Source organism: Butyrivibrio sp. VCD2006 (assembly GCF_000423925.1).
In the GTDB taxonomy this organism is placed as follows: domain Bacteria; phylum Bacillota; class Clostridia; order Lachnospirales; family Lachnospiraceae; genus Butyrivibrio.
On the sequence record NZ_AUIX01000002.1, the window covers coordinates 1 to 57,671 of the forward strand.

The following is a 57,671-nucleotide window of genomic DNA, read 5'->3' on the forward strand; positions in this document are numbered from 1 at the left end:
CATAGCCTGGGCACGTTTTTGAGAATATAAAGCGCCACAAGTAGGACAGAACCTTGAATGACAACGGAAGGGAATGAACTTGAGAGTACCACATTCAGCACAACCATACATGGCACCGCCATAAGACGGATCGCCACAATTGATCATTTTATCAATGTTTTCCATCTCAGTCTTTCTAGGATGGAGCGTATATTGAATTTCTTCATAGTGATCTCGGAACAATTCCTGTAGTGTATTACGTTTCATAGATATCATTATGAAGAATTTAAGGCAAAAAACAACCCCAACCCCTCATGAGTGAGGGGCAGGGGAGTTGAGGTGCCGAAGGCACTTTTTTTATTCATTCTTGCTTATTCGTTCGAGTTCAATTATGTCGGCGATTTGTTCGGGGGTGAGGAAGCCGTCATCGCGTGGCTGTGAGAAAAGTCCCTCATCTACGGAGTTGCCGTTCTGGTTAAAGTAGCCATCGTAATCGTCAGGGAAGTATCCGCCGGATGAGTTATTTCTTCTGGAACGCGCTGAAGTTTCTTTGGCGTTCTTGGATGAAGCTTTGGCGGTATTTCTTCTTGATGGTCTGTCGACATTTATATCTGCATTCAGATCATCCAGGGCATCAGAGTATAAATCAGATGATCTTCGTCCGGAAGCCTTAGCTGGATTTGCAGCAGCTTTTGCGGGCTTAGGGCTGCTGCTCATGGAACTCTGATATGCATCGACAAATTTAGCCTGATGCTCTGACGGTGCAACTGGAGCATTTGTACGCTTTACCTGAGCCGGTGTAGCGTGGGCAGTGGACTTTTTGGGCTGCTTTGTCTTTGCTGCTCCGGATTTTTTCTTGACGGAAGCTACCAGTGCATCCTCGCTTACAACAGAGGAGATAAAATCAAGCTTCTCCTTGGTGCGGGGTGAGGGATTGAAATGCGCATTCTCAAGAGCTGTGAGGGCTTCAAGATCCTCGCGTGTAGCTTTCTTGTTTCTGTTATTTATATAATTGGGGCTTGATGGATCAGCATATGTGTTTCGTGCTGATTTTTTCGAAGCCTGTGAATTCACCTGTTTTCTTGGCGCTACGGGTTCCCAGTCAGCTTCAGGTATTTTTCCGTTTCCCTTTGTTCTTGGGGTTCTGTCCTCGATAGCATCCAGCTCGTCCAAATATGCATCCTTCTTTTTGGCGGCTGCTTTCTGCGGGGATACAATATCACTCTTTACTCCCGAGGCATTATGGGGAGTTCTGTCCTCTATGGAGGCGAGCTCAGCCAGATCTTCTGCGGACACGATTGAAGAGATGTCCTGAAGGTCAGTCAGTTCATCTATTGGATCTACGTCTGCCACACGCTCAGCTCTAGCCTGTATGATATCCTCTGCGCTTCTCTCTGGTATGAGGTCGGCAGCTTCTTCCGGAGAGAGATACTGAGTATCATCATCCGGTGAAAGGTATTCCTTCTCATCGTAAGGTCCGGGATATTCCTCAATAATATCTGTAGAAAGGTATGAAGTGTTTTCCTTAGAAGAGTTACGCCCGGTATCAGCCTGCTTAGACCTGGTATTAGAAGGCTTTACAGGCTTCTTTTCTTCAAGCTCCCATCTGTGAGCAGGTTTCTCGCGCTCAATTTTTTCTGTGGGTGTGAGTTGTGGTGAATAATTAACCGGTATCTTATCTCCGGATGCGATTTTTTCATCGGGAGAATCGGAAATACCGAGAATATCATCGACGTTAAGTCCAAGCTTTTCCTTTTTCTTGCTGCTTATGAGCGTGACAAGATCAGCACCCATAGCGTCAAGGGTACATCCGATAGCAGGCTGTCCGTTCAATGTGAACATGCGGACAACTGTTGCTTCACATGCATAAAAATGGAAGTAGTTGGGATCATATCTAAAGGAAGCGATGATGTGATCACCCTTTTTTACAGGGGTATCGGAATCAAGGATAAAGGCGATGCCCTTCATGGAGATATCATAGACAAGAGCATTGCGGATATCCTTGTTGTCACCTATCCTGATGACACCAAGTTTGTCGATGTCGTAGCGCTCAGCCTGCCTGCGATTGACGATACGTCCGTCATCGGTACATCTGATGAGGTGGAACTTACCATAGCGGGTATCGACAGGACCGATTCTCGTAGCCATAAACTCATAGGATCTGCCGTCTCTCTTGTTGACAGCTACGACCTTAGAGGGCTCAGAGAATGTAAGATCTTCATCAAAGTAGGTGAGAGAGTCCACAAGAAGACCATCACGAACACCCACTTCCGCCTTGGTAATAAGAAGGATTCCGTGTCCATTGATGGTTGCATGAATTTTTATTTTTGAATCTTTCATCACTTCGCTTATTTTCATATAAATATTTTATAACAGTGCTAAAAACTTCGCAATTGCGACTTTTAGTTATCATCACGCTGTTTTCTTTGCTTTAGCGGGGATGTGAAAATCGTAGAGAGCTAAGGTTTGTAATCTAAAGAAAAGATGAATTGATCCGATATATAATTTGAGTCAAAAGTGGCGGAGCCATTTTGATGAGTTAACCGGGCAGGCCGATAGGTATGCCCGGTTTTTCATTTTGAAGAAAATGTCCGGGATTTTCTTATAAGATGAATTTTATGCGCATGATTTGGTTAACGGCACGGATGCCAGGCATGGAGGGATTGCTTATGAGAATTACAGGCAGCACAGTTAACCTTGTTTCTGAAAGGAGGTATTCTGAAAGTTACGCGATTGCAAGACAGAATGAAACGACATCGGGACAGGCCATGGTAAGCTCAGCATCGGAGTTCAGGAAGATGCTAATGACGTCGCAGATGAGCGGTTTGTCCGGCGAGGATTCGGGAAGAGAAATTGATAAGAAAATCGCTGAAGATGAAAACAGAAAAGTCACGGAAAAGAAGAAGGGAGAAGAGACACTTTTTACTAATTATAATGCGGACGGAGGTTTTGCAATATCTGGTGAGAGCCCTGTTTATTCCAAAATTTCCGAGATTGAAAATATCAGGATGCAGCTGATGGAGAGGATCCTTAACCTTATGCAGATCCTGTATGGAGGAGCAGGAAACGACAGCAGAGGCTCAAGACTTCAGAGTTATATGAAGGGGCTCAGTAATAAGTTGACTGCAGGATCTTATGAGTGGCTCTCGGTTTCGACGACGACCTATGTTCATACTCAGGAAGAATATACAGCATTTTCTGCGCAGGGAGTAGCCAAAACAGAGGACGGAAGGGAGCTGAGTTTTGGTATGAATATTTCAATGACCAGACAGTTTTCTGAGGCCATAGGTATCACTCAGATAAGACCTGCGACGCTGATCGATCCGCTTGTCATCAACGTGGGAAAAGGAGTTACTGAGATTTCGGATCAAACCTTTACGTTTGATCTTGACTGCGACGGAACCGAGGATGAAATCAAAAGTATTGCGCCCGGGAGTGGTTTCCTTGCCTACGACAGAAACGGTGATGGAATAATAAATGACGGCAGAGAACTATTTGGAGCAAGGTCAGGCAACGGATTCAAGGAACTTTCGGAGTTTGACGGCGACGGTAACAGTTGGATAGATGAGAGCGATTCCATTTATGAAAAGCTTCGAGTATGGTGCAGAGGCGAGGATGGGAAGGACACTCTCATGACCTTAAAGGAGGCTGATGTAGGAGCAATTTATCTTGGGAATTCCGAGACCAGATTCACATCTCAGGGAAGTGATTTTGCTGTTAATGCACAGTTTAGGTCCAGCGGAATATTCCTCCGGGAATCCACAGGGGAAGCGGGAGCAGTACATCAGATAGACCTTGCTAAGCTTGCGTGATGCGTAAAAGAGACTGCGGAGAATAACTTGAATATACTAAATCTAATACATAGCCAACTATAAAATAAAACAGGACACCCCCTTCCTCTGGGTGTCCTGTTTGTTACTACTCACGCTGTTTTTGAACTCTGGAATTCAGATTCAGGTAAAGGGAAAATGTACTTTCTTACAGGGATAAGTGCTGTAATAAGGATTGATCCCAAAACAACACAGGCAAGAACTTCACCTGCACCAACGGTAAACATAAAGAATGGAATTGAACCGGGAATACCGTAAGCAAATTTAAGCACAAAGGGAATTATAAGTGCGTTTGAAATTACAGGAGGAATGGTCACAAGGAATCGGTGATTCTTAAGTTTATAGGAAAATACTGCGCCGATAGCCGTGGCAAGAGTTCCGAAGACAATATCCGGAACGGCACTTCCTGTGATAAAATTACTTATAAGACAACCAATAACAACTCCGGGTATTGCGGCCGGTGTGAAAAACGGTAATACGCAAAGTGCTTCGGAAACGCGGAATTGAATTGCTCCGCTTGCAAGATTTACTGCAGCAACCATAACGGTAAGTACAGTATAGAGCGCAGCAATAATGCCGGCCTGGGTAATGAATAGAATTTCTTTGGAAACTTTATTGAACATTTTTTTCTCCTTTAGGGTTTATTAGGTCTACTACTGACCATTTCCGAGTGGGAAGGATTTAACACTCGTAATTATTGTAGCGTGTAATAGAATATATTTAATATATGATCGTGTCAAGGGGGAACGCAATATGAGACTTGCGGATTACGTTATTAAAACACTTGAAAACGAAGGCGTAAAACATGCTTTCATGCTAAGCGGCGGAGGTATCATGTATCTGGTGGATGCCCTTGGCAGAAGCAATATCAAATACGTATGCTGTCATCATGAGCAGGCTGCGGGAATAGCAGCACAGGCTTATGGAATGAAAAATGGAAAGTTGGGAGTCTGCTTTATCACAACAGGGCCCGGCGGAACCAACGCTCTTACACCTCTGGGGGCAGCATTCACGGATTCCACACCAATGATCTTCATATCAGGGCAGGTAAAAAGAGCTGATTTTGCATCTCTTAGAGGTGTCAGACAGTTCGGCGCTCAGGAAAATGATATCGTAGCCATGGCAAAGCCGGTGTCTAAGTATGCAGTTACTGTCATGGAACCTGAGAAAATAAGATACCACATGGAGAAGGCAATCTATGTTGCAACCCATGGCAGAAAGGGACCCGTGTGGATAGACATTCCGCTTGATGTTCAGAACGCAGAAATAGATCCTGAAAAGCTTGATGGATTTAAACCTGAAGAAATGGAAGAAGTTTCTCACGATGATAATATCCTGCCTAAAGAAGTGATAATGATCACAGGGAAGAATGTAGATGAGTCATCTGTTAAAAAGGCTGCCTGCGAGCTTGTTTCAGATCTTAAGAACTATAAGCGTCCACTTTTTATAATTGGACATGGCCTTGTTGCTGATGGAGCAGAGGAGCTCTTTCTTAAAGTGAATGAGAAGATAAAGGCTCCTGTCATTGCAACCTGGCGCGCCCTTGATGTAATGGATTATGATGATCCCTATTTCTTTGGAAGTCCGGGGCTTCAGGCACCAAGATATTCCAATATCATTAACCAGAGTGCTGATCTTTTGATAGTGCTGGGTTCAAGACTTGATAACATGATCACGGCCTTTAGTGAAAATCACTTTGCTTTCAGGGCAAAGAAGTACCTTGTTGATATCGATGAAAATGAAATGGATAAGCTTGATATGCCCGATAAGGTCAAGGTTGTTGCAAGGGTGGAGGATTTTCTGAAGGCCCTTGATAAGGAACTTGATACTGTCTCTGACTACACAAAATGGCTCGCTTTTTGTAATGATATGAAGAATAGATTTCCTATTCTTGAAGAAAAACAGATAAAAGAGCTTCCGGGCGTTGATTTGTATGAATTTTCTATAAAGTTGTCGGAAAAATGTACAAAAAGTGATACAATAGTAATATCATCCACCAGCAGATGCAATACTGCAGGGCATATGGCCTTTAAGCATAAAAAGGGTCAGAAGGCTATTTCTTCAATGGCCTATGGCTCAATGGGATTTGCGCTTCCTTCAGTTGTGGGCGCTTATTTTGCATCTGGTGAAAAAAGGGTGATATGCATAGAGGGGGATGGCAGTCTGCAGCTCAATATCCAGGAGTTTCAGACCATAGTTCATCATAAGATGAATGCCAAGATTTTCATTTTTCATAATGTGGGATACGCTGCTATATCAACCATGCAGGACCGCAATTTTGACGGTTTTCATGTGGGGTGCGACGAGGACAGCGGGGTCTCAATGCCGAATCTTAAGAAGCTGTCGGAGGCCTATGGCATAGACTACTTCAGAGTATCGGAGAATAGTGAAATCGATGAGGTGCTGGATAAAGTCATGGAGACTGACGGGCCCGTTGTCTGCGAGTTTTTCGGTTCCATCCTTTACGATGAAATTCCCAAATGTATATCAAGCCTTGATGAAAACGGAAAAAGAGTGTCTGCTGTTTTAGAGAATCCGTTCCCCTTCCTTTCAGAGGATGAAATGAAGGAGATTGAAAGCCTATTATAATCTCTTCTCAAGAACAGACAGAAACATGCCGATATATATAAGAAGTAAAAGAATTTATACTCGTTAGTTTTGCTAACCTGTATAACCAATAGATCAGTTTGCTGGCAGTATTTATGAGGGGCAGTGCCATGAAAAACAGACCACTTTTTGTATTTGAGATGGCTAACAATCATCAGGGAAGCGTTGATCACGGAAAACGTATCATACGCGAAATAGCGGCAGTTACAAAGGACTTTCCTGAGTTTGATTTCGGGTTCAAATTCCAGTACAGGGATTTGGATACCTTTATTCATCCTGCGTATAAGGACAGGGATGATATCAAGAATATCAAGAGATTTAAAGGAACAAGACTTTCGCAGGAGCAGTTCGCGGAGCTTTATCAGGAGGTTCGTGACAATGGCTTTAAGGCTATATGTACGCCCTTCGATGAAATATCTGTGGATAGAATAGCCGAGCAGGGCTTTGACTATATCAAGATAGCCAGCTGCTCTTTTACTGATTGGCCTCTTCTTGAAAAAATTGCAGAAAAGAAAATGCCCGTAATAGCGTCAGGAGCCGGCAGCGACTTAGAAGACGTTCGTATGGTTGTGAGCTTTTTCATCAACAGAAACATAAACTTTTCGCTCATGCATTGTGTCGCAGAATATCCGACACCCAATGAGCATCTTGAACTTAATCAGATCGATTTTTATAAGAAATTATTCCCTGAAATCAGAGTGGGATTTTCGACACATGAAGCGCCTGATAACACACTGCCGATAAAGCTGGCAGTTTCCAAGGGTGCGGAGATTTTTGAAAAACACGTCGGAGTTCCTACAGATACAATTGAATTAAACGGTTATTCTGCTAATCCTTCACAGGTGAGGGATTGGCTTGAAGCTGCAAGGCTTGCCTATGAGACATGCGGAGCTGAGGATGAGAGATATCATTCAACCAAGAAGGAACAGGATGATCTGGCTGCGCTTCGCCGAGGTGTTTTTGCAAAAGAAGGTCTTCCAAAGGGCAAGGTAATAGGACCAAATGACTATTACTTAGCTTTTCCTTGTGTGCCCGGGCAGCTTGTAGCCAAGGATCTGTCCAAGTATAACATTATCAGAACGCTTGGAGAGATTGAAGAGGCGGATGCGCCGATCATGAAAACCGATGTGGAGATAAAGGATGTAAAGCAGGAGATTCCTGAAATTCTTCGCGATGTTATTGGTCTCCTCACTGAGAGCAACGTTGTAGTGCCAATCGGCTCAACCTGCGAGATATCGCACCACTACGGAATTGATAAGTTTAAAGAAATTGGAGTTACCATCATTGATTGTATAAACAGAGAATACTGCAAGAAGATTCTTGTGGTTCTCCCGGGACAGGATCATCCGGTGCATTATCATGTGAAAAAAGAGGAAACCTTCGTTATTCTTCACGGAACACTGGAAATCACCCTTGATGGTGAGACCAGAACCCTTAACAAGGGCGATCTGATGACAGTTGAGAGAAACGTTAGGCATAGCTTTACATCAAAGGATGGCTGTGTGTTTGAAGAGATTTCTTCAACACATTACCTAAACGACTCCTTCTATGATGATACGAAGAACTTCATAAGACCTAGGAAAACCAAGGTGCATCTGACCGAAGAAATTTTGAGGACTATCAACGGAAAATGATGGAGGTATCAGATTTCTTAAGATAGATGGCATCGTGACATGTTTTTTGACAGAGTAATCGTAAGAGGTTGGGGGCATGGCTGAAAAATTATCTGCTAATGAGCAGGCAGGAAGAAATTATCTTAAAGAGACAAAACCAAGGGTTTTTGAAAAGGTCTCCAAATTCACGGAAAAATATAACAGGGGAGAGAGCATAGCCATTATCCAGCTTCAGTACAGATACATGTGTAATATGCTCTGTGAACATTGCTCGATAGAGGCATATCAGAAAAATGCCGCAGGAAAAAGAAATATTACTCCTGCTGATGTTAAGAAGCTTGCAGACCAGGCTGATGAGATGGGACTTGCAAGGTTTGTAATCAGCGGCGGAGAACCTACAACTTTTCCGGATTTAGACGAGGTGGTTGAAGCCATAGGTCCGGAAAGGTTTTTCATTAATAGCGATTCTAATGGTTATCTCCTTGCCGAAAAGGCAGAGCATATGAAGAAAATCGGCATTGATCGCATACAGCTGTCAATTGACAGCCTTAATCCCGAGGAACACGATGCGTTCAGAAGAAAGCCCGGAGCGTGGCAAAGAGCAATGGATGGAATCAAGGAGTGCAAAAGGATTGGACTCCCCTTGTACATCCAGACCGTTGTCACTAAGGAGAGACTTCATTCTCAGGAATTTCTTGATTTTGTAAAGTTCTATAACGACATGGATCTTATGGTTTTCATAACCTTTGCAAAGCCGATCGGGGCTTATGAAGGACACTTTGAGAGCATGATAGATCAAAAGGACCTTGAGTTTGAGCGCGAGCTTGAAAAGAAATACAGATTGTGCACACACCTTACTCCAGGGTATGGACTTCATATGGGATGTATCGGAGTAAAAGGGTTCGTTTCCGTTACGCAGTACGGAGATGTGCAGCCCTGCCCGTATTTCCATTGTTCAATAGGCAACATTCTTGATACGCCGTTCAAGGACATAATTGAGAACGGAATGAGAATTAAATATTTCGGAGAGCATTATGACGAGTGCTTCCTGGCTCAGGATGTACCATGGGTCAAGAAATATGTGGCTGACAAAATCTATGGTCAGCCTGTCCCTGTTCCCTATGAGAAAGTATTCGGAGAAGAGGACTGGACACAGCACCCGTATTGGAAATTGTAATGGAATTATAAGCCTTCCCATGGAGTAAATTAATTAAAGCCTTCCCCTAGGGGGCGCACGACGTCCGGGGAACGTCGGTTCTGCGCGGACCGAAGCGGAGCGAAGACGGTGTCAGCGAAGCTGACGGATGAGGGGTTATGACAAAAGCTCTGGTTACAGGCGCAACCGGTGTCACAGGAGTTGCGCTCGTAAGATACCTGCTAAAACAGAATATAGAAGTCATCGCGATTGTCCGACCGGGTTCTTTTCGTGAAAAGTATCTCCCGGATGACCTCCGGCTCCACAAGGTATATTGCAATCTTATGGACATAGGAAGCATTGGAGATGAACTGAAAGCTTATGGCCGCATAGATGTGTTCTTCCACCTTGCATGGGAGGGATCCACCATCTCCGATAAAAAGGGAAGTCGCGACAATATGGAGCTGCAGTCCAGAAACATTGTATACACAGTGGATGCCGCAAGACTATGCGCTGAGATTGGGTGTCCTGTTTTCATGATGACAGGGTCACAGGCGGAGTATGGAATATCCGATGAGCCTATAAAGGAGACCATGTCACCAAGACCTGTAAATGGCTATGGAAATGCCAAGCTGTGCGCTGAAAACATGACCAGGATCATGTGCAGGGAAAATGGAGTAAAGCACATCTGCGCCAGACTATTTAGCATATATGGTCCCTATGATGGGACAAACAGCATGATAAATACCGCTATTTTAAAGCTCCTAAAAGGAGAACGGCCAGAGTATTCAAAGGGGGAGCAGAGATGGAATTACCTGTATTCCTTTGATGCGGCGAAGGCTCTTTACTTACTTTCCGAGAGTGGAAAAAACGGTGAAATATATAACGTTGCAGGAGAAAAAGAAGCACCGCTTAAAGAATATATAAAGATAATTCATGAGGTTGTCAATCCTGATGTGGAAGTGGTTTTAGGTGAGATCCCTACAGCCGCAAAGCCTGCAGAGATGCGAGCTGATATATCAAAGCTTGTGCTTACTTGCGGATTCAAAACGGATTATTCCTTCAGGGATGGGATAGAAGAGATTAAAAAGTGGTGCCTTGATACTAATGAAGACTATGTAGGTAACGTTGAGAACAGCGATTTTTACGGTGGGAAAGTGTAGGGCCAGACTTATTAGCACAACTAAAGTGTATTGAAGAACACCGGAGTTTGGGAAAGTACTGATATGAATGAGAATCCTGAAAACAGATGCCGCCTTTGCGGCAGCAGATTACCTTCAAAAGATTTTTTGACATACAGAAACATGCCTAAAAGTGCGCAGTTTTTCCCGGATAAAGATACTGTCAGTGAAGAAAAAGGTGTCGATATCATCTTAAAGCAATGTCCATGCTGCGGACTGGTACAGGCAGTGGGAGAACCTGTTTCCTATTATAGAGATGTAATAAGGGCGACCGGTGTTTCCAAAGAAATGACAGAGTTTCGAAGAAAACAGTATGCAGAGTGGGTTAGAGAGAACCGCCTTGAAGGGAAAAAGGTCATAGAAATCGGCTGTGGTAAAGGTGAGTACATGAACATGATGGAGACCACCGGAGCAGAGGTTTTTGGACTTGAACATCTAAATGAATCGGTGGTATATGCAAGGCAGCAGGGACACAGAGTTATTGAAGGCTTTATCGAGGATGAGGATTCAGTAATCGGAAGCTATGGCGAAGATGCGCAGGATTCAGATGGTGACTATGATGAGGCTGTAAGAAATAACAGATTGTATGATGGCTTCTATATTATGAACTTTCTTGAACATATTCCTGAGCCTTCTTCATTCCTTAAGGGGATAGCTAACAACCTCACGGATGACGGCGTGGGAATAGTTGAAGTTCCCAACTTCGATATGATGCTTCAAAAGTCGTTGTATTCAGAGTTCATCCAGGATCACCTTTCGTATTTTACGGAAGGAACATTGTGCAATCTCCTTAGTATCAGCGGCTTTGAGGTGATTAAGTGCGAGAGCATCTGGTACGACTACATCATCTCCGCTAAGGTTCGTAAAAGAAAAGGTTTTGATGTACAGCCATTCCTCGATATGCAGGAGAAGGTAAAGAGCGAAGTCCATTCCTACGTAGATGAACAGAAGGCTAAAGGCCACAAGCTGGCAGTCTGGGGAGCAGGCCATCAGGCTCTGGCCAACCTCTCACAACTTGAACTAGAAAAAGACATAGAATTTGTCGTTGATTCGGCAGATTTTAAGCAGAATAAATTTACACCCGCAACCCATATTCCAATCGTTGCACCTGACAGATTAAAGGACGGCGAAGTTCAGGCAGTGATAATTATGGGCGGGGGCTACTCCGTAGAGATTAAAGGAATTGTGGAGAGAGATTACCCGGGGATTGAGGCAGTGGTACTGTCGGAGGATGGTCTGGAGAAATGAAATGTAACAATATGCACCTTCTCAATTATTTTTGGAGGAATAATGCAGGAAGAAATAGATAGAGCATTAAAAAGTAAACTAATAGAGAATACCTGGATTGTTAAAAAAAACATGGGCTGGAGCATAAGAAGCTTCTTTACGGATAACAAGATTTCTCATGTCGCAATTTATGGATTAGGTGCTTTAGGGTTAAGACTTTATGACGATCTCGAAGATTCGGGATTAAAGATAGATTATGCTATTGACCAGACGGTAACAGAAGAGAAGCAGTCAATGGTTGAATTTCCATTACTATCTAGTTCCAGTGACAGCTTCCCCCAGACAGAATTGATAATTGTTACACCGGTTCAATACTATTGGGATATTGTTAAGCTGCTTGAACAAAAGACAGATATACCAATAGTTTCGTTGGAGGATGTAGTTGCGTATGGATAAGAAAGAAGCACATACCGGAAATGCAGCCATAGTAACTTTTTGTAATAATAATGGACCGGTAAACTATGGACAGATCCTCCAGTGTTATGCAGTACAAAACATATTTGAGAAGGAAGGCTACAACACTCGTGTAGTGCTTTACCAGAAAATGGCTGTTGATGAACCTGAGACAGAGAGGGTGAAGCGCTTCAGAGATTTTGTCAGGGATAATATTAATACAACTGAGTTGTGCTATACAAAAGAAGAAATTGAAAAGGTTACTTCTGATTGTGAGCTTCTTATATGCGGAAGTGATCAGATATGGTATCCGGGAACAATTGATGATATCTGGATGCTTAAGTTTGGGCGTGATGATCAGAGACGAATGTCTTATGCGGCAAGCGGGCTCTTTTTTGATACAGCAAGAAACCGTCATATATGCAGAAAACTTGGAAAACAGCTTGATACTTTTGAAAGGGTAACTGTTCGGGAACGTATCTCGAAAGATTTACTAAGTCGATATACAGACAAAGATGTTGAGATCGTGAAAGATCCGACACTCTGTCTTACTAAAGAAGAATGGGATAAGGCATCGTCAGAGAGAATCAAAATTTCAGAGCCGTATGTGCTTTGCTATTGCCTTGGTAGTATCAGACCATACTCGTTGGTATTTAGAAAAGTTGCGGAGAAATACAAAGCAAAAATTTACTATATCCCTTCTTTGCTATTTTTTGAAGGGAAATATGGATTTATGACCGCGATTGACGACGCAGGTCCTGCTGAATTTATTTCTCTTATTAAAAATGCAAAGGCAGTTTGTACGGATTCCTACCATGGAGTTATACTAGCGCACATTTACGGAATAGATTGTTTTTCATTGAAACGTATGAAAGATGGTGCAGAGAGTCTTGGCGGAGAGGAAAGAATAAATACGTTAAAAAATGAATGGGGAATTAAAGTTAATTGGGTCAAAAATGTGAGTGGAATATAATAGATTGAATTTTTGCGTGAGGAATAATAATTGGGAGAGCCAGTAACTATTATCAATGATTATTTCATTTATGTAGGATCATATAATGATTCAGATTCGCCTGGAATTTATCTTTTCTCATTTGATGGAGAACAAAGAAAACTCCAGTTTGTTGAATCATACAACATAGTTAAAAATCCTTCGTACTTGGCCTTAGGGGAAAAGCATTTATACGCAGTTAGTGAATTGCCAGATAAAAGCACCATTTATTCTTTTAAAAGAGATTTATCAAATGGTAGGTTGGAATTAAATGATCTTATGCACACAGGAGGCACATATATGTGTCACTTGTCGCTTGATTCAAATGAAAGGCATATTGTAGCTGCGTGCTATGGTAATAGCCCAAAATACAAGGGTAATTTAGTTATATGCCCAATAGATGAAGGAAAAGTAATGAATCAAGGTTATGAGATACAAAGGGATGGAATTGGTTATTATTCTGATACCAGGCAGGAGTGTTCACATATTCATTCGAGTGGATTTCTGCTAAATGATAGATATATGTATGTAGCTGATCTTGGTTTAGATAAGGTGTATTTATATGAAATGAATAGAGATGGAACGGTTAAATTAGCGCCAGATACTATGCAGATAGCGCTTCCAGATGGAGAGGGACCAAGACATTTGGCGATAAGGGGAAATGGAAAATATCTGTATATAGTTACAGAGCTTGGCGGACATGTTTTTGTCTATGAGTTTGATTCGTATGCTAGAAGCTGGAAGCTAAAACAAAGAATATGTCTTATTGATGGACATACAATTGATGAGAATTATCCATCAGAGATTCGAATATGCAATGATGACAGATTTTTATATGTCGCAAATCGTGGAGAGAATACAATAGCAATATTTGGAATTAACGCTTTAACGGGAGAATTGGAGTTTATTGACAGATGTGATTCAGGCGGAAAATGGCCACGACATTTTTGTATCTCTGACGATGATAGATATCTATTGGTGGCAAATCAACTAGATGGAAACATTTCGATTTTTTCAAGGGATAGGCAGACTGGATGTCTTATCACTATGGGAGGTTCGTTTAGTGTTCCGAATGCATCGTTCGTAACAATGGTTTTGCGATAAGCTTAGGTAATGTGATTATGTATTATAGGAGGATAAATGCAGTTCATTCATGCTGGAAGAAAAGAATTTGTAAAAGAGTTAGAGCAAAATCGCCTTGTATTGTTTGGTGCATCTTTTCAGCCACAGGAAGTTTGGAAAGATTTGCTTCTTGATTTTGAGATAGACATTTCGGAGTTCGTGGATTTGATGGTGGATAATTCAGAAAAGAAGCATGGTGAAAATTATGCGATTTGTAATAAAACTTTTGTTATACAGAATCCAAGTGAGCTGAAGAAAATTGATTGGGGTACCAACGTGCTGCTGATTACGTCAAGGTATTATCTTGATATTATGAGGCAGCTTGAAGAAATGCCTGAACTCAACGAAGCTCACGTATATGCTTGGCCATGTGTAACTCTTGATAAAGAAAGAACCATTGAAGATAAATATGAGATTAGAATAAGACAGGAAGCATTATTACAATATGATTTTTGGCTTGGAACAACGGGATTTGCGGAGATAACCAAGAAGGCTCTTAGGATTAAGATGCGGAAGAAAATATATGCAGACGGTTACAGAGTGATTCCAAGAGTTACAGTAATGCACTCCAATATATGCTCGCTTCATTGTAGTCAATGTTGCGATATGATACCACAAGTTAAGAAACCATATTATATTCCGGCAAAAGATATTATAGGAGATTTAGAACTATTGCTATCTGGTGTGGATTTATGTATGAGTTTGGACTTAACAGATGGAGAGGGACTTTTATACAAAGAATTGGATGCACTTCTAGAGTATAGTTTGAAGAATCCAAAGATTGCCACTGTGTTATTGATAAGTAATGGTACTATTATGCCGAAACACTCATTACTTAAATTGATGCAACATCCTAAGTTCTGGATAGCGATAAGTGATTACGGGATAGAGGAAAAAAGTAATAATGTACTTAATGCACTAAGGAGTTATGGGATTAATCATGTGGTTATAAGGGATTTTGTATGGAAGGATCTGAAAGTAAATAATATAAAAAAAAGAAGTGACAGTAGAGATATGATTCGCTATGAGTTTCTTAGATGTAGAAACAAATTATGCAGTAAAGCATACATTGGGAAAAGACTTTATGCGTGCATGCCATCCTTTAGAATGGCAAATCTTGATATTTTTGAGTCGGATAAAGATTACGTACTACTTGATGAAAAGGATACGCCTGAACAAATATGGAATAAACTTTATCATATTTGTATGTTGGATTACATAGATGCATGTGACTATTGTAATTTTGAAAACACTGGAGTTGATATAATTCCGGTCGGAAGTTGATTGGGAGATAATGTATGAGTTATCCAGAAGAGAAACTAACAAGATTTTGCATTTTACCCTGGGGATTTATGCAGGTCCATGCAGGAGGCATGATGCAATGCTGTGCAGTTTCACCAGACATAGAGCAAGGTGACTTCCTGATAGATTACTGCCAGAAGGAAGATAAAAATGAAGAACCATTTGATAGCATAGGTCTGCAAATGATGCGGAAAGGACTGATGACGGGAAATTTGCGCCCTATGTGTAGGAATTGTTTTTTTGTGGCAGATGAGAGAATTACTACAACTGAGTTTGAAAAGCGATTAAAAGCGTATCTATGCTCCAGAAACAGAGGAATCGATGTGGATAACGAAGACTTATCAAAGGTTCATGCATATTATTGGATGGCAATCAGCTTCACTAATAGATGCAATTTGAGCTGTATTTACTGTGTTCAGTCAACTCAAAAAAATACTAATCCCTATTATAAGATGGAATTCCCCTATGAATATGCAAGAATGACATTAGAATTATTTGCCAAACAAGGAATAGATAAACTGTCTACATGTGTAGAGGGGGAGGCAACGCTTTATCCATATTGGTATGAATTAATTTCTGAATTCCGTAGAAATTATCCTGATTTATATCTGGCAATGACGACAAACTTAAACAGAAAATTTAGTGATGATGAGATTACACTATTGGCGAAGTATAACGAGCTTGATGTTAGTATTGATTCAATGAATCAGGGAATCTATGCAGAGCTAAGAAGAAATGGAAAATTGGAGCTGCTTCTTGAGAATGTTGAAAAAATACAAGCAAAAGTGAAAGAATTAGGAATAAAAGGGCCATCGATATCATTTCATACAGTACTGTCCGACAGGACATGGCAAAGCTTAGAGGACATATGTGAATATGCATTTAGCAGAGGAATTGGTGTTTTTGTTGGAAACTATGAGAAACGGTCAAATACGTTAGCGGAAAAAGAAGGATTAGTAAGGCCTATTTCAGAGCTATCTTATGATGTCCAAACTCAGGTATTTGACATTATGCAGAAAGTAAAAAGGAAAGCTGAAGAATCAAATACGTTTATAACTTTTCAAGGGGATATTTTATCGAAAGTAAAGAAAAATGTTGAAGTTAATTATAATGAATTTGAACCATACGACGATAGAGAGATAATCAATAGATTTATTGAACAATACCATGGAGGGAAGGTGGGGCTTCATCTTGCATATGCTTATGATGATGATAATATCTCACATGAAGGCATTCTGATTGCTAAGGGAGAGAAACTACTGCTAAAGAATCTGGATTTGGAAAATGCAGTAGTCAGAGAAATTGAAATATATAAAGACGGGAAAGTATCTAATAGGTACGGACAGAAAGTCAAAGTAGGATACAGAAAGAGTATTTCAATTAAGGATGGAGTATTGGAATATACGCCAAGCTATGGGAATGAGAGTATTCAAAGCATTGTACTCGAGATTTTTTGATAATTTGTTTATTGCTATATTGAGGTTCCTCAAATGAAACGGCCTTTGTTTTCAATAGTTATTCCTGTTTATAATCGGGAGCAGTATATAGATAGAGCAGTAGAAAGTGTTATATGCCAGACATACGATGATTGGGAATTGATACTGGTAGATGATGGATCAACAGATTCATCGGCTGAATTATGTGATATTTATTCCAAGAGAGATAACCGAATTCGTGTATTACATGAGGATAATAGAGGCCCTGGTGCAGCTAGGAATTGTGGACTTAATGTTGCCAGTGGGGAGTATGTGCTGTTTTTAGACTCGGATGATTGGTATGAACTGAATTGTCTCAAAGAATGTGCTGATGTTATTAGAGATAGCAATCCGGATTTGATTACATTTTTTATGAGGGAACATACTGAGAGAGAAGTGAGGATTAATAAACGTGCTCTAATGCCTTGGAGCTTTTCGGATATTGATAGGCAAGCATATCTTATGTCGAGGGATATATCGGTAGGAACGAGAGCGTGTAAAAGAAGTATTATTGAAGAAAACAGGGTTAGATTTCCGGAATGGACTACAGCAGAAGATGTTTGCTTTATGCTTCTTTGCTATGCTGTTTGTTCTTCGGTAATTCAGATAAAGAAGGCTTTTTATAATTATGATAAGAAGACACCGTTAAGTGCTACTAAACAAGGATTGAACGGGATAGAAAACCTCTTTTCAATTCCAGTTACTATATATTCCAAGTTTGAGGAAATGAATTGCATAGGAAGATTTAGGAATGGTCTTGCTAAATATTTTATGACAGAAGTGAAGCATGGTCTTATGATGGCTCAAAATGATGAGATTATTACTGACAAATTAAATATGTTATTCAAGGGGGAAACCCAGAGGTTGTTCCCTGGAATATATGAAAAAGTAGTGAGAAGATATCTTGTGTTTGGAAGTTATACACTAAGAAGTGCAGTACAGTCAATTGTTATAGATAATCGGAGTGTAAGTCATTATCAATTTCAGAGTGTTATATCTGCTATGCAAGATGGAAAGAGAGAGATTCCTTTCTGGTCCGATAATAACTACAGAAATGAAATGATAAAAAGGGAACTATCGGGGTGCTTCAGGGAAGAATTAGCTAGATGTAATTATGATTATCTGGTGATTGATTTTTTAGAAGAACGGTATGGAATGATAAGGATCGGGAATTACTGGTTGACGAATAGTGATGCCTGGAATGAGGGGAATTCATCGTTGGATTCAGAAATAATAGAATTATCAACGTTTGATAAGAATGTTTTTGTTCAATTTCTGGATAGCTGTAATTTGTTGATCGATTTTATAAATAAGACACAGACGATTGACAGAGTAATTCTTGTCGAGAATTACCTCATGGAATATAAAGGCGAATGGGGACAGGAAGAATGCTTTGATAATCAGCGAGAGATAAGGCAAATTAATAAAAAATTAAAGAGATGTTATGAACATTTTGAGAATAAACTTCCTAATATCAAAGTAATCAGACCACATGAAATGGGGGATTGCTTTTCTGATATAGGGTATAAACATGGATGTGTTCCAGCTCATTCTTGTGAATCTTGGGAGTCGTATATGGGCTACTTGATTTTTGAAAATGTGTGATGAATACATGATGGTGGAGATATGCCGTTATTTTCAATTATTATTCCTGTTTACAATAGAGAAAATTATATAGATAGAAGTGTAAATAGCATACTTGGTCAGGATTTTGATGATTGGGAATTGATAATTGTCGATGATGGATCAACTGACTCATCCCTGAAAAAATGTAAGCAATATGAGCATGAGGATGAGAACCATAGAATACATGTAATAGCTAAAGAGAATGAAGGACCTGGAGCAGCAAGGAATGTTGGACTTGAAAATGTAACAGGTGAATATGTATTATTTCTGGATTCGGATGATTGGTATGAAAGTAATTGTCTTTCAAAATGTGCCTTTGTGATAAAAAAGTGTAAACCGGATATTGTGAATTTTTTTATGCGGGAATGGTACCATGGAACATCTAGGATTAATAAGCGATCATTACTTGTTAATAAGGATAGAAAAGACGATATTTATTATTTGATGCAGAGAGATATATCTATCGGAACCAGAGCATGTAAAATGGACATAATCAGAAATAATAATATTAAATATCCTGAATGGAGAACATCTGAGGATATTGGATTTATGCAACTCTGTTATGCGGCAGCAGAAAGTGTGTATCAGCTACCGGAGGTATTTTATAACTATGACAAAGGGGTATTAGTCAGTGCAGCTAAGACTCACGGAACTGGTGATAAACATCTTATTGATACACCATACAATATGAAGGGCGAGTTTGAAAAGATAAACAGATATAAGGAATTTAAGGACATATTGGCTAAATCATTTCTTACTCATATAAAATATACTTTTCCAAGAGAAAGAGATCGGATTCGAGAAGCTGAGTTGACAAAGATATACAAGTCAATTTGTGATGAATTGTATCCGGAGTTGTTTCCTGTGGTTACAGGAAAGTACTTGGTTTTTGGCAGCTATACTTTACGGAGTTCAGTTCAATCAATAATGCTAAATGCCATGCAAATAAGACACTTCCAGTTTGAAAGTATTATTTCAGCAATACAGAAAGAACAATTAAATATTAGTTTTGACACTAATAACTCTTATCGAAAAGAGATGGTATACAAAGAATTTGGTAGGGATTTTGTGAATCAAATTAAGGACGGTGAAAATGATTATCTGATAATAGATTTGTTAGAGGAGCGTAATGACCTGTTAACTAATGGAAAATGTTGGATTACTAGAAGTGAAGCAGTATGTGAAGGACAATTAGAAATAGATGAATCATGGAGATGTATGAGCAGGGGTGAACTTTCTGTAAAAAAAGCATTTGAAAAAACTTGTAAAGAATTGGTTAATTTGATTGATGATAATTTTGATGGGAGGAAAATTATTATTGTTGAAAATTATCTAATGGAAAACAAGGGAGAATTTGGACCGGAAACATTTTTTGAAGACAAGAATAGAATTAGAGAGATTAATACTATATTATCCGGATATTATTCTTTTTTGGAAAAGTCTTTAAAAAAGGCAAGAATAATAAAACCGCATGCAGAGGGCTTGTGTTTTTCGGATGTCGACTATAGACATGGATGCCAACCTTGGCATTCATCAGAAGCTTGGGAATCAAGGGAGGGTGAAATGATATTAGATGTGTTATTAAGAGAATGATTATTCATGTTTATATAATAAGGCATAATATGGCTGGAAAATAGAGCCAATAGCATAAGAAAGTTTGTATTATTGGTAAATCGGGGATTATTTTGATGATATATAAGGACTATGGAAAAACAGGTAAAAAGGTCTCTGTCATAGGCTTTGGCACTTCCAGATTCAGACCGGAGGATTATAACTCTGAAGAAGGAAGAGAAAAGCTTTGTAATCTCTTAGTGAAAGCAAATGATTTAGGAATAAATTATTTTGATACATGGGATGCATATGGTGACGGTAAATGTGAGGAGATAATTGGACAAGCCTTTAAGCGAATGAAAAATGAGCATTTTATAGCTACTAAAACTCATGATTCATTTTTCGATGCAGATGATGTAAGGCGAAGAATTGATAGTTCACTCCAAAAAATGGGAGTAGAAAAGATTAATTTCTATCACATGTGGAGAATTCTTGATATGGATCAGTTTTATGCATATACGAGGAAAGGTGGTCCGTATGAAGGAGCAATGAAAGCAAAGGAAGAAGGACTCATTGATCATATATGTTTTTCGGCTCATTGTAGCGGAGAGGATATTGAGAAGATTGTATCTACAGGATATTTTGAAGGCGTATTGATGGGATACAACGTGATAAATTTTAAATACCGCGAAAAAGGGTTGATTGCAGCAGAAGAAAAGGGACTGGGAGTAGGAATCATGAATCCGCTTGGTGGCGGAGTGGTGCCGCAGAATCAAGAGTACTTTTCTTTTTTGAAGGAAAACGAAGAAGATGAAGTTACGGATTCTGCACTTCGTTTTTGTACTTCTCAGGAAGGTATTAGTGTTGTTCTATCAGGAATGACAAATGAAGAGGAGCTTCTGAGAAATATTGCTGCGGTTGATAATAGAGAAGTCTTTTCAAAAGATAGAATAGAAAGGATAAAGCTAAAAATAGGAGAAAAGCTCAATACTATATGTAACGGATGTAAGTACTGTAGAGGATGCCCAAAGGGGATAGAGCCGCATCATCTCATGTTTGCATTTAACAGCTATCTTCTGCATGATAACAACCCTAGATACTTTTTTGAGGAAATAGCAAGCTGGGAAGATGTACCGCATAAGACATATGACTGTATTGGGTGTGGGGCGTGCGAAAAGAAATGCAGCCAACACATAGAGATTAGGAAAAATATCGGGCTAATAAACAAAATGATTGAAAGGCGTCAAAGCAATATTAAAGCTGGACTGGAGAGATGCTTTGGTAATCGTGATGGAGAGACCATTGGTATATATGCAGCAGGGCAGTATGCAAAGGAAATGTTGCGGAATTATGTTGAGATGAATGGAAGCATCGACTTTGATGTTTTCTTTTTTGACTCTAATCCCAAGGTAGTCGGAACAGATGCGGTATTACCGGGGAATATGGTTTATAGCGCAGATAAGATAGAAGAGAAAGGAATTACCAGATTAATTATTGCCAGTGAAAAATATTATGATGAGATTTCCGGCAGGCTTAAATATCTTGAAGGAAAGGGTGTGACTTTTGTTAAGTACACTATCGGAGAACAATACAAAAAACCGGATTTATTGTAAACAAGAATCAACTCAATTGGTGAGAATATGATTAGTGAGAATAAACCTTTAGTTAGCATAATGATACCAAACTACAATTACTCCAGGTATCTGGATCAGTGCATAAAAAGTGCACTTGATCAGACATATGAGAATCTGGAGATTGTCATTCTTGATAATACATCCACGGATGATTCGGTGAAGATTGCTGCTAAATATCTCAGTGATAAACGAGTGAGGGTATGCAGGAATCAGTTTAATATTTTATCTAGAAGCTACAATGTTCTTTCTAAGCTTCTTACAAATGGAAAATACAGGATGATGCTATGCTCAGATGATTTTATCTATCCTCATTTTGTTGAGCAGGCGGTGGAAATAATGGAGAAATATCCTAATGTAGGCTATGTTCACGGCGAGAAGGATTTTATAACTGAAGATGGTAAGCTTCAGTACTGGGATCCGTTTTATAAATGTAGTTTTGTTGCGCCTGGATTAAATACCATGCCGGTTTATATGGTGACTACGGTAGCACACCCAAGTCAGGGGATATTCCGGAGTTCTTCCTTCTTTGAAATCAGGGGATATGATAAAGAAATAGATCACATGAATGGTGATAAAACTTTATGGTTTTATCTCTCAGAGGTTTCTGATGCTGCGTATATCAAGGAGAAGTGTTGTGGAATAAGACTTGGTAGCGAGACGCAGACTTTTATAACACAGCGCAATTTTCAGCATCCGATTCTGTGTCATTTAACAATAAAAGATTTTGTTAAATACGCAAAAGAAAAGGGCTATCCACAAGTTTATAATCGAGAAAATGAAGCAATGTTGAGACTTGCAGATGAGTTCGTGGGATATGCTATAGGAATGCTTGCTGAAAAGGATTTTGCTCTGGCAAGAGATTATCTGATATATGCAAAGATAGTAAGCAGGGAGATATGTAAAAGTGAGAAATATATTATTTCAAATAATATGTTGGCAACAGAGGTAGTTGACAAGGAGGTGTTGGCTAAACTGGTCACGCCTCCTGAAAAGAAGAAGAGAGGGTATGAGCCTCCTGAAGGATATACTGAACTTGTCAAGGGGATTGATTATGGACAAACATGTTAGAATACAAGTTTTTATACCAACAAGAAATAACGTCAATCTTATCGAAGAAACTTTAAACAGTATATGGAACCAGGACTATCCCAGAGAAGATATTTATGTAACAATTACGGATTTTGGGTCAACAGATGGCACATATGAAAAGCTATTGGAATATGATTCGTATCATTTGGGAATTTATCAGGATAATACAACAACTAATCCCAGAATAATGATAGAAAAGATGGCCAGAAACAAATATATATATCCAGAGGGATGGTATACCTTTCAGATTGTTCTTTATCCTGGCGATATTTTATACCCAAATTATATGAAGGTGTGTTCAAAGGCGTTTATAGATAATCAGGCATTGAAGCCGGAGAGCCTAATATGTGAAGTTGATAAGATTGATGGTGATGGGAACATTATCCACCAACCTGCACTTTTTGATGAAGATAGAATTATTGATGGTAATGAAGAATTAAAAGGATATGTTGATAGGGGATTTCAGCATCAGATTCAATGTATGGGTTATCTTTTTTATCGAGGGCTCGTCAGAGAGGTTGGGCAGGTAAATGAACAGAGATGGTGGAATAAATGGGCAAGACTTGGCTATGAGAAGATGACATTATATATACATGAACCGTTGGCGTTACAGAGATGTGTGAAATATGATGACGAATTGGAGGAAATTCTACTCAGGTGGGAATGGATGATAACGATCATCCGTACAAAAGAGGCAAAGTTTGGGCATTTTCAAGACGAATCATTTTATAGAGATTCAAGGAAAAATATTGCGCAATATGCTATCTGGAGGAGTTTTTTACTTGTACAAGAAGGCAAAATGAAGGATGCTGAGGATTGCTTTTTGATTTCTGGTGTTCTTGATTCAAATATTGAAGAAGAGGATATATACAAAGAAATGGGTATATATTTGAAAAGTCTTTCAAAACATAGTGAGACTTTTATCAGTGGTTATTTCGATGAACATGGATGGAATTAGTGTATAAGAGGAAAGATATGGGAATACAAAATGCTCTGAGGTTATTTGATTCAGAAGAATATGATATGGCAATGAAAGAGTTTATAACCTCTTTTGAAGATTCCGAATCAGAAGAAGTTAAGGCTATGATTTCTGATATTATTAAAGAAAACTTTGTCTGCCCTAATCTTGATGAATTTAAAGCCGGTTATAATGATAACGTCAAGTATATGGAACACAAAGGATATTTACACGGATTAACTGCGCCTATCTTTGAAAAACTAGTACTGCGTATGATTCCTGTTTCAGATGAGAAATATTATGTATGGGATGATAGAACGAATGAGTTCTGTGGAAAAGGGGCAGTAGATTTAGATGAATTGAGAGATTTGACACATAAGAGATTTTTTGATTCGGTTCTTATGGATGGCTATTCAGATGGCAGAGAAGTGTTTGCTGAATTATGTGAAAATGATTACATGCATAGGTATTTAGTGCTTGATAATGAGATGTCTGTACTAGAGTTTTTTTCATTTATTACGATTCCTCAAATAATTGAAAAATATGTTGGAGAAATCCATGTTTTTGTGTCGAAAGACGAACTAAAAGCGTATTTGATGGAAACAGGAAACTATCTTCCCAGAACGGTATATTGTAAAAATGGATATGACTACGATGATATGCTGAAGGAAGTTCATGATGCTCGTCTTAAGCTTGAGAAGAAGAACAAACCTTATTTATCTATATGTATTCCTACAAAAGATAGAGGCAAAGAAGCTCTTGAGAATGTGAAAGTACTTCAGAGGCTGCCATATGATGAAGAAATAGAGATTGTTATTTCAAATAATGGTTCAACAGGAGAGATGGAGTTCTATGAACAGATACAGAATGAAGCGGAGCATGACAGCAGAGTTTCATATGGGGAGTTTCCGGCAAGTGAATTTAGCTATAGCATAGGACAGGTGCTTTACATTAGTAAAGGTGAATTTTTTGTGTTGCTGTCGGATGAAGATAGATTAAAGACAGAGGAAATAGGTAATGCACTACAGTTTATATATGAAAATGAAAAGAAGGGAGCCATATTGTTTCGCCTGGAGGATAGAAATGGTGAAATACTCTATGACGATTATAATACGACAAATGATGTATTCGATAGTATACTATCAGCATTTTCAGTGAATTATGTCACGGGTATATGTTATAGTGCTGCAGCGATCATGGATAATGATATGGCATTTAAAATATGGGATAAGTATTCATTCAAAAATTGTTATTTTACATCTTATGCTCATAATGTGTTGTTTGCGTATGCAGTAAGAAATAGACATATGGCTGGTGGAGGACCGGTTCTTTTCAAGAAAGAAAAAGAAACGAAAAGCGCACGCTATGAGGATAATAAACATAATCTTACGTATTTACAATTGGATACGCGGCTTGATCATTTGGATGCGCAGATTGATATTGTCTTTGACCTTCAACTTTCAGTAGATCAGACTATAGGGATGATTGTTGAACTTCAGGAAAGGGTATATAAATTGATGTATGGTGCTTATTATTTGCATAGGGAAGACATGAATGAGATAAGCAGTTGGAAAGATTGTTGCGGAAAAATATATAGGCATAATGTTAAAATGTGGGATAAATCAAAATTAAGGAAAATATGTCAAGGAGATATGCATAACAGAATTACAGAAGTTCTTAAAAAATATTATAATATTCATTTGCATGATTTTGACTGATGAATAAGGATATTGTGATATTGAATTTGTGAATCAATTATTTCCGGCTATTAAAAACCGGCACATGCCATTTTGCATGTGCCGGTTTTGGTCTCATAAGATGTGCATCATCTTGCGAACTTAGATGCTTCCATAATATGTTTTAAAGTCTTAATCATACAATTCGTGTCTATTAAAACTCTCCATAGTACGTCTTGCTATTATCAGTAATCTTGACAGATTTTACATACTTTTTAATTTCTGCGTGAGCTGCAGTCTTCTGCTCATCGGTCAAATTAGTATAATCATACCCAAACGCAGTAGCCAAATCTGCCATCTTAATAACTGCAACAATATCCTTATAGTCACCTTCAGTCGCGGTTTTTACATTTGCTGCTGTAACTGTCTTGCCATTTACAATGCATCCTTCAGGATTGCCATCCATTTTTGTTCCGTTTGCTTTGTAAACATAAATATCATCGCCGCCCCAGAGAACGCCTAAATCCAAAGCATCTTTAACACCTTCAAGAGTAAACTTTACAGATACTTTAGGCGGGTTTTTAACTGTGAGGGTTCCATCACTAACTGTTGCCCATGTTGAGTTATCAAGTGCTGTGTTTATCGCACCTGTTAATGTAAACTGAAACTCATCAAATTTTGCATTCGCTTTTGGTACCCACTCATACTTATCAGTGTTCCATTTAGCCTCATACTGATCAGCTCCGGACAAAAGTATGTTCTTTGATGTTCCTGTTGCTGCATTAAGGACAAATTCCCTATCATTAGTTGACTTCAGACCAAGATAAAGAGCTTTGTCATCATTATCTTCAGTAGTGAAGTCTGCTGAATCTGCTAATGTTGTCAATGCAAGACCATTTGTGGCAGCTTCAACAGTTGTTGCAATTCCGATCTCAACAGGAATAGAACTCTTATTTGTAATCTTTACAGGATCACTTTCGTTACTGATAGTTGCTTTTCCTCCAGTGGTCTTAGCTGCATTCAAGAAAACAACACCTGTTGCAGTACCGGTTACTTCGGTACCATCATAACTCTTTGTTGCTGATACCAATCCCTGCGGATCAACTTTGTAATTGAATAGATTAGTAAGATTAGTGGGAACAGTAACCTTCATTACGTTCTTATCTACAAAAGCCTCAGAACCGGTACCGGTTATAGTCTTACCTGTTGTATCATTAGCAGTAATATCACTTTCAGTTGAAGTTTCTGATGCAAATGCAGTAATACTGCTACCAAATACCATTGTTACTGCCATTGTGAAAGCAATTAATTTCTTATAGTTCATAAAAATTTCCTCCTTGAATTTTGCTTATTAATAATCATCATCCCTGATGATCAAAGAAACCTTAGTTAATAAATAACATTTGCTTCTGTCAATTCAATACATGTATGGTCGTTCCAATATTCACTGAACTAAGCTCATCTTGATTCTCATCAACAAGGTGATACACTACTGTGCAGATATAATCACCCTTTTCTAATGCTTTATCAAGTTTGAAATTGGTAATTTCTGCACCTAATTCCAATACTGGCGATGAATATATAGTTTCACCGGTTTCATCGACTATAACATCGAAATAGACAGCAGTTTCATTTTCTTTATCATTTGCTACAGTAGCATCTGTAGATGGTGATGATCCGTCTGGGAATGTCCAATCAGTATTTTGAACTACTGTGTAATATACTGGAGCATTAGGTTTTGGTGTTTCATTTAACCAGTCATCCATTACTTCATCTACATTTTCGGCTGTGATAACATTTTTTTGCTCTTTCGGCTCATCTTTTTTAATAAGCTTATTTGCCAAAACCGCAATAGTTACAACCAACGCAACCATAACAAGAGCGACTACAGCTATCAACACCCTTTTCATACCAGTGCCTCTTTCGCCAGACGTTGTCGTTTGCATTTCTGAATTCATATTCGCCCCCAATCAATTCTCGTATTATGCAAATCACAAAACACTAATCAAAAATATTTAGGGTGGTTGCTCGCACACCTCCCTTACCAGGTGTTTATTTATGTTACTTTGTGACAATCCACGCATAGGCATCACCCCAATTCTGTTCTGCATCTAATAGCTAAGATGCAACTAATGCTCAATGAGATGTTTCATAGTATTTATCGGTATCGAATCTCAAAGAGTTTATAACGATAAAATTTATTTTTTATCAGCTATATTTTCGGAATTTTTTTCTAATCATGAACTCCATAGTTCTTGATTTTCTGCATCAACATTACAGCGGCGATGACTCCGTTGTATGAGTTCAAGATATCAGAATCATAAACTGATGGCAATAAAACAAATATTATCATTTTATTATCAAATTATAAACAAGCTTCAATTCAGCATTATTACTGCATTTGTTGCAATTTAGCCAAGTGAAATATCATAAATTTTAGCGAAGGATTGTCAGAAAAGCATTCTTCCATGATCTTAATATCATGAAAATGTGTCTTTTTTAGTATTTCTATTTTAAATATTTACATGACTGGATCAAATGAGACGCTCAGGTCTTATTGAGACGCAATTCTGTTAATATAGAAAATAAGTCATATTTATAGAACAATGATACGCCATATGGGGAATTGATAGATAATTACATGCGTTTTTGGTATAATATTCATATTATTCAAGTTGCATTTATATTGAAGGGAATAAAAATGTTTGATGTTGAGAGATTTATTTATGATGTTTTTGCAGTTGAGTTAACGCATGAGGATTATGACAGAAGTGTAGAAGAAGTTTTAAAGTGGGATTCGTTTATGATAGCTTCAATGATGACAGAATTATTTGATAGATATGGAAAGCAGGTAGATTTAGAAAAACTATTCAGTATCAGGACAGTAAGAGATGTCGTGAATCTGATAACTGAAACTGTGGAGAACTAACTTAATAGCAAAAATATTTTATGGGGGGATAAAATGTTTCCGAGACAAAAAGATGAATGGAAATCTAATATAGCATTGATTGACGAATCAGGTGCTGAGGTTACCTATGGGCAGTTATATGTCCATACGCAGGATATGCTTAATGTGCTTAGAAAACGTTCAATAGCTTTTATGCTCTGTGAATATAGCATTGAGACGGTTTCGATGTATTACAGTTTTCTTCAGGTAGGAGTGGTACCGATTCTCCTTGATGCGAAGACAGGTGATGATTATCTTCAAAAGCTTGGAGAGTCTTATCATCCGCGATACCTTTGGGGGAAAAAGGAAAGGCTTGATATCTTTTCAGGGATCTGTGATGGAAAAATACTCTGCGAAGAGGGAGAGCATATCTTATATGAAACGTCATGGGATGTATATGACATACATCCTGATCTTGCAGTGCTTCTGACAACATCTGGAAGTACCGGAAGCCCTAAGATGGTAAGGCTCTGTTATGAGAATATCGAATATGATTCGGTTGGAAAATGGGGCATTACGGAAAAGGACAGGGCGATTACGATACTTCCGATGTTTTTCTGCTATGGACTGTCGCTTGTACATATTCTTTTACATTCCGGTGGAACTATTTATTTGAACAATAGCAGTCTTTTGAATCCTGAAATATCCAAGATTATAAAGAAATATGGCATTACATTTACAACTTTTGTGCCGTACAGTATTACGCTCCTAAAACAGATGAACATTGATTTTAATGATTGGAAAAGCTTTCGCCTCTCTGTGATGGGCGGAGGTGCTGTGTCAGATGAGCAAAAGGAGTATTATGATCAGTTTTTAAAGGAGACTGATTCTATAGTTGCGCTTGGATATGGTCAGACCGAGGGTACCTGTACACTTGCCACTGTTGATTCAAAAGAGTGTCCCGGGAAAGGAATGATAGGATATGCCAGGGGAGATATGAAAGCATATCTGGATGCTCCGGATGATTCAGGCTGTGGAGAGCTTGTTTTTCAGGGACCTATGGTATGCCTGGGTTATGCATATGATTGGAAGGACCTTTCTAAGGGAGATGAAAATGATAGGACGCTTTATACCGGGGATCTGGCATATATAGAGCCGGATGGGGCTATCTATATCAGGGGGAGACTTAAGCGAATCGTTAAAATTGTCGGAAAGCGTATCAGTCTTGATGATATAGAAAATATGTTGAATAAAGAATTTGCTTCTAATGCATTCGCATGTGTTGGTGAAACGGATGCACTTAATGTTTACATGACAGGAGAGAATAGGGAAGAAGAAATAAAATCCTATATTTTCGAAAAAATAGGGATTTATAAAAATATGATAACTGTAAAAAGTATTGAAGCAATCCCAAGAACAGAGTCAGGGAAGGTAGCATATTCTAAACTTCAGTCATAATTATGGGAGTGGGCTAAAATGAAGAAATGCATAGATGAAATAACTCATGACAGTTGCATAGGATGCAGGCTTTGTGAGTCTGTGTGCAGCATGAACGCGGTCTGTTTTGTTGAAAGAGAAGGCTTTTTATACCCAACAGTTGATAAGGATTTATGCATTTTGTGCGGTGAATGCTATGACAGATGTCCTGTTTCACAAGTATCCGGTTCTGTAGAGAATAAGGAAATCTATGCTGCAAAGAGCAAAAACGATGATATTAGATTTCAAAGTACATCGGGAGGAATGTTTTCTGAATTTGCCAATTTCATTTTTGATAAGCAGGGTAGTATTTGCGGGGCTGTATTCGATGAATCATGGCGTGTAAAACATATATTAACGAGTAGGGAGAATGATTTAAAAAGAATTCGAAGAAGTAAATATTCACAAAGCGATATGAATAATGTTTATGGTGAGATAAAAGAATGCCTTAAAAAGGGCGAGTATGTTCTGTTCTGCGGAACACCGTGTCAGACAGCAGCTGTGGCAAAGAGCCTTGACAAGGAATATGATTCATTGTTTTTGGTGGATTTCATTTGCAGAGGTGTTTACTCCCCTGAGAAGTATAAAGATTATTTACATGATTTAGAGAAGGAATATGGTTCAGATATAAAAAGCGTATGGATTAAAAACAAAGAGAAAGGATGGCATAGCCTTTCTACTAAGATCGAATTTGATAATGGCAGTGTTTACATGAAAGTGGGGCTGGAGGATTCCTTTGGTAAAGAATATCTGATTTATAACAATGGGATTCGGCCATCTTGTTTTGATTGTAAGTTTAAAGGGCAAAAAAGATCTTCAGATATAACGATAGGAGATTTCTGGGGACTTGATGGCACAGAGATGGATGATAATCTTGGAACTTCTGCTGTAATTATTCATTCAGATAAAGGGCAAGAGTTATTTGAAGCTATCAAATCAAACTGCATGTTTGCAAAAATGACAATTGAAGATGTTATCAGGGGGAACCCTAGCTATGAAAAATCTGTTGAAAGAAAATCATAAAATAATACTTTGGGGGTGTGGTAATACTGCCAGAGAGTTCTATGCAAAATATGGAAATAGTTTAAATATAATAGGATTTTTATCCAATAATGTTAAAGAAAAGGTTTTTTCACCTGATAATGACATAATATTTGAGGTGAAAAGGCCTGTGCCTAAATGCAAGGAAGGGCTTGGAGATTTAATAATAATTTGTAGTATTGCAAAAAGAGAGATTGAAGAGCAGCTTATGCTCCTTGGTTATGAACCATTTGTGGATTTTATTGACTTTCAAATGGCGGCTCAAATGCTTGCCAATAAAGAAATAGCGCTTTTTTATGGAGTATGCCATTTGAGAGCAATTAAAGAAGCACTAATGACCTCTAAGGTTTTCTCTGATAGTTATGAAGCTTTTTTTGTAGCAAACTACTTCACACTCAGTGCATATGATGTTAAGCGATTAGAGTATCTGTCAAAGAATTGTAAGCTGTTTATCTATGGTCAGAGTATGGATGCACGAGATTATCGAATGAACCAGACTCTCATGGTAAACCTTGGAAAAAATGTCACAGTATTAGCGGTGCCGGTAATAGCTTTTGGGACATATTTTTCACAGATCAAGAGGCCATTTAATCGGATGAATCGCTTTGCAGTTAAATGTGAAGGATATGATTATACTCCTTTTTCATATGAAGATAGTTTTATTAATCAGTGTATTGATGAAGGATTAAGCACAACAGATATAATCAGAAAGGTTACGGATGAGAATGTCTATGATAGAGATAAAACTGTTGAATTGTTCACACAAGAGTTGAAGCGTATTAAATTCCAGGAGAGTACAACCGATATAAGTATATCGGATTATATTAAGGATAATTATCAAAAAATCAGGCTATTTAGAAACGAAGCACATATGGAGAATGAAGTGGTTTATCAATATGCTTCACAGATTCTGCATAAGATAGGAATGCCGGTTTCTTTTGATATTCAGAGTGATTCATTTTTCTTTTGTTCACAGCATTTGATTTATCCATGTGCCGCGGAAGCGCTGGGATTAGAGTGGGATGTAACAAAAGAAAAGCTGTCATTATACACATACAAGGGATGGAGAATAGTATCATTCCAAGAATATTTGATGGAATATATTGAGTATTGCACAAAGATACGAGAGATGAAGTATTGCGGATTGTTGCCGGAATGATTTAGTCAGAGGTTCTATGAATCAGATATATCATGATGAATGGTCAGATTATCTTAGAATTATATCTGAGCATTCGGACATCAATTATTCAAAACTTAAAAAAATAAGGATTTCCAAAAGGAAGCAACAATTTGGGGGATGTTGTTTAAAAAATGGGATTTTTTTTGGAATACCTAATTCGTCAAGAGAATTATTGCAAATTGATCCATCATCATATAAAGCAAGTTACTTTGGTAAAACCAGAATAGGTACATTTAAATGGACCGGGGGTTGCAATTTTAAAGGTAATTGCTATGGGTTTTCGAGAAAAGAAAACAGTATCTTGACTTTTGATAATGAAAATGGGATGGCTTGCGAGATTGGACTTGGAACAAGGTATAGAGGGGAACATCATTATGGTGGATCTATGGTGAAGGGAGGAATTGTTTATCAACCTCCTAGAAACACAGATCACGTTCTTAAAATAGATCTTAATTCTTTTAAATCAACACAGATAAAAATGCCTGGAGTAATAGGAGGGGTGAGATATTCGTGTTCCGTTTTGCACCCTAATGGTGATATTTATCTGATTCCGGAATTTGGATATAAACCAGCTATATTACATACTGATACCGAAAAGATAGAGTATTTTGGAGAAGAATCAGACTATCTTGTTTTTAGTGCAGTAGTAGGGATGGATGGGAACATCTATGGATATAAGAAGAATGGAAATGGAATTCTATGTATTAATGTCAAGGAAAAGACTGTTTATTCTATCTGTAAAACGATAGGTGAGCCGGATTGTTATGGGAGTTTGGTAGGAATTAATGGCCGAATTTATGGCATTCCTGCAGGGGGAAATACTATTTGGGAATATGATTTGAGAAACCAGGAAGTTAGTAGAGCTTTTGAATTGGATGAAAGGGGATACGCAAAGTGTGGTGGAGGTGGTATTGCTCCAAATGGATCGTTAGTGCTTATGCCATGCTATGGCGATATGATTTATATTTTGGAATGCAATAAAGCGGATTTACAAGTGAAAACTAATAATCTCTTTTTCAATATGGTTTCTGAATGAATTATCGGTGAGGGGAGAAGAGTGAATACATTAGAAACTATTGATGGAATGCTGAAGCTTGAACAAGCTGGAAAAGGTATAAAAGAATTTTTTGTTCAGAATGATGTCCATGATGTTGCTTTATACGGACTTGGCAGGCTTGGAGAAAGAACTTATGAAGCTCTTAGGAGGGCTGGGGTAAATATTCAATATGCTATAGATCGAGATGCTGATTATATATCTATTGAAGAAGACAAACTGACAGTCATTAAGCCAGAAGATATAGAAAAACAAAAGGAAATAGATTTAATAATTGTAACGCCAATGGAGTCATACTATGACATAAAGGATTATCTGGAAACCGTAACGTCAAGAGATATCATATCTATTGGTGAGGCAGTTGAATACTGTCTGGATGGTGAGTGTTTGTCAACGCTCAGAATTGTCAGGAAGAAATAAGAATAGTAGCGATTGGTGACTGTAGTTCTTCGTTATGTGATCTGACACGGCAAACTTTTATGATTCTATTCTTTATTCGTATATGTAGTGGAGAAGATGATGAAATCGTTTACTAATAAATTCTTTATATTCGGAACACGATCGAATTGGTTTGACTTATCTTTTGTGTTTGATGATTTAGATTTGTCGATTTGGACAACAGACATTGCTGAGTTGGAAGAGCTGATCCAAAAAAGTATGACTGCTGTATTGTGCTGCGATGAAAAGCATGTTCTAAAAAAAGAGCTGACTGATAAATACGGTGATGGTTGTTGCCTAATTGATGATGAACTGATAGAAGAATTAAACTATCCATTAAGAGAAAAAATCAAAGGTAAAAAGGTATATATATGGGGAACCGGATGGTGGTGTGATAGATTATTAGAATGGTTGGATAAAGATATAATAATCGAGGGATTCATCGATAATGCGCTGGATAAACAAGGTACAAAGAAAAATGGAAAACCTATTGTTTCGCCAAGTGAATTAAAGGTTGATGACTGCTTTGTGATAGTTGCTGTTCAAAATTTTACTTTTGTTGAAATCGAGAAGCAAATGCAAAGTATTGGGATTAATGAAAGTTCTTATGTTAGTGCCGGTACAGTTATGGATGATGTGGCATGTTTATTTAGAAGAGTATATAAGAATAAATCATATTATCCTGTCGAATGTAAGAACCTTGATGAGAATATCAGAATAGCATACAACGGAAATGTTTGCTCATGTTGCCTTGCTTATGAAAGTGTGTATGGAAATATACTAACGGAATCATTCAGCTCGATTTGGAAGTCTAATAGAGCTAAAGTATCCAGACTGTCACTTGCAAATCAGACTTATGTTTTTTGCGATAAGGACAGATGTGCTTATTTGAACGGAATTGAGCCATTAAAGGAATGTAACCATTTAAGAAATGTGCCAATATACGAGAGAGAATATCCGGTTAGTATTGCGCCTGAAATAGATTATTCATGTAATCTATATTGCAATTCATGTAGGAAGGAAACTTACACTGATCTTACAAAGGAGAGGGAAGTATTTACAGATACAGTGCTTAATAAAATAGTGCCGTTGCCGACAAAGTTAGTAATAAATACCGTAGGGGAGCCATTTGCGAGTAAAAACTGTCTTAGGATCATACATGATGAAACTACTCGAAGAAAGGGTAGCATAGCAATATATACGAATGGAATACTTTTGACTCCAGATAAACTGGATCAACTGTTAGAAGAATATGTAACTATAGATATTGCTGTTTCAATAGATGCAGCCACTCAATCAACTTATGAAAAGATACGTCGCGGTGGAGATTTTAATAAGTTGTGTACGAACCTAAATTATCTAAGAGAAAAAAAAGAGGAGGGAAGAATTACATTTTTTAGAGTGAGCTTTACGGTGCAAACGATAAACGCACATGAAATGCAAGACTTTGTATATATGGCAGAAAAAATGGGGGCAGATAAAATCGGTTTTAATCATATTGAAAATTGGGGTATTTATTCTAAAGATGAGTTTGAAAAGCTAACAATAATTGATGGCTTGGGAATAAAGGAAGAATACAAAAAGTATTTCACGGATGAGGTCATTAATAATTCTAATGTGAATGTTTTTAATTTTTCGAATCTTTTGGGATTGGAGCCTAAAAAGATGGATTATTTACATTGAAGTATAAGGCTCATTTGGAAAGGATACTGTGTTAAAAGAAAAGAAGGTCAGGGCTGCCATTCTTGTGCAAAACCAATAAGAAAGTATGGAGAGCAAAGCTATGATAGAAGATGTCTTTAGAGAGAATTGTTACAAATTGATTCCCCAAGTGATAGATAAAATCGGAAGTCGAAAGAATTGGATATATGGAGCAGGAACTGGCGGTGATATTTTGCATGAAGTCTTACAGGCTAGCGGAATAGACGTGGCAGGATTTACAGACGGAAATTTGTTGGGAATCAGAAAAGACAAAAACATAAATACGGTAGATAATTTGTGCAAAGAGGAAGACTTTGTTTGGATTTCTGCGTTTAGTGAGCCGACAATTTTGTCATTTATGGTTCATCTTGTTGAAAAAGGGTACACAAGTGAGGATATGTGTGTGATTATGCCTACTATATATCCTGGTGGAGTAAGAAGAGAAGATTATTATTGGCATGGAATAAAAATTGGCAGATATACATATGTTAATACTAGTTTTTTGGATTTCTGGGCTAGTGAGGGCGTGTTGGAATCTATAGGGCGTTTTTGCTCAATAAATCACTTAGCGACTATTGGCCCCAATCATTCTACTGATCAAGTGACGAGTTTTATTTTGTCTTGCGATCCATTTGATTGTACTAAAGGAAGAGTTGAATGGTTAAAACATGCTGTACTTAGTAAACCAAAGATCAAGATAGGAAATGATGTATGGATTGGTCAGAACGCAAGTATCCTTCAAGGTGTCACTATTGGTGATGGAGCGATGATTGGTGCTGGTGCAGTGGTTACAAAGGATGTGGAACCATATTCAATTGTAGTAGGTGTACCGGCCAGGCATATTAGGTACAGATTCGATTCAAAGATAAGAGAAAAAATGCTGGAAATTAGATGGTGGGACTGGGATATAGATATAATTAAAAATCGTATGGAAGATTTTTATAATATTGAAGAGTTTGTCAAGAAATACGGCTAATAATAATAGTTCAGATAATCGATTTCTTTGTTGGGAACAAAATTGAGAATAAATATTATGGATATATAGTTGGCTTTATCATCCTTGGATGAGATATTGAGTTTATTTGAGTAATCTAATGGGGATTAGTGGATATGTTTGATAGAAAGCTTTTTGAAAAGGAAAAAGAAATTCAAAGCATTTTGGAAGATGAAGTTTCTAAAAATATTTTCAAGTATAGATTGTATGCAAATCTTGCAAATGACGTTAGATACATACATAGAATGCTAGCAGATTTGGATTTATTTCCTTTTGATGAAGCTTATAAAATGTATGAAGAAGTAGAGAAAACGTATGCCATATATCCTAAAATGGATGTTTTGAGCTTTGTTCAAACAAGAAATAGACATTTGCCTATTGCTCTTTTTGGAGCTGGACAAAGTGCAGAGTTGTACTATTCATTGTTAGAAGCTGCAGGATATATGCCGGTTCTGGTTTTGGATAATGGGATAAATAATTATTCATTTCATGATATAGAGATAAAAAAACCTGAAAAATGTGATGGGTTAAAAAATTATACTATTATTATTACATCTCCTAGATATACACGTGAAATGTATTGGGAACTTCGGGCTAGAGGGGTTCCGAATGACCAGATTTTCATTCCGGATGTAAATGGATTATGGATATTTAATCCAAGAGATTATTTTGATGACTCAATTTGGACTGGAAGAGAGAATGAAATATTTGTGGATGCGGGTGCGTATAATCTACAAACGGCAATTGAATTTGCGAAATTTGCGAAATCATATGAGAAGATTTATGCATTTGAACCTGATATTGACAATTATTCCTTGTGCCAAAAAAAACAAATGCAAGTGAAATTGAATGATTTAGAGATAATTAATGCTGGTTTGTGGGATAAAGAAGAAGTATTGAGATTCAAACGAGGAGGTGATAATGGTACTGCCACAATGGTAACTGATTCAGGTGATATGGAGCTCAAGGTTGTGTCGCTGGATGAATACTTAAATGGTAAACCATGCACATTTATCAAAATGGATATAGAAGGATCTGAATTAAAAGCACTTATGGGTGCTAAAGATACCATAAAGAGGTACAAGCCTAGATTGGCAATATGTCTGTATCATAAGCCAATGGATTTAATTGATATCCCCCTTTATATAAAGGATATTGTACCTGAGTATAAATTGAAGATACGGCATTATTCAACTTGGTTTTTTGATACTGTTTTGTATGCATATATAGACTAAATTACGTTTGATTTTATTTTTGGGAAGCTAAGAACTGATTGCATTAGTTGAGGAAAAATGGGCATTGTAAATAGGGGATGCATTTATGGTCGAAATAACATACGATATTAATTTTTTTTTCAATAGAGATTCAGATACAGTCTATATTTATGGGGCTGGAAAGTGCGGATATTGGACTGGATACTATATGAATCTATGTGGTTATTCTTGGAATGGATATTTAGATAGTAATATTCTTCATGAAGAAGCTATGATGCAGGGGAAATCAGTACGGAGATTGAAGGATGTTCAGTTTAATACAGATGGAGAAACAAAAATTATAGTAGCAGTTAATGATTATCGTTCTGTAATTTGCGACTTAGTACAGCAAACTGAAGGGGCGAACTTATTAGTGTATATTCCACTAATTAGTGCACCATATTCTGATGAAAGAGCATTTTGCATAGATTTTTTTCTTTCATATTTCAGGAAACAGATATTTACTAAGAAGATGCCTCTAATCATCTGTAATAGTTGCATTGGAAGTATTTTTTATGCCTCAATGGGACAGATTTCTCTATCGCCTTTTTCAAATGTAGCAATTAAATCGTCTGATTTTGTAAAGATATGTGCAAATTTGGAGTATTATTTGTCACAACCACTTAAAAATATAGGGTGGAGAAGGGAATATGTTGCGATTGCTGATCTGGCAAAAGAGTATGGGAGGGAATATCTGTGTGGAGATTTGGGAGATGCTCTTCTTATTTTTTTTCATGACACAGATCCTGCTATGGTTGCAAAAAGGTGGGAGTTTTCTGTTAAGAAAATGCAATATGATGATTTGTTGTTTATCTTGAGTGACAGCGTAGATCATATAAGTGAAAAAACTTTAAGAGACTTTGAAGAATTACCTGGTCGGAAAATGGTTATGACTTGCCGAGAAGTTATTAATAGTAAGAAGTGCATGAGTAGACATTTGCCTCAATTATTATGTTATTTTTGGGATACACCATTTGATTGTTTGTTTGATATTGAAGATCTTTTTGGAAAAATGGATTGATATGTAAGAGGTGAGTATGATTAATACTGTTTTTACATGGTTGACAGATTCAGCCCTTAGATTTCCGGACAAAATAGCTGTCGTTGATGAGAATGGCAGCATTACTTATAATCAGTATTTTACTAAAGCATTATCAATAGCGAGACGCATAATTGAAATGTCTGGTGGAATTGCCAAGAAACCAATAGTTGTTTATATGGAAAAAAGTAAAGAAATTTTGGTTTCTTTTATGGGAATAGCATATAGCGGCTGCTTCTATTCGCCGATTGATGTTGATATGCCAAAGGTAAGGGTAGAAAAAATACTAGAAATACTGGATCCTCAATTTGTTATTACAACAGAAGAGTTGAAACCAATATTTGAAAAGTTTGGTTATTCTGGGCACTATATTTTATATAATGATGTTTATCCGGCTGGAGATGACCTAAGCATAGTAAAAAAAATAGCGGACAGTATTATTGATACAGATTTGTTATACGTATTATTTACATCTGGTTCAACCGGTCTTCCAAAAGGAGTATCAATATGTCACAGATCTGTTATTGATTATATTGATTGTGTATGTGAAATGCTCAATATTTCTAATCAGGATACATTTGGAAATCAAGCTCCTTTTTATTTTGATAATTCTATATTGGATATTTATTCATGCATGAAAACGGGTGCAACTTTGTATATTGTCCCACAAAAACTGTTTTTTCAACCAGTACCTTTATTAGAGTTTATTAGGGATAATTTGATAAACACTATTTTTTGGGTGCCATCTGCGTTGATAGTTGTTTCAAAGCTAAAGGCATTTAAGAATGTTGATTTGAATAATATATTAAAAAGGGTTCTATTCTGCGGTGAGGTCATGCCAAACAAGCAGCTTAATATATGGAGAAAGTACCTTCCGAATGCAATTTATGTCAATTTTTATGGGCCTACAGAAATAACAGACGCATGTACATATTATCTAGTAGACAGAGAATTCGGTGACGATGAACCATTACCAATAGGAATTCCAATGAAAAATACGGATGTAATGGTGCTAAACGATGAGGATAAACTTGTCAAGCAGGGGGAGATTGGCGAATTGTGTGTGAGAGGAACTTCGCTTGCTATGGGATATTATAATAATCCCAAGATGACAGAAATGGCATTTGTTCAAAATCCTTTGAATGATGCTCTTCCTGAAAAAATATATAGAACAGGTGATTTGGTTAAGTACAACGAATATGGGGAAATTCTCTTTTTGTCGAGAAAAGATTTTCAAATTAAGCACCTAGGGCATAGGATTGAACTTGGAGAAATAGAGACGGCAGCTTCATCTTTGAATGATGTAAATTCATGTTGTTGTTTGTATGATGAAGAAAATAAAAAAATAGTCCTTTTTATTGATGCCAATCTGGATGAAGATTTTATTAAGGAGCAACTTAAGGCAATAATACCTGAGTATATGCTGCCAGGAAAGCTTGTTTATTTGAATGATATACCGATTAATGCTAATGGGAAAATAGATAGAATAAAGTTAAAGGAGTTAATATAATTTGATTGGATATAGTCAGGTTATAGTTATAGGATATGGCATGGTGGCGGTTAAGGTGCTGTCCTATGTTGATACTGCTTCGAAAAATCATGGTTATTCTGTTATATATGTTGAACATGAAATGTATCTGTTTAATGGGGCAAAAAAGTATGCAGAAAGCAACAATATAGATTACTTTGTTATTGAAGACAAATTTGAATTGACACAGTTCTTTTCTCAAAGAGCTAAACATAATAAGCTGCTTATTGTAAGCGCGAATAATAATTATTTATTTCCTAAGGTTATTGTTGAGGATGACAATGTAACTATTATTAATTTTCATAATGCACTCTTACCTGATTTACCTGGAAGGAATGCAGCTAGTTGGGCAATATATAAAGGGTATAAAAAGACAGGAATAACGTGGCATTATGTTTCTGAAGGGGTTGATGAAGGAGATATTATCATTCAGAAGGAGTGTAGTATAGGAGATGACACAAGGGCTTATGAATTAGCGGCTGTACAGATGAAATTGGCGTCTGAGTCATTTGGGGAATGTTTAGATAAAATAATTGAAGACTCAGTTGTTGTTAAAAAACAGAATATAGAAAACAAAAGAAAAGTATACAAATCTACCGAAATTCCTGGTGATGGGATGTTTGACATAAATGATGATCCGAAGGATATTTATAAACTTCTAAGAGCAGTTGATTATGGGAAAAGTGATGTATTTCCAAAACCATTTTGTATCATAAATAATAAAAAGATTGAAATAAAGCGATATAAAAAGGTAAATGAAAATGATGAGCAAAAAGACGAAAATGAACTGTGGATACCGTATGGCGATGGTACATATTTAGTAATGAGATATGAAATAATACAAGATGGATTAGATTTTTAAGATTAAATAAATTGGGAGCATTATGGAAGAGAAAATATTAAGTGTTTTAGCCAAAGTGAATGAAAAAATAATAACTTATAATGGAGATAATTTATTTGATGCTGGCATTCTTGATTCGCTTTTAGTAATTGAGCTTGTATCAACATTGGAGAATGATTTAAATATTGATATTGATGCTCAGTATATTATAGAAGCAAATTTAAAAACGAAAGAAGCAATAGTTGCTATGATTAAGAGGATAGTAGGTTAAACGTTTACTGTTATATGAGATTTGATAAGTTTTGTTTTTCTCTAACTCTTGTAAGCATAAGTGCCTGATTTAAGGTGGAAGTATCACCTCCGGCAATAATGCATGGGTCAACCTGTTCTCCATTAATCTTTATTATTTGTTCAATGATATCTCCATTCTCGTAACTGATAATATCAGTAGCTCCGTATTCTTTTGCGAGTTCGATACAGTTCGGACGTGTTCCAATTGCGAATATTCTTTCAGTCCCAAGGAGTTTTGCACCTGCTATTGCCCATAAGCCAAATGGCTCTATGGTAGAATTGATATAGCGAAATATTTCATTTAGAGGTATATGCTATGAATGGAACAGAACATCTTGCCATAAGTATAATAATGCCCGCATATAATGCCGGTAAGTTTATAGATCGTGCGATAAAAAGCGTGCTTGATCAGTCCTTTGAAAACTGGGAACTGATCATAGTTGATGATGGCTCCACTGATAATACGGCTGAAATTTGCGATGAAATCGCAAAAAAGGATTCGAGGATTATCTGCATTCACCAGGATAATTCCGGACAGGGCATTGCCAGAAACAGAGGGGTTAAGGAGTCAAAAGGAGATTTTATCTGCTTTTTGGATTCTGATGACTGGTTTGACATAGAGGCTTTAAGTGATCTATATGACTGCGCTGAAAGGACCGGAGCCGATATTGTTTTCTTTGATCACTATGTAATTGAATTGGAAGATGGCTGTGAAGTGTCAAGAAGGTGGGATAGATTAAATGCTTTTTTGGACGGTCCTGTTAATTGCATAAATCATCCTGAACTGATCTGTTCTCTTCAGGGTGGTGTGTGGGATAAGATGTATAAGAGGGAGCTCCTTCATGACGTGGCTCAGCCTTCTCATCCATATGAGGATACGGCTATCCTCCCGATTATCCTCTCATCTGCAAATAAGATAGTTCAGCTCAGAAAACCGCTGTATTACTATCTGTGCAATCGCGCTGACAGCACAACCAATATTTCTAAAAATGTGGTCTATTTATTGGACAGCGCGAAATTTGTCTATGATTATTTCCAAAAAAATGATTTTGATTTATATAAGGATTCTCTGAGAAAATATACGGAATTTATGTACCTTGTAGCGAGGAATCATGTTGAAAGGTGTAATGGAGATGCACCTGATAAGGAGCAGTATGTTAAATTCCTGGAAAATTTCAGGGATAAGATTATCGAATGGTATCCGGATTCCGGAAAAATTTTGGATGCAAAAATAGTAGTGCTGGGAAGCTACAATGCAAGGTGCGTCGCCAACAGGGCAAGACGCAATCTTGTTCTGCCTATAGCATGGGAAAAAAGATATCTTGATACTGATTTTGAAAGTCTCCCAATCGGTGACTTTATTGTGGTGGATTGTCTTGAAGAGAGCTTTTTTGACGGTGCAGAGCTTGGGACAAAAAAGAAATCGTATATGGCTTTTATAGAGTATATAAAGAATAAATATGAGCCTTCGCAGATAATACTGCTTAAAAATTATCTCTGTGAAGGATTTGGATATTATGGGGAAGATTTAAAATACGAGGAGCTTGATAGCATAATAACAACTAACAAGGTGCTTGCCGGATTATATGATTACCTGGTGGAAGAATTGTCAGGTATAAGCGTTATAGAAGCATGCGAGAAAAGGCTGTCTTTTACTGCCGAGGATTACCCCCATGGTTGTCTGCCATGGCATCAGAATGAATATGTCTACGCCAAAATTGAAAATGAATTGGAAAAAACAATACTTAAACCATTAAAATAATGGTAATAAAATGTTTACAAACCATCATTTTAATGGTTTAATAATTATATGAAGAACATTGAATATATAACTCCGAATTTAATAAAAGCTGAGGATATCAAACAATTAAGGGCAAAACTCAAAATGACACAAAAAGAGTTTGCCCTTTTTTGTAATGTTTCCAAGCCGACTGTTGAACGATGGGAGATGTCAGATAAGGAGATAACAGGGCCTGTGACTCTTCTTTCTCAGATTGTTATGCTTCACCCGGAACTTGCAGAGGAGCTCGCTATCCCTGAGAAGGAGTATCCAATGAGGCTTTGGTATTATTACCTGAATACAGTCTGTACCATAATTGATGTTGATATTATGAATCAGAGAGTTAAGATAAAAAACTACACCAATAACCTTCTGTTTAGGGCGTTTGGCAGGAATGAGCATCCGACTTTTTTCGATTATGAGGAGTTTTTGAAATCCAGGTGTTTTCCTGAAGAACGGGATAAGATGAAGCTGATGCTTCGAGATTTGGATATTCCTTTTTACGACCCATTATTGATAATTGAGAAGACTGACGGACGCATGGCAGAGGATGATTTCTGGATAAGGATTGAAAGATGATAGAACTTTTTGATAGAGATAAAAAAGAAGTAAATAGAAAATCCTCTAAGGGTAATCAGCTCAAATGGGAAAAGGATGGAGTCTGGTATAAGGCTGATCATACTGGTTATGAGGGATTAGCTGAGTATGTTATATCTCATTTATTAGTAAAAAGTTCTCTGGATGAATCTGAATATGCAATCTATGAGTTGGAACAGATTAAATATAAAGCTCAGATTTATATGGGTGTTTCCAGTAAGAGTTTTCTTAAGGGTGGAGAGCAGTTGATCACTCTCGAAAGGTTATTCCAAAATGTATATGGCGTAGGACTTAATAAAATGATCTATGGAATTGCTGATCATGAGGAAAGGCTTAAGTTACTGGTTTCAAAAATGCATGAGATAACAGGGCTTAATGATTTTGGGACATACATGTCCAAGCTCTTGACGATAGATGCACTTTTTCTAAATGAAGACAGACATACACACAATATAGCTGTGATTTTGGACTCTGAAGGAAAATACAGATATTGCCCCATATTCGATCAGGGAGCAGGACTGCTGGCTGACACAAGCATGGATTATCCACTGGATGCTGATGTTTATGAATTGATTGATAGCGTTCGGGCTAAAACCTTTTGTCAGGATTTCGACGAGCAATTGGAAATTACTGAGAAACTTTATGGGAGAACGATAAAATTTGGGTTTGACAAGAAGGATGTTGAGGCTGTATTGCAGAGTATTTATGGATATGAAGATGCTGTAATTAATAGAGTTAGAGATATAATCTATGAGCAAATGAGAAAATACGGTTATTTGTTTAGATAAATTTAATAATTTGTGTGAATTGCTTATTGGGCACTGCTCAAATAAGCCATTATTTATGCTTTTTTAATGCTTTTCTTAGGAAAATGTTTAAGTAATATGCAGCTTTTACCGATATAATATATGTAAGAATCGGCTTCAGCTTGGAGGTGGCCGTATGAATAAGAGAAATGTTATTTTAAGAAAAATCAGCAGACTATTAGCCTGCTTTATTGTGTTTATACTTGTGTGCGGCAACGTAGCTATTGCCGCTGATTCTGTTGGTGAGGAAATACTTGTAGAAGAAACTTATATAGAACCAGCGGATATTGGTGAAGAGGCTTCCACAGATCAAACGGGTTCCGGTGAACTGATAACTGAGGACCAAGGCGGTTCGAGCGAAGAAACTGTTACAGACCAAATTCAGGTAGTAGAAGTTAAAGAAGAACAGGATAATTCAGATACTTACAATGATGAACAAAATAGTAGTCAAAATGAAACAAATGAAGAGCATGACTACTATGATATTGAACTGACTGATGAGCAGAAGGAAGAACTATACGAGCAGATTGACAGGGAAGAGATCGCCCAGTCTATTAATAAGGATGAGCTTGCTGCTCAGATAAATGAAGAAGAGCTAAAGCTTGAAATAAATGACGAGGAGTTAATAGCTTTGATAGATAATAACGAACTCCTTACTTTGATTACTGAGGAAGAGCTCAAGGAAGAGTATGAAAAGAGAAAGATAGAAGCAGCTATAGCGGCAGGTGTAGACCCTCAAACGCTTAATAAAGAGGAGGTTGATCCGCATCCTATCGATGTTACAGATATTAAAATTCCGGTTTATGGATCAACTTCACCATTCAACTATATTGTTGATCCGTTGGGACTTGTTTATGCAACTAAAGGTGCCCGATATGGTGGCGGTGATATTGAGAAAGATGCAGCTTTGCTATTTAGAAACAAAGAGGGAGAGTATCTTCTTTCGAGCAGAACTGACTCTCAGAAAATTGTAAATCAAAGTAATGTTCCTGTTAAAATAAAGATTTTGGCTAAAGTGAAAGATGGTCAGGATGTACACTTGAATGATAGTTCTGATTTTGATGGGAATGATGAGTGTAGCCTTTTCTTTGCACTTGTAGATGATGATGGAAATGAATATCCGCTTGATAAATCCGGTGAAGCAAAGATAGAGGTTGAACTTAAGGCGGCACCTGATGATGCTTATGTATTTACCTGGGATGAGAATGCTCAGAAATATAATCGCACCTTGACAGCTGTTGATGAAAGCAGTTTTGATTCATGCTCATTCAGGTTGATAGGTGCTTGCAATAAATATAGTGACTGGCGCAACGTCGGAGAACTTCCTCAGATCAGCGTTTCAATACAATCCGAACCCATCCTTACCGATTGGAATGCGGTAAATGCCAAGAAGGAAGCAGAAAAGAAGGCAAAATTCGAGAAGGAAGCCGCAGATCTTGAGCTTATAAGACAAGAGAAGCTTGAGGAACTCAGGCAAATTGTTTTAGAGAAGCTTAAGGAGAAGAAGCTTGAAGTTTTAAAGGAAGAGAAGCTTGAAGAGCTATTCGAAGCTGAAGTAGACAGGCTTGTAGCAGAAGAGTTTGAGAGGCTATTGGAAGAAAAGCTTGAGGAGCTGGCAGAAGAAGCAAAGGAAAGAAGTAGACAGGATAATGCGGATGCTGATAACAACGAAGAGACAAATCCTGAAGAAGTAAATCCTGAAGAAACGCCTACGGATGGAAGTGAAGGACAGCCGGGAGATGAGGCTTCGGAGCAACAGGAAAGCCAGTCCGGAGACCAGACTTCAGAACAGCAGGAAGGCCAGCCGGCTGATCAGAATAGTGTACAACCTGAGGAACAACAGGGAACACAGCCTACCGAGGAGCAGACGCCTCAACCTGAAGAACAACAGGTGCCTCAGCCTGAAGAGGAGCAGACATCTCAGTCCGAAAATCAGCAGGAAGCTTTGCCCGAAGAAGAACAGGTAACTCAGTCTGAAGAAGCTCAAAGTGCACAGTCAGAGGATATGCAGGAAGTAATACCTGAGGAAGACTATCAGGAAATCCAGCCGGAAGAGGAAATTCAGGATGACTGGCAGGAGGGGATTCCTGCAGAAGAACAGACAATAGATGAGCAGTATCAGTCAGAGGATTCATACGAAGAGGCTCCTACTACAGAGTATTATGAGGAGACAGAGGAGGAAACTCTTTTAGAAAGCTATGAAGTAGAAACTTCCGACGAAGAATTCGAGATCATAGAGGAACCTTACATCGAGCCGGAACCCGTTTATTCAGAGGAACCACGATATTTTGAAATGCCGGAAGATCAGGATGCGCTGGTTGAATAATAATAATTGAACATTGCCAATTTTTCTTTTACTACTCCCCCAAAAGATAGTATAATTTTCTTAATAATACTTACCTGGGGGAGTTTTTTATGGGGACAAATCACAGAATCCATTTCGGATTTCTTTTCCATGTGAATTTTTATCATGCCGGCCTTGGTGATACGAATGATGAAAAGGGCTTTGGGCGTGATCTTGCGCGGATTCGCGACATACTCGAGGTTTTAGGAAAAGCTAATAATGATGGGCAGCCGGTGCGTGCGGTTTGGGATTTTGAAAATGACTACACGCTTAGACGGATACTGCCTTCGCTTGGGCCGGATGTGATAGACGGTGTTAAGACGCGGCTTCGAGAGCGGGGAGATGAGCTTGTTTTTTCAGGAAAACATGCAGGGCTTTTTGCCGGCATGACGGGGAAAGAGCTTCATTTTGCCCTTCACTATAAATCAAATGAACTTGGAGAGACTTCAAGTATTCTTCGTACCGAGGGAGATATCTTTTCGCCTGCAATAATCGGTAGACTTAAAAAGTCAGGCGTCAGTGCGGTCCTTTTGGGAAACAGCAACGTTGGTCCCAATGCGCTTTCTACAATTACTAAAGATCTTAGAAAAAATACCTACGCAAAATTCAATCCTGCCACATATAGGCATGGTAACAATTCTATAACTGTACTTCCGTATTATACGCCGGCTGATTTTCTTGAGGAGGGTTCTCTTACGAAGTTTTTGAATAATCTTCATGATAAGCAGGTTTCAGGCGAGATAGATGGAGATGTATACGTACTCGTAGGTGCTGATGTCAGAAGTCCCTGGTGGGAGAATATGGAAGTGAGGAGTATTTTCAAAAAATCCTCCGGAACTGAAGGACTTCCCGGATTTGTTAAAGCACTTAGAAAGCTTGATTATATCGCTTACAACACACCCACAGGATACCTTTTGGACCATGGCCCTGTATCGGAGATCTCGTTTGCAGGCGATATGGCGGAGGGCACAAGCGGTGACCTGTCCGCATATAGTGAACTTCCGTACGACAGACTTATATGGACGAGAATCGAGAGAGCCAGAATCGGCAGCAGGGTTTACAGCGCAGAGAGAACCTCTGACTCGCTTTCCGACAGAGTAAGGCTTCTTTCGGCATCTGAGTTTGGACTGTTTTCACCTGCTCCCGCAAAGGACAGATTTACCGAGATGGACAGACTTTCTGCCGAGATCCAGAAGGTTGAGAGAAAAGCCATAAATGAAAAAGAGATGTCGATGCGCACCAGTGGCCGCCAGAGGCTGAATAACAGTGCTATCGGAAAACATCATTATTCAAGAAGAAAGGATGACGAGGAAAGAAATTCCTTCATCATAATGAATACCAAGGGACAGAGGACTGTCAGCTTCCAGCTTGCAATAGAAGCAGGTCAGTGTCCAAAAATCGACACACTTGTTTTGGAGTGTGATGACTGCCAGATACGCGCTTATACAGCGGTGGAGATGAGCAGGGAAAATGGTTACATCAATTCTGTATTTGTGGTTATGAGATTTGATGAAGCCCAGACGAATTATAAGATTTATTATCATTTTGATCGTTCCGATTTACCAAAGGAGCCCCATAAGCCCCTTATTGAGTTAAAGCCTGAGGATCATCCGGTTTTCCATGCTGAGGGTGCCATGAAAAGACTCCTTGAGGCTCAGGGCAAATTAAAACCGGCTCCGGCTTCTGATTCCATGGCAGAGAGGAATCATGCTGTTGAAGAGCGTATCGCTGCCATGAATAACGAACATGGGATTGTGAGAGCAAAAGCGATCACGCCTGAGAGTGAGAGAGACAGCTACGTTATAACAAGCCCTGATCATAAGCTGAGAATAGTTGTCAGTGGAATGGGAGCTACTAAGGGTAAGATCCGTGAGGTATTTTACGGTGATGAGAGAATAGGAGATAATCAGTTCCTTTCATCATTTGTGAAAAGCGGCGGTAATGTTTCGGAGTTTACATGCGAAGAAATTAAGGACGCAGAGCTTTCAGGACTAGGTGAAGGTGTGATGATCACAGGGGCGGTTCACGCAGCAGGTGAATCCACACCCGGAAGATATAAAATGCAGATCATTAAGTCTCCTGCGCTAAAAGGAATCGAGGGAGTGCTTGTCCAGATGGATGTCACTTATCCGAATCTTGAGGGAGTTGGCACAGCGTTCCTTGAGGAAATAGCACCTTTCCAGATTTCACCGCAGTATCGCGCCGGAGTATCCATCCTTAGGAAGAGCTTTAACGGTGTCGTAAGTGACTATCCGGTTTCATCCTTCCCTAAGGCTGTTCGTGCGAATGAAAATCTTGCATCCTTCAACAATCATATGACAGCCGGAATCGTAGGTTCGAAGGGAGCGCTTTCGGGACTTCTGATAGGTGTAACAAGAACCGTGCTTGGCGGATTCGCAATGTGCCCCGGCAGACTTATGACAGATGGTGAGGGACAGCACCTTAGCCTGAATCCTTTTGGAACCTATGGCATTCAGAATAAGCAATATCCTTCGAACAGCGAAGGCTTACTTCAGAAATATGCGGATGCAATGGTGAATGAAAGAAAAGTCAACACAGCTGCAGGCTATAGCGGAGTAAGTGAGAGATTCTGCTTTGTGCTTACGGGATTTAGCGGAGCAACTCCGAGTGAAGGCTTGCTTGCAGAGCTTTCATCATTCTGCGATGGAGCAATAATCTGCGGAGACGAGACCGGAGTTATCCATCCCTTCGAGGGAGATAATGTGAAGCTTCCTGAAAAATACAGAGAACTTCCGATTGGAACCTCCAGAAGAGAAGATAATATAAATGATAAAACAATCAAGGGAGAGCTCGTAAAATATCTTGCAAAAAAACGCAGGTAAAAGGATTATACTCATTATCGGAGAAAATTTCGTTAATGGTATAAAAATATTGACGAAGGCATTGATTGTCTGATATCTTAAACAAAGGCAAAGGCGCCATTCCATTGGGATAAGTGTCTTTGCCTATATTTATTTTTGACAGAGTAATACCTCTCCATTGGGTGAGGGTACAGTGGCAATATAAATGCCTTTCCATTGGGTGAGGGTACAGTGGCAATATAAATGCCTTTCCATTGGGTGAGGGTAAAATGGCAATATAAATGCCTTCCCATTGGGTGAGGGTAAAATGGCAATATAAATGCCTTCCCCTTGGGGGGAAGGTGGCACGAAGTGCCGGATGAGGGGTTTCCACAATACATAGCGGTAGCGCCGCCGCATATTAAGGCGCAGAAAGAGGACGAAATGGGTAATCTGACCAAAAAGGATATCTTTAGAATAGTTAAGGAAGAGGATGTTGCTTTCATAAGGCTTCAGTTCTGTGACATCTTCGGAACTCCCAAAAACATAGCAATAACAGCCGGGCAGCTTGAAAGCGCATTGAATAACGATTGCATGTTTGATGGCTCTGCAATTGAAGGATTCACCGGTCTTGCAGGCGATGATTTCGAGGATCTTGAGAGTGATATGTATCTCTATCCGGACCTTGACAGCTTCCAGATTTATCCCTGGAGACCTCAGAGCGGAAAAGTTGCGAGAATGTTCTGCGATGTTTACACCGCAGACAGAAAGCCTTTTAACGGAGATTCCAGATCAATTCTTAAGAGAGTACTTGCTGAGGCAAAGGAAATGGGACTTACCTTCAAGGCTGATCCTGAGCTTGAGTTTTTCTTATTTGATCTTGATGATGAGGGACAGCCCACAACACAGACCCATGAAAATGCAGGCTATTTTGACCTTGCACCCGCTGATCAGGGTGAGAATGTGCGCCGTGATATCATCATGAACCTGGAGGAGCTCGATTTTAATATCACTTCATCACATCATGAGATTTCACCTGCACAGCATGAGATTGATTTCACAGAGGATGATGCTCAGAGAATGGCTGATATGATCATGACCTTCAAGATGACGGTCAAGACTATAGCTAAGAGACATGGCCTTTATGCGACCTTCATGCCTAAGCCCAAGGAAGGCGTAAATGGTTCGGGTATGCATATAAATATTCTCTGCGAGGATGAGGAAGGCAATGATCTTTTTGCAGGAAAAGATGGCAAGCTTTCAGCTCTTGCAAATCAGTTCATCGCAGGCGTCCTTGACCATATCTGCGGAATGACCCTGGTTACGAATCCTATTGTTAACTCATATAAGAGACTGGTACCCGGCTACGATGCACCGGTTAACGTTTCATGGTCAGCATCCTCCACCAATAGAAGTGCGCTCATAAGAATCCCTTCAATGGCGGGAAGAAATGCAAGAATTGAGCTCAGAAACCCCGATGCAGCATGCAATCCTTACCTTGCTCTTGCGCTTATTCTGGCAGCAGGTATGGATGGAATTAAGAAGGAGATGACACCTCCCGCAGAGCTCAAGGTCAACCTTAAGAATAAGACCGATGAGGAACTCAGAAAGACAAAGCTTTCCACACTTCCTGAAACTCTTGGAGAAGCAATCGAAGCTTATAAAAAGGATATGTTTGTAAAGAAGGTACTTGGCGAAGCCGTATTTAACAGATATCTCGATGCAAAGCGCAGCGAGTGGAAGAACTTCCGCACCTGCGTGACACAGTGGGAGATTCGTGAGTATTTGAATAAGCAGTAACGGTATTAGCGTTTGAAAAGCAGTAACGGTATTAGCATTTGAAAAAGCAGTAACGGTATTAGCGTTTGAAAAGCAGTAACGTTATTAGCATTTGAATAAACAGTAATCGTATTAGCATTTGAATAAACTGTAATTGTATTAGCCTTTGAATTAAGAAGAATCAATATTTTTAGGGGATAGGCCGGTATTTTATAGCCTTCCCCCTCTGGGGGAAGGTGTCGGCGCAGCCGACGGATGAGGGTCTTAGGGAAGAGTTTGCAAAACATTATCGTTGCATTCGCAAAGCAGACGGATGCGCAGAATTTCAAAAGCATACTGATGCGTGGCGGTTTTGAGATCGCCTACGTATGCCAGACCGGTGCACAGGTTCTTACAGCGATGGAGAACCTGGGTAGCGGCGTGGTTATTTGCGGCTCAAGGCTGGGTGATATGATGTGCACCGAGCTTTCTGAGGATATGTCTGTGTATTTCAAAATGCTATTGGTTGCGAGCCCCGCTAAGGCAGACGAACTGGGACTTCAAAGTTATGAAAATATCGTCTATCTGCCCACACCTCTTAAAAAGGATGACCTTTTTTCAACTCTCAGTATGATGATAGAGGGCGTGCAGGTCAGACGTAAAAAAATCAAGGATAATCGCAGGTTCAGAAGCAGTGAGGAACAGAAAATAATCGATGAGGCCAAGGCAATCCTCATGGAGCGTCACAATATGACTGAACCTGAGGCTCATAAATATCTTCAAAAGTGCTCCATGGATTCAGGCACGTCTTTGCTCGAGACGGCTGAAATGGTTGGAGCTTTTAAGTAATCACCTAGCGAGGTCCTTTCGAGCTTGGTGTACTACTTAGTTCCGTCGAGCGAAGCGAGAGCGGAACTTCCTCGTGAAAAATGGGTGAAAAATGGAAATAATCGGACCATAACTTCTTTTTAATCTATGCCTCCCCTATGGTATAATAAATTTACCCGAAACTTTCTATCTGGTAGAAGGTGTCAGCGCAGCTGACTGATGAGGGAAATACATAGGCGGAGGGTCACGTATGAACAATAGAGTTTTTCATGTAGATCACCAAATTTCCAGTAAAAATGTTGATGAATCGGTCACAGAGTGGACTAGAGTTGTCAAATATAGTGAGGCAAATGGATATGACAGGCTTTATGGAGGCGAGCTCGTTAGCTGGATAGAGCAGGTTGCAGGAACAGTTGCACTGCGTCATGCCGGAACGCCCGTTACAACTGCAGCAATCGATAACATGCAGTTTAAGCAGACTATCAATCTCAATGACATTGTTGTTCTTATAGGTAGGATCACACATGTTGGACGCACATCCATGGAGGTGCGTGTGGATACCTATGTGGAGGATCTTCGCACCGGAATGAGACATGTTGTGAACAGAGCTTATCTCACAGAAGTATGTGTTGATGAAGAAGGAAGGCCCACAACTGTTCCATATGGTCTGAATGTCAGAACAGAGGTCGAGAGAGCAGAGTGGCAGGGCGCAGAGAAGAGAAGAGAGCTTCGTGCGCAGAGGAGAAAAGAGGGCTTTTAAAAATCTCCGTAATGTATTAGAATTTAGTTTTGGATTCAGAGGGGAATTAATGAATCGAGGGAAATCATTTAATGGACAACTATGAAGTAAAATATCATCAGCAGAAGAGAATCACATGCCAGCTCATGCACGCTCTGGCAAGGGTGGCTGATGAAAATGGAAGGTACACGAGGGAACACTCCGAGAGAGTAGCACTTTACTCAATGGAGATAGCAAGGCGCATGGGGAAGAGCCGCCAGGAACAGTATGAGATATATCAGATGGGGCTTCTTCATGATATTGGTAAGATAGGAATACCGGATTCCATTACTGCCAAGGCTGAGTGTCTTCAGGAAGATGAGTATGATCTTATGAAAAAGCACCCGATGATAGGTGCTAAGATACTGCAGGATATCACAGAGATTCCGGGACTTGCAGTAGGTGCCAGATGGCATCATGAGAAGTTTGACGGAAGCGGATATCCGGACGGACTTGTAGGCAGAGCAATCCCTGAGGAGGCTCGAATTATCGGACTTGCAGATGCATATGACGCAATGAGCTCCGAGAGAAATTACTCGGGAGTCATGAATCAGAAGAAGGTAAGAGAAGAAATAGAGCGTGGCAAGGAGAGTCAGTTTGATCCTGAGATTGCAGACGTAATGCTTCAGATGATCGATGATGACAAAAACTATGTCATGAACTCAGAAGTACCTACATATATTATTGAAGAGTACTTTACCAGAATGAAGAATTAATAGAATCTTTATAAAAGAGCAAATATGCGGAAAGATTGCTCTTATAATAAGGTAGAATAATTGAAAAAAGAGGTTCATCGTGTTAAACTTTAGACGATGCGCCTCTTATTTTTGTGTTTTTATTTAGAAATCTTGAATTCATGAAAATAAGAAGCACATAAATCTTAGCATTCTATTTTTATTTAATAACCAGGAGGAACACAAATGAGTAAGAGTTTCGACGATATTCTTGCAAAATTAAAGACAGCAAGCACTAAGAAGCTGGCAGTTGCATGCGCACAGGACGAGCCTGTTCTTGAGGCAGTTAAGCTTGCTAAGGAGCGCGGCATCGCTGATGCTATCCTTGTTGGTGATAAGGATGAGATCGAGAGAATCGCAGCAGATATGAAGATGGATCTTTCACAGTTCGAGATCATTGATGTGAAGGACACAGTAGAGGCAGCAACAACAGCTGTTCAGCTTGTTCACGATGGCAAGGCTGATATTTATATGAAGGGTCAGCTTGATTCCAAGACCTTCCTTAAGTCAGTTCTGAACAAAGAGGTTGGACTCCGCACAGGTCGTCCTCTTTCTCATGTATGTGTATTTGAGATTCCCGGCATTGATCGTCTTCTTTTCCTTACAGACGTTGCATTCATGCCCTATCCCACTCTTGAAGATAAAAAGGTTATCATTGAGTATACAGTTAACGTAGCAAGAGCTTGCGGCGTTGAGTGTCCTAAGGTTGCTCCTCTTGCAGCAGTTGAGGTTGTTAACGACAAGATGCCTGTAACTGTAGAGGCAGCTGAGCTCACACGTCTCAACGAGGCTGGCGAGATCAAGAACTGCATCGTTGACGGACCTCTTTCAATGGATCTTGCTATTGATCCTTCAGCAGCTGAGCACAAGGCAGGAGCTAAGGATCGTAAGATCGTAGGTGACGCTGATATCCTTCTTTTCCCTGATATTCACGCAGGTAACCTTACATACAAGACAATCGTTCGTCTTGCAACAGTTAAAAACGGAAATATCTTAACAGGAACCAAGGCTCCCGTTATTCTTACATCACGTTCCGATTCAGTTGAGGTTAAGCTCAACTCTATCGCACTTGCAGCAGTTGTAGCAGAAGAAAAGAACTTATAATTAGAACCCTCATCTGGCACTTCGTGCCACCTTCCTCCAGAGGGGGAAGGCATGATGTTAACATGCTTCTAAAAGGAAATTAGCCTTTTGCCTTCTCCCTCTGGGAGAAGGTGGCAGCAAAGCTGCCGGATGAGGGTTATAAAAAGGAGACAATCATGATCAAAAGTTTAATCATCAATCCCGGTTCCACATCAACAAAGCTTGGTATCTTCGAGGATGAGAAGCTTACAATGGAGGAAACTCTCCGCCATCCCACAGAGGAGATCGCTAAGTACGACCACATCATTGATCAGCTTGATTGGAGAAAAGAGCTCATTCTTAACTTCTTAAAGAGTGCTGACCAGGATGTTAAGTCTTTCAACGTAATCGTAGGCCGCGGCGGTCTTGTAAAGCCTATCCCGGGCGGTACATATACAGTTAACGACGCACTCCTTAAGGATCTTAAGGCAGGTGTTCAGGGTGAGCACGCTAGTAACCTCGGCGGACTTCTTGCAAAAGAGATCGCTGATGAGATCGGCGTTCCTTCCTATATTGTAGATCCCGTTGTTGTAGATGAGCTCTGTGATGAGGCTAGAGTTTCAGGTCTTCCGCAGCTTCCCAGAGTTTCAATTTTCCACGCTCTCAATCAGAAGGCTGTTGCCAGAAGATTTGCTAAGGAGAATGGCAAGAAGTACGAGGATATCAATCTTGTAGTAGTTCACCTTGGTGGCGGTGTTTCCGTAGGTGCTCACAAGAACGGTCAGATCATTGACGTATTCAATGCACTTGATGGTGATGGCGCAATGTCACCTGAGCGTGCAGGCGGACTTCCTACAGGTGGTCTTATAAAGCTTTGCTTCTCAGGAAAATATTCTGAGGCAGAGGTTCGCAAGATGGCAGTTGGTAACGGCGGCTTTAACGCATGGCTTGGAACCAACGACATGAGAGAAGTTGTTAAGATGAGAGACGAAGGCAACGAAAAGGCAAAGCTCGTTATCGATGCATTCCTCTTCCAGCTTGCTAAGAACATTGGTGCAGAAGCAGCTGTTCTTGATGGTAAGGTTGATCAGATCATCATCACAGGCGGTATCGCATACAATGCACCTCTCATGGAGAGACTTACAGATAAAGTTAAGTTTATCGCTCCTGTAACTGTATATCCCGGTGAGGATGAGCTTCTTGCACTTGCACAGGGCGCGCTCCGCGTTATGAACGGCGAAGAAGAAGCAAAGATTTACGAGTAAATCATTTAGACTAAAAGACAATTTAGGCCTTATCCTTGGGGCAAGGCAAAATAATAAAGCCTTCCCCCTTTTATAAGGGGAAGGTGTCACCGTAGGTGACGGATGAGGGTTCCAATAATACTGCTCTTCCAGGCGCTGCCTCGGAAGAGCTTTTTTAAGGGGAATTTTTATGAAGGTTTTCTTGGTGGAGGACGAATTTGTAGTCCGCGAAGGCATAAAAAATAATATAGACTGGGAGTCACATGGCTACGAATTCTGCGGTGAGGCAGGTGACGGTGAAGTTGCTTATCCTATGATTCAGAAGCTTCAGCCGGATATCGTTATCACTGATATAAAAATGCCATTTATGGACGGACTTACCCTTAGCCGAATGATAAAGGAGAACTTTCCCTGGATTGAGATAATTCTCCTCACAGGTTATGAGGATTTTCAGTTTGCCCAGGAAGCCATAAGAATTGGGGTTTCATGTTATTTAAGTAAACCCATAAGCGGTGACAATCTTTTAAAAGAGGTTGATTCTCTTGCTGAAAAGATTGAAGAAAAACGTCGCGAGCGCGAAGTTAAGAAGCGCTACGAAGAGGAAATGAAGGAACGCACGGAGTATGAGAGACAGGAACTCTTTGCGGATCTTATTGCAGGTACAAAGGAATTATCAGAACTTATAGATAAATCGAAAAAGCTTGGAATAGACCTTACGGCCATCAGATATAATGTGATCCTTTTGAAGGTGTGGTCAACTCGTCATGATGCATATGAGTATTCGCAGAGTGTGGTTGAAATCGAGAAAGGCGTAAGGGAGATAGCAGAAGAATGCGGTGCGCTGTTTTTTGACCTTGGTGTGGAAGGAGCTTCGCTTCTTTTTAAGGGTGATGATGACAGCGTTATAAATAAAAATATTGAAGAGAGCATAGTAAAAATGAAGGCTCTTTTCGAAAATTATCACCATATCAGGTACTTTGGCGGTGTCGGTCAGTGCGTGGGAAGAATAACGGAAATCCCGGTTTCTTTTTCATGGGCCAGCAGAGCTTTTGCGCACATGTACCTGACAGATGACAATGGATTTTTGATTGGCCTTGAGGATAATCTTCATCCTCAGCAGGACGATGTGGTACTATCTGAGATCGATCCTAAACATATAGATAGAAAGCTAATCAGAGAGTTCCTCAGAAGAGGAGATACCTCGGAAGCTGAGTTTTTCATAGAAGAGTTTATTAACGGAATGGGTAAGGGTGCTATCCGTTCAACACTTCTCCGTCAGTATATAGCGATGGATGTTTATTTCTGTGTCGCTGATTTTATGGAGAATGAGCTTCAGAGCGAAGAAAAGCCCGAGATGCCGGTTCCCGAGGTTCTGGGAGATGAGGAAAAGACGCAGCAGTACATGGTCAGAATCGTAAAGCATGGTGCTGAGCTTAGGGAAAATGACCACCGCAGCAGCTATCGCGATGCGGTTAATGAAGTTATTTCCTATATAGAGGAGCATTATACGGAGGAGGATCTTTCGCTTAATACTCTGGCGGCTCATGTGAATTTCTCACCTAACCATTTGAGTGCTGTTTTCAGGCAGCAGACAGGACAGCCATTTATCAAGTATCTGACTGATTATCGTATGAATGCAGCAAAAGAGCTGCTTAGCAGCACATCCAAGAAGAGCAATGAGATTGGCTTAATGGTGGGATACAAGGACCCTCACTATTTTTCATATTTATTTAAAAAGACACAGGGTGTAACACCTACTCAGTACAG

At 39.0% G+C, this 57,671-nt stretch carries 47 protein-coding genes and 1 pseudogene (1 of these 48 running past the window's edge); 42 read left to right on the forward strand and 6 right to left on the reverse strand.

From position 1 onward, the window contains the following. Nucleotides 1–246 (reverse strand): transposase zinc-binding domain-containing protein (locus tag G586_RS27455; protein ID WP_196811527.1); only part of this gene is annotated, 246 nt, incomplete at its 3' end. 90 nt (nucleotides 247–336) lie between these two features. Continuing rightward, nucleotides 337–2,319: a PilZ domain-containing protein gene (locus tag G586_RS21350; protein ID WP_035772165.1), complete on the reverse strand. Its 1,983-nt coding sequence runs from the start codon at nucleotides 2,317–2,319 to the stop codon at nucleotides 337–339. A gap of 329 nt (nucleotides 2,320–2,648) precedes the next feature. On the opposite strand from G586_RS21350, the gene G586_RS24470 reads away from it, so the two are divergent. After that, on the forward strand, nucleotides 2,649–3,791 hold the full coding sequence (locus tag G586_RS24470; protein WP_051204384.1) for a hypothetical protein: 1,143 nt from the start codon (nucleotides 2,649–2,651) through the stop codon (nucleotides 3,789–3,791). A gap of 110 nt (nucleotides 3,792–3,901) precedes the next feature. On the opposite strand, the gene G586_RS0101620 is transcribed toward G586_RS24470, so the two are convergent. Continuing rightward, a complete protein-coding gene (locus tag G586_RS0101620) occupies nucleotides 3,902–4,432 on the reverse strand; it encodes a QueT transporter family protein (protein ID WP_026526287.1) in 531 nt (176 codons plus the stop codon). A gap of 130 nt (nucleotides 4,433–4,562) precedes the next feature. Between G586_RS0101620 and G586_RS0101625 the strand changes: the two genes are divergently transcribed. The 16 genes from G586_RS0101625 (at nucleotide 4,563) to G586_RS0101700 (ending at nucleotide 25,491) form a co-directional block, all read left to right on the forward strand. Continuing rightward, nucleotides 4,563–6,398 carry a thiamine pyrophosphate-binding protein gene (locus G586_RS0101625; protein ID WP_026526288.1) on the forward strand — a complete coding sequence of 612 codons (1,836 nt, stop codon included), beginning with the start codon at nucleotides 4,563–4,565 and terminating at the stop codon, nucleotides 6,396–6,398. A 128-nt stretch (nucleotides 6,399–6,526) separates the two neighbouring features. Beyond that, nucleotides 6,527–8,050 carry an N-acetylneuraminate synthase family protein gene (locus tag G586_RS21360; RefSeq protein WP_035772167.1) on the forward strand — a complete coding sequence of 508 codons (1,524 nt, stop codon included), beginning with the start codon at nucleotides 6,527–6,529 and terminating at the stop codon, nucleotides 8,048–8,050. A 76-nt stretch (nucleotides 8,051–8,126) separates the two neighbouring features. Further along, the gene (locus tag G586_RS0101635) at nucleotides 8,127–9,206 is read left to right on the forward strand and encodes a radical SAM/SPASM domain-containing protein (protein ID WP_026526289.1); all 1,080 of its coding nucleotides are present in this window, start codon (nucleotides 8,127–8,129) and stop codon (nucleotides 9,204–9,206) included. A 137-nt stretch (nucleotides 9,207–9,343) separates the two neighbouring features. Next, the gene (locus G586_RS21365; protein WP_051204385.1) at nucleotides 9,344–10,327 is read left to right on the forward strand and encodes an NAD-dependent epimerase/dehydratase family protein; all 984 of its coding nucleotides are present in this window, start codon (nucleotides 9,344–9,346) and stop codon (nucleotides 10,325–10,327) included. 63 nt (nucleotides 10,328–10,390) lie between these two features. After that, nucleotides 10,391–11,593: a class I SAM-dependent methyltransferase gene (locus G586_RS21370; RefSeq protein ID WP_035772168.1), complete on the forward strand. Its 1,203-nt coding sequence runs from the start codon at nucleotides 10,391–10,393 to the stop codon at nucleotides 11,591–11,593. Between the two features lie 42 nt (nucleotides 11,594–11,635). Further along, nucleotides 11,636–12,028 (forward strand): hypothetical protein, encoded by a 393-nt coding sequence (locus G586_RS0101650; RefSeq protein WP_026526290.1) that lies wholly within the window; start codon nucleotides 11,636–11,638, stop codon nucleotides 12,026–12,028. Beyond that, nucleotides 12,021–12,998: a polysaccharide pyruvyl transferase family protein gene (locus tag G586_RS0101655; protein WP_026526291.1), complete on the forward strand. Its 978-nt coding sequence runs from the start codon at nucleotides 12,021–12,023 to the stop codon at nucleotides 12,996–12,998. Before G586_RS0101650 ends, G586_RS0101655 begins: the two co-directional genes overlap by 8 nt. 30 nt (nucleotides 12,999–13,028) lie before the next feature. After that, on the forward strand, nucleotides 13,029–14,120 hold the full coding sequence (locus G586_RS0101660; RefSeq protein WP_026526292.1) for a lactonase family protein: 1,092 nt from the start codon (nucleotides 13,029–13,031) through the stop codon (nucleotides 14,118–14,120). Between the two features lie 36 nt (nucleotides 14,121–14,156). After that, complete coding sequence (locus tag G586_RS0101665; RefSeq protein ID WP_026526293.1) at nucleotides 14,157–15,422, forward strand: radical SAM protein; 1,266 nt, start codon at nucleotides 14,157–14,159, stop codon at nucleotides 15,420–15,422. Between the two features lie 14 nt (nucleotides 15,423–15,436). Next, a complete protein-coding gene (locus G586_RS0101670) occupies nucleotides 15,437–16,897 on the forward strand; it encodes a radical SAM protein (protein WP_026526294.1) in 1,461 nt (486 codons plus the stop codon). 33 nt (nucleotides 16,898–16,930) lie between these two features. After that, nucleotides 16,931–18,520, forward strand: a complete 1,590-nt coding sequence (locus G586_RS24475; protein ID WP_051204387.1) for a glycosyltransferase — start codon at nucleotides 16,931–16,933, stop codon at nucleotides 18,518–18,520. A 21-nt stretch (nucleotides 18,521–18,541) separates the two neighbouring features. Next, the gene (locus G586_RS24480; protein WP_051204389.1) at nucleotides 18,542–20,134 is read left to right on the forward strand and encodes a glycosyltransferase; all 1,593 of its coding nucleotides are present in this window, start codon (nucleotides 18,542–18,544) and stop codon (nucleotides 20,132–20,134) included. A 95-nt stretch (nucleotides 20,135–20,229) separates the two neighbouring features. Continuing rightward, nucleotides 20,230–21,705 carry an aldo/keto reductase gene (locus tag G586_RS21385; RefSeq protein ID WP_051204392.1) on the forward strand — a complete coding sequence of 492 codons (1,476 nt, stop codon included), beginning with the start codon at nucleotides 20,230–20,232 and terminating at the stop codon, nucleotides 21,703–21,705. 27 nt (nucleotides 21,706–21,732) lie between these two features. Then, on the forward strand, nucleotides 21,733–22,794 hold the full coding sequence (locus G586_RS24485) for a glycosyltransferase family 2 protein (RefSeq protein ID WP_081674090.1): 1,062 nt from the start codon (nucleotides 21,733–21,735) through the stop codon (nucleotides 22,792–22,794). Next, nucleotides 22,778–23,773, forward strand: coding sequence for a glycosyltransferase family A protein (locus tag G586_RS0101695; RefSeq protein WP_026526296.1), 996 nt, complete (start codon nucleotides 22,778–22,780; stop codon nucleotides 23,771–23,773). Before G586_RS24485 ends, G586_RS0101695 begins: the two co-directional genes overlap by 17 nt. A 17-nt stretch (nucleotides 23,774–23,790) precedes the next feature. After that, nucleotides 23,791–25,491 carry a glycosyltransferase gene (locus G586_RS0101700; RefSeq protein ID WP_026526297.1) on the forward strand — a complete coding sequence of 567 codons (1,701 nt, stop codon included), beginning with the start codon at nucleotides 23,791–23,793 and terminating at the stop codon, nucleotides 25,489–25,491. Nucleotides 25,492–25,663: 172 nt separating this feature from the next. Here G586_RS0101700 and G586_RS0101705 read toward each other — a convergent pair whose 3' ends face one another. After that, on the reverse strand, nucleotides 25,664–26,773 hold the full coding sequence (locus tag G586_RS0101705) for a hypothetical protein (protein WP_026526298.1): 1,110 nt from the start codon (nucleotides 26,771–26,773) through the stop codon (nucleotides 25,664–25,666). 88 nt (nucleotides 26,774–26,861) lie between these two features. Beyond that, entirely contained in the window at nucleotides 26,862–27,407 is a 546-nt protein-coding gene (locus G586_RS21395; protein WP_035772170.1) for a hypothetical protein, read from the reverse strand. Nucleotides 27,408–28,150: 743 nt separating this feature from the next. Here G586_RS21395 and G586_RS0101715 point away from each other — a divergent pair. From G586_RS0101715 to G586_RS21415, 13 genes and pseudogenes are all read left to right on the forward strand, one after another. Continuing rightward, nucleotides 28,151–28,378: an acyl carrier protein gene (locus G586_RS0101715; RefSeq protein WP_026526299.1), complete on the forward strand. Its 228-nt coding sequence runs from the start codon at nucleotides 28,151–28,153 to the stop codon at nucleotides 28,376–28,378. A gap of 33 nt (nucleotides 28,379–28,411) precedes the next feature. Next, a complete protein-coding gene (locus G586_RS0101720; RefSeq protein ID WP_026526300.1) occupies nucleotides 28,412–29,794 on the forward strand; it encodes an AMP-binding protein in 1,383 nt (460 codons plus the stop codon). 18 nt (nucleotides 29,795–29,812) lie between these two features. Further along, nucleotides 29,813–30,835 (forward strand): Coenzyme F420 hydrogenase/dehydrogenase, beta subunit C-terminal domain, encoded by a 1,023-nt coding sequence (locus G586_RS21400; protein ID WP_051204394.1) that lies wholly within the window; start codon nucleotides 29,813–29,815, stop codon nucleotides 30,833–30,835. After that, nucleotides 30,807–32,012, forward strand: a complete 1,206-nt coding sequence (locus G586_RS0101730) for a WcbI family polysaccharide biosynthesis putative acetyltransferase (protein ID WP_026526301.1) — start codon at nucleotides 30,807–30,809, stop codon at nucleotides 32,010–32,012. The genes G586_RS21400 and G586_RS0101730 overlap by 29 nt, the downstream gene beginning before the upstream one ends. 16 nt (nucleotides 32,013–32,028) lie before the next feature. Then, nucleotides 32,029–33,069 carry a hypothetical protein gene (locus G586_RS0101735; protein ID WP_026526302.1) on the forward strand — a complete coding sequence of 347 codons (1,041 nt, stop codon included), beginning with the start codon at nucleotides 32,029–32,031 and terminating at the stop codon, nucleotides 33,067–33,069. 21 nt (nucleotides 33,070–33,090) lie between these two features. Then, nucleotides 33,091–33,507 (forward strand): hypothetical protein, encoded by a 417-nt coding sequence (locus tag G586_RS0101740; protein ID WP_026526303.1) that lies wholly within the window; start codon nucleotides 33,091–33,093, stop codon nucleotides 33,505–33,507. 99 nt (nucleotides 33,508–33,606) lie between these two features. Beyond that, nucleotides 33,607–35,208 (forward strand): radical SAM protein, encoded by a 1,602-nt coding sequence (locus tag G586_RS0101745; protein WP_026526304.1) that lies wholly within the window; start codon nucleotides 33,607–33,609, stop codon nucleotides 35,206–35,208. 715 nt (nucleotides 35,209–35,923) lie between these two features. Then, nucleotides 35,924–36,059 (forward strand): annotated as a pseudogene (locus tag G586_RS27610) (DapH/DapD/GlmU-related protein); the annotation flags it as partial. A gap of 277 nt (nucleotides 36,060–36,336) precedes the next feature. Further along, nucleotides 36,337–37,455 (forward strand): FkbM family methyltransferase, encoded by a 1,119-nt coding sequence (locus tag G586_RS24495; protein WP_051204398.1) that lies wholly within the window; start codon nucleotides 36,337–36,339, stop codon nucleotides 37,453–37,455. An 85-nt stretch (nucleotides 37,456–37,540) separates the two neighbouring features. Beyond that, the gene (locus G586_RS0101760) at nucleotides 37,541–38,494 is read left to right on the forward strand and encodes a DUF1919 domain-containing protein (RefSeq protein ID WP_026526306.1); all 954 of its coding nucleotides are present in this window, start codon (nucleotides 37,541–37,543) and stop codon (nucleotides 38,492–38,494) included. A 16-nt stretch (nucleotides 38,495–38,510) separates the two neighbouring features. After that, nucleotides 38,511–40,022 (forward strand): amino acid adenylation domain-containing protein, encoded by a 1,512-nt coding sequence (locus tag G586_RS0101765; RefSeq protein WP_026526307.1) that lies wholly within the window; start codon nucleotides 38,511–38,513, stop codon nucleotides 40,020–40,022. A 1-nt stretch (nucleotide 40,023) separates the two neighbouring features. Next, entirely contained in the window at nucleotides 40,024–40,902 is an 879-nt protein-coding gene (locus G586_RS24500; RefSeq protein WP_051204400.1) for a formyltransferase family protein, read from the forward strand. Nucleotides 40,903–40,924: 22 nt separating this feature from the next. Then, nucleotides 40,925–41,152 (forward strand): phosphopantetheine-binding protein, encoded by a 228-nt coding sequence (locus tag G586_RS21415; RefSeq protein WP_035772172.1) that lies wholly within the window; start codon nucleotides 40,925–40,927, stop codon nucleotides 41,150–41,152. A 10-nt stretch (nucleotides 41,153–41,162) separates the two neighbouring features. On the opposite strand, the gene G586_RS27460 is transcribed toward G586_RS21415, so the two are convergent. Next, on the reverse strand, nucleotides 41,163–41,483 hold the full coding sequence (locus tag G586_RS27460) for a zinc-binding dehydrogenase (RefSeq protein WP_081674133.1): 321 nt from the start codon (nucleotides 41,481–41,483) through the stop codon (nucleotides 41,163–41,165). Nucleotides 41,484–41,488: 5 nt separating this feature from the next. Here G586_RS27460 and G586_RS0101780 point away from each other — a divergent pair, with 5 nt between their 5' ends. The 12 genes from G586_RS0101780 to G586_RS0101835 all read left to right on the forward strand — a co-directional run. Continuing rightward, on the forward strand, nucleotides 41,489–42,934 hold the full coding sequence (locus G586_RS0101780) for a glycosyltransferase family 2 protein (RefSeq protein ID WP_026526308.1): 1,446 nt from the start codon (nucleotides 41,489–41,491) through the stop codon (nucleotides 42,932–42,934). Nucleotides 42,935–42,982: 48 nt separating this feature from the next. Then, nucleotides 42,983–43,531: a helix-turn-helix domain-containing protein gene (locus G586_RS0101785; RefSeq protein WP_026526309.1), complete on the forward strand. Its 549-nt coding sequence runs from the start codon at nucleotides 42,983–42,985 to the stop codon at nucleotides 43,529–43,531. Beyond that, nucleotides 43,528–44,337 (forward strand): hypothetical protein, encoded by an 810-nt coding sequence (locus tag G586_RS0101790; protein WP_026526310.1) that lies wholly within the window; start codon nucleotides 43,528–43,530, stop codon nucleotides 44,335–44,337. The genes G586_RS0101785 and G586_RS0101790 overlap by 4 nt, the downstream gene beginning before the upstream one ends. A gap of 154 nt (nucleotides 44,338–44,491) precedes the next feature. Beyond that, the gene (locus G586_RS0101795; RefSeq protein ID WP_026526311.1) at nucleotides 44,492–46,681 is read left to right on the forward strand and encodes a hypothetical protein; all 2,190 of its coding nucleotides are present in this window, start codon (nucleotides 44,492–44,494) and stop codon (nucleotides 46,679–46,681) included. 89 nt (nucleotides 46,682–46,770) lie between these two features. Then, a complete protein-coding gene (locus G586_RS0101800) occupies nucleotides 46,771–49,542 on the forward strand; it encodes a hypothetical protein (RefSeq protein WP_026526312.1) in 2,772 nt (923 codons plus the stop codon). A 402-nt stretch (nucleotides 49,543–49,944) separates the two neighbouring features. After that, nucleotides 49,945–51,300, forward strand: coding sequence for a type I glutamate--ammonia ligase (gene glnA, locus G586_RS0101805; RefSeq protein ID WP_026526313.1), 1,356 nt, complete (start codon nucleotides 49,945–49,947; stop codon nucleotides 51,298–51,300). 255 nt (nucleotides 51,301–51,555) lie between these two features. Beyond that, nucleotides 51,556–52,107, forward strand: coding sequence for an ANTAR domain-containing response regulator (locus G586_RS0101810; protein ID WP_026526314.1), 552 nt, complete (start codon nucleotides 51,556–51,558; stop codon nucleotides 52,105–52,107). Between the two features lie 229 nt (nucleotides 52,108–52,336). After that, a complete protein-coding gene (locus G586_RS0101815; protein ID WP_035772174.1) occupies nucleotides 52,337–52,846 on the forward strand; it encodes an acyl-CoA thioesterase in 510 nt (169 codons plus the stop codon). 71 nt (nucleotides 52,847–52,917) lie between these two features. Next, nucleotides 52,918–53,580 (forward strand): HD-GYP domain-containing protein, encoded by a 663-nt coding sequence (locus tag G586_RS21420; protein WP_051204402.1) that lies wholly within the window; start codon nucleotides 52,918–52,920, stop codon nucleotides 53,578–53,580. Between the two features lie 204 nt (nucleotides 53,581–53,784). Beyond that, nucleotides 53,785–54,702 (forward strand): phosphate butyryltransferase, encoded by a 918-nt coding sequence (gene ptb, locus G586_RS0101825; protein ID WP_026526316.1) that lies wholly within the window; start codon nucleotides 53,785–53,787, stop codon nucleotides 54,700–54,702. Between the two features lie 155 nt (nucleotides 54,703–54,857). Beyond that, nucleotides 54,858–55,925, forward strand: coding sequence for a butyrate kinase (buk, locus tag G586_RS0101830; RefSeq protein ID WP_035772237.1), 1,068 nt, complete (start codon nucleotides 54,858–54,860; stop codon nucleotides 55,923–55,925). Nucleotides 55,926–56,094: 169 nt separating this feature from the next. After that, nucleotides 56,095–57,671, forward strand: the 5' portion of a protein-coding gene (locus G586_RS0101835) for a response regulator (RefSeq protein WP_035772177.1). It continues 28 nt past the right edge of the window; the window shows 1,577 of its 1,605 coding nt (coding positions 1–1,577); its start codon is at nucleotides 56,095–56,097; its stop codon lies beyond the right edge, outside the window.

Excerpts from the sequence above, each read along its gene's own strand:
- G586_RS0101760 (WP_026526306.1), top strand. The coding sequence starts at position 37,541 with ATGGTCGAAATAACATACGATATTAATTTTTTTTTCAATAGAGATTCA.
- G586_RS0101745 (WP_026526304.1), top strand. The coding sequence starts at position 33,607 with ATGAAATCGTTTACTAATAAATTCTTTATATTCGGAACACGATCGAAT.
- ptb (WP_026526316.1), top strand. The coding sequence starts at position 53,785 with ATGAGTAAGAGTTTCGACGATATTCTTGCAAAATTAAAGACAGCAAGC.
- G586_RS21365 (WP_051204385.1), top strand. The coding sequence starts at position 9,344 with ATGACAAAAGCTCTGGTTACAGGCGCAACCGGTGTCACAGGAGTTGCG.
- G586_RS24480 (WP_051204389.1), top strand. The coding sequence starts at position 18,542 with ATGCCGTTATTTTCAATTATTATTCCTGTTTACAATAGAGAAAATTAT.
- G586_RS0101735 (WP_026526302.1), top strand. The coding sequence starts at position 32,029 with ATGAATCAGATATATCATGATGAATGGTCAGATTATCTTAGAATTATA.
- G586_RS0101815 (WP_035772174.1), top strand. The coding sequence starts at position 52,337 with ATGAACAATAGAGTTTTTCATGTAGATCACCAAATTTCCAGTAAAAAT.
- G586_RS0101780 (WP_026526308.1), top strand. The coding sequence starts at position 41,489 with ATGAATGGAACAGAACATCTTGCCATAAGTATAATAATGCCCGCATAT.
- G586_RS24485 (WP_081674090.1), top strand. The coding sequence starts at position 21,733 with ATGATTAGTGAGAATAAACCTTTAGTTAGCATAATGATACCAAACTAC.
- G586_RS0101705 (WP_026526298.1), bottom strand. The coding sequence starts at position 26,773 with ATGAACTATAAGAAATTAATTGCTTTCACAATGGCAGTAACAATGGTA.
- G586_RS0101655 (WP_026526291.1), top strand. The coding sequence starts at position 12,021 with ATGGATAAGAAAGAAGCACATACCGGAAATGCAGCCATAGTAACTTTT.
- G586_RS0101700 (WP_026526297.1), top strand. The coding sequence starts at position 23,791 with ATGGGAATACAAAATGCTCTGAGGTTATTTGATTCAGAAGAATATGAT.
- buk (WP_035772237.1), top strand. The coding sequence starts at position 54,858 with ATGATCAAAAGTTTAATCATCAATCCCGGTTCCACATCAACAAAGCTT.
- G586_RS0101665 (WP_026526293.1), top strand. The coding sequence starts at position 14,157 with ATGCAGTTCATTCATGCTGGAAGAAAAGAATTTGTAAAAGAGTTAGAG.
- G586_RS0101670 (WP_026526294.1), top strand. The coding sequence starts at position 15,437 with ATGAGTTATCCAGAAGAGAAACTAACAAGATTTTGCATTTTACCCTGG.
- G586_RS21400 (WP_051204394.1), top strand. The coding sequence starts at position 29,813 with ATGAAGAAATGCATAGATGAAATAACTCATGACAGTTGCATAGGATGC.
- G586_RS0101800 (WP_026526312.1), top strand. The coding sequence starts at position 46,771 with ATGGGGACAAATCACAGAATCCATTTCGGATTTCTTTTCCATGTGAAT.
- glnA (WP_026526313.1), top strand. The coding sequence starts at position 49,945 with ATGGGTAATCTGACCAAAAAGGATATCTTTAGAATAGTTAAGGAAGAG.
- G586_RS0101720 (WP_026526300.1), top strand. The coding sequence starts at position 28,412 with ATGTTTCCGAGACAAAAAGATGAATGGAAATCTAATATAGCATTGATT.
- G586_RS0101650 (WP_026526290.1), top strand. The coding sequence starts at position 11,636 with ATGCAGGAAGAAATAGATAGAGCATTAAAAAGTAAACTAATAGAGAAT.
- G586_RS21415 (WP_035772172.1), top strand. The coding sequence starts at position 40,925 with ATGGAAGAGAAAATATTAAGTGTTTTAGCCAAAGTGAATGAAAAAATA.
- G586_RS0101790 (WP_026526310.1), top strand. The coding sequence starts at position 43,528 with ATGATAGAACTTTTTGATAGAGATAAAAAAGAAGTAAATAGAAAATCC.
- G586_RS0101730 (WP_026526301.1), top strand. The coding sequence starts at position 30,807 with ATGAAAAATCTGTTGAAAGAAAATCATAAAATAATACTTTGGGGGTGT.
- G586_RS0101620 (WP_026526287.1), bottom strand. The coding sequence starts at position 4,432 with ATGTTCAATAAAGTTTCCAAAGAAATTCTATTCATTACCCAGGCCGGC.
- G586_RS0101795 (WP_026526311.1), top strand. The coding sequence starts at position 44,492 with ATGAATAAGAGAAATGTTATTTTAAGAAAAATCAGCAGACTATTAGCC.
- G586_RS0101625 (WP_026526288.1), top strand. The coding sequence starts at position 4,563 with ATGAGACTTGCGGATTACGTTATTAAAACACTTGAAAACGAAGGCGTA.
- G586_RS21370 (WP_035772168.1), top strand. The coding sequence starts at position 10,391 with ATGAATGAGAATCCTGAAAACAGATGCCGCCTTTGCGGCAGCAGATTA.
- G586_RS21420 (WP_051204402.1), top strand. The coding sequence starts at position 52,918 with ATGGACAACTATGAAGTAAAATATCATCAGCAGAAGAGAATCACATGC.
- G586_RS0101715 (WP_026526299.1), top strand. The coding sequence starts at position 28,151 with ATGTTTGATGTTGAGAGATTTATTTATGATGTTTTTGCAGTTGAGTTA.
- G586_RS21395 (WP_035772170.1), bottom strand. The coding sequence starts at position 27,407 with ATGAATTCAGAAATGCAAACGACAACGTCTGGCGAAAGAGGCACTGGT.
- G586_RS0101765 (WP_026526307.1), top strand. The coding sequence starts at position 38,511 with ATGATTAATACTGTTTTTACATGGTTGACAGATTCAGCCCTTAGATTT.
- G586_RS24470 (WP_051204384.1), top strand. The coding sequence starts at position 2,649 with ATGAGAATTACAGGCAGCACAGTTAACCTTGTTTCTGAAAGGAGGTAT.
- G586_RS0101695 (WP_026526296.1), top strand. The coding sequence starts at position 22,778 with ATGGACAAACATGTTAGAATACAAGTTTTTATACCAACAAGAAATAAC.
- G586_RS0101785 (WP_026526309.1), top strand. The coding sequence starts at position 42,983 with ATGAAGAACATTGAATATATAACTCCGAATTTAATAAAAGCTGAGGAT.
- G586_RS24495 (WP_051204398.1), top strand. The coding sequence starts at position 36,337 with ATGTTTGATAGAAAGCTTTTTGAAAAGGAAAAAGAAATTCAAAGCATT.
- G586_RS24475 (WP_051204387.1), top strand. The coding sequence starts at position 16,931 with ATGAAACGGCCTTTGTTTTCAATAGTTATTCCTGTTTATAATCGGGAG.
- G586_RS21350 (WP_035772165.1), bottom strand. The coding sequence starts at position 2,319 with ATGAAAGATTCAAAAATAAAAATTCATGCAACCATCAATGGACACGGA.
- G586_RS21385 (WP_051204392.1), top strand. The coding sequence starts at position 20,230 with ATGATATATAAGGACTATGGAAAAACAGGTAAAAAGGTCTCTGTCATA.
- G586_RS21360 (WP_035772167.1), top strand. The coding sequence starts at position 6,527 with ATGAAAAACAGACCACTTTTTGTATTTGAGATGGCTAACAATCATCAG.
- G586_RS0101635 (WP_026526289.1), top strand. The coding sequence starts at position 8,127 with ATGGCTGAAAAATTATCTGCTAATGAGCAGGCAGGAAGAAATTATCTT.